We start from the raw sequence: 42,132 nt of genomic DNA on the forward strand, positions 1-42,132 counted from the left end.
ATTAGTCATTAGTCATTAGTCATTAGTCATTAGTCATTAGTCATTAGTCATTAGTCATTAGTCATTAGTCATTAGTCATTAGTCATTAGTCATTAGTCATTAGTCATTAGTCATTAGTCATTAGTCATTAGTCATTAGTCATCCTCTCTCTTTTGTCACTTCGGAGACAGTATAAAGCTAGGCCGCCACTAAATCTGTAACTATTCGAGCATTAAAAAGAGTCCAAAAATCCTCGATCAAAGAGTTTATTAGCCATTTTTTAAGTGTTAGAGAACTCATCAAGGCATATAACCCGGATTTGGCATCATATCAAATCCGGTAGCATCGGCATTGTATAGCAACCGCCGAGAGGGTTAGGAGGTTGTTAATGGCTGAAACGATTGATTTTATTGCTTCTTCCTTCTTCCTTCTTCCTTCTTCCTTCTTCCTTCTTCCTTCTTCCTTCTTCCTTCTTCCTTCTTCCTTCTTCTATAAAATCCAGCCAACAGTCAACACTCAACAATCACGCAGGGTGCAGCCGGAATTGATCTCATTCATCTGCGTTAATCTGTGTTTATCTGCCCTCATCTGCGGTTAAAAAAAGAAAATTTCTTAACCGCAGATGACAATGGATTGACGCCCATTTACGCAGATGCAGATGCGATCGCATAACCCGGTTGCGGCATCGCGTGTGACAGTTGCCTAAGTCCTGATGCCAAAAGATGCCTATTTAATTGACTTTCATAGATTAGTTTCGCTCTTTTGTAGTTCTTGTTGGAGAGTATTCTTGACACGATCGTACTCAACCTCGATTTGAGCAAATAGGGAGGAGGCTCGATCGAGTTGACCAGAGGTACTGATGACTTCTAACGTGGCACAAAGGTGGGCCAGAGGAGCCGCGCTTAGATTCGCACTACTGCCTTTGAGGGTATGGGCCGCTCGGTTTAGGGCTTGAGTATCCCCTTGGGCGATCGCTAATTTCATAGCTTCTAGCAACTTTAGACCTTCCTCCAAGTAGCAGTTAGCTAGCAAGCTCAAAATCTCGGTTGAATCTTGATCGATGCTGCTACAGAAGGCTTGCAGTTCAGTGAGGTTAACCGCTGGCCTATCAATTTTTGGCTTGTTACTATCTGATTCCTCCTTTTGGGCCTGTTGCGGTTCCGGGTTGGGTGGACACTGACTCAGCGCTTGGTTGAGAGCCTCTAGTCGAATTGGTTTAGTGATATAGTCATTCATGCCAGCATCAAGACAAACCTGGCGATCGCCCTGCATGGCATTTGCCGTCATTGCAATAATCCAGGGACGAGTATCAGCCGGCCACTCCTGGCAAATACGACGGCTGGCTTCTAGTCCATCCATCTCTGGCATTTGTACATCCATCAGCACTACATCATAAGGCTGGCGATTCAGGGCTTCCAAAACTTCCAATCCATTGGCAGCAATATCGGCCCGGTATCCCAAACGCTCTAACAGCAGCAGTGCGACCTTCTGATTTACCAGATGATCTTCTGCTAAAAGAATTCGCAGTGGGAGTCTCTGGGCTAGTTTCATATCATCCTCGACAGATATAGGGAGCTGTTGTTGAACTTTTTTCGGTTGAGCTTGTAGCACATGGATCAGTATTTGATAGAGCTGGGATTGTTTGATCGGTTTGCTTAAAAAAGCCGCAAAGTGGGTGGAGAGCGCTGAAGAACTCGCTTCTGGGTAGCCCATTGAAGTCAGCAACACTAGGGGTAAACGGTGGCACTTAGGATGCTGGTGGATGGCTGAGGCGAGTGTGAGGCCGTCCATTTGTGGCATTTGCATATCTAAAATAGCGAGATCAAACGCTTCTCCACTCTCAAGCCAGTTGAGCGCTTCCGCACCCGATGGGGCAGCCAGACTCTGCATCCCCCAACTCTCTGCTTGCAACGTCAGAATTTGTCGGTTAGTGGGCTGGTCATCCACGATTAATAAACGCTTGCCAGATAGTTCTGGTAGCATTTCCATCGGTTCCGCTAACTCAGTAGCAACAGAGGATGCCACAATCGTGAAGTAGAAGGTGGAACCCATTGTGACTCTATTAAGCTTAGCGGCTTGCCATTTTGGTGAAGGGGTTCCTCCGACGTGGCCTCCGCTCTCAACCCAGATCGTGCCGTTCATAGTTTCACTAAGTCGCTTACTAATCGCCAGACCTAAACCAGTCCCTCCATACTGCCGAGTCGTCGAAGCATCTACTTGACTAAAAGACTTGAACAGTCGATCGAGCCGATTGGCGGGAATACCAATGCCTGTGTCTTGAATGGCAAACTGGATTTCGTACAAGCTTTCTGACAAGTTACCTGGCTCAGAAATTGTTTTGTCAGAATCAACTAGAGAGGCTTCCACGGAAATGGTAACTTCCCCAGTTTCAGTAAACTTAATCGCATTGTTGAGCAAGTTAACTAGAATCTGACGGAGACGGGTGACATCACCCAAAATGAACTTAGGAGTCTGAGGCTGGATGAGGTAGCCCAACTCAATATCCTTCTCATCTGCTTTAACTGCAAGTTGGTCGATCGCACCTTCTATGCAATCTCTCAAGCTCAAGGGATGCATTTCTAGCTCCAGCTTGCCCGACTCAATTTTGGAGAAGTCCAGGATGTCGTTGATGATACTCAGGAGGGTATCCCCACTATTGCGAATCGTCTCGATAAAGTCTCGCTGTTGAGCCTTGAGTTCTGTATCCAGCAGTAGTCCCGTCATACCAATAACCGCATTCATGGGAGTGCGAATTTCATGGCTCATCATCGCCAGAAACTCAGTTTTGGCTCGGCTCGCTGCTTCTGCTTCCCGTCTAGTTTGCTCCAGGGCAAAGTTTTTCAGAGTTAATTCTTCTCGTTGTCGAGTTTCTTGCTCTAGTAATTGGGCTTGAGCTAGGGCAATTCCTACTTGAGTCGCCACTGATTCTAGCAACTCCACTTGATCGGCAGTCCAACGACGGTAGCGATCGCACTGGTGCAAACAAATGGCACCATTCGGTTCTCCTTGGTAAGAGGTTCGCACTGCTAATGTCGATCTCAAATTGAGACTGGTACAAATTGAATGAGCACAGGTGAGCAATGAATCGCAGTAGACATCCGGGGAGGCGATCGCTTCATCTTGAGCCATCAACCGTTTTGTATAAGCAGGACTGGCCGCCAGAAGGTCATGCTCCCCGCTGGGCCCATATCCCACTCCTAGATACTCTGCAACGACAGGAAACTGAGGCAGTGGATTGTCCTGGTATGTGCTAATTAAGCAGCGACTGACTCCAAAAGTTTGCCCAATCTGAATAGCAGCCGTTTCAAATATCTGCTGAGCATTAAGGCTTTGACGAATTTCTTGGGTAATTTGCTTCAGCAGTAGGGCTTTTTGCAACTGTCGTTGTAGTGCTTCTTCTGCCTGCTTGCGATCGGTAATATCCTTCATGAAGCAGTGATGCCCCACAAAGACATTTTGCTCGTCATAAGCAGAAACCATCACCAGTTGTTTATAGAAGCTAGAGCCATCTTTTCGGATTCCCCTAGCTTCCGCTTCGACTCTACCGTCTCTCAACATTTGCTCATAAGCAGCCACCATCTTCTCAACATCTTCAGGATGAACGGTGTTTTGCCAGTCCCTCCCTAGCAGTTCTTCAGGCTGATATCCGCAGATGGCAGCATAAGTCACATTGACAGAGATATAGCGTCCTTGAGGGTCAAGCCTAGAAATGCCTGCCACGGCATTTTCTAGGGCCGCACTCATTTGTTGCAGTTCCGCTTCGGCTCGTTTGCGATCGCTAATTTCAATTAGAATGCAACCCACTGCTATACCCTGCTCTGCATCCTTGAAAATGGGAAAGTGAGAAACGAGCCAGTGGCGCTTGACACCCGTTTGACTGGATAGTGCTGTGCTAATTTCCAAGTTGATCGAAGGTTTTCCTGTCGTTAAAACTTGTTGTAACAGTGCATTTACACTAGGCGCAAATTCTCCCAAAATATCATCGGTTGTCTTATCTAAGTGAGCCTCCACAGAGTGGCCATTAAATTCAGCTAGTGCCTCATTGATTTGTAAAAATTTAAACTGCCGATCGTGGATACACAGCCCCACCCCTGCTAGGGAAGCTCCTTTAAAGAAAGCATTCAATAATTGCTCTCTTGCTTGAATTTCCTGCTCTAAGTTTTTGCGATCGGTAATATCGCTCTGAGAACCAGTCATACGGACAACTTTGCCCGCTTCATCCGAAAGCGCCTGCCCTCGAGCCAGAATCCACTTGTAGCTCCCATCCTTACAAAGAACTCGATGTTCTGTAATATAAAAAGAAGTTTTGCCCTCAAAGTGATCTTGAATTATTTGCAAGACGCAACCGAGATCATCGGGATGCACCCGCTTGCTCCATTCGTCCAGGTGATGGGAAATTTCATGGTCTTCGTAGCCCAACATTTCTTTCCAGCGAGCCGAGAAGAATACTTCATTAGTGTTGACGTTCCAATCCCATACCCCTTCATTACTACCACGTAGGGCGAGTTCCCACCGCTCTTCACTCGCTTGCAGAGCGACTTCTGCCTGATGCCGTTCGATTTCACTACCAATCCACTGAGCCATCAGCTTCAGTAATTCCACATGGGCAGATTTAAAGCTGTCTGCACGGGGAGATTTACTAGAAAAGCTGAGGGTACTGTAGACTTTGCCTGCAACTAAAACTCGTGTTCCAATATAAGCTTCCATGCCAAAGGCAAGATAGGCAGGATGGTGACGCCATTTTGAGGTGCCTGTATGTTGGATGGTTAGGGGTTCATTTGTGTCTAAAGCTTCACAGCACAAAGTTTGCTTAATATCAAAGACATCACCTGGTTTCAGGACTTCATCGGGCGATCGCACAACCATCACTTCATAACGGTTATCTTGCACACGAGCCAAGACGCCACTTTCCAGCCCAAAATTCTGACATCCCATGTCAATCAAAGCTTGAATGCGCTGCTCAAAATTGAGATTTTGGGTAGCAGTGACTTCATATAAAGCTCGTATCGCCGCCTCTCTCGTTCTTAGTTCAGTTTCGGCTTGTTTACGTCTCTTAATTTCAGCTTTCAGAGAGCGATTGATTATGGATAATTTTTGCGTTCGTTCTTGAACCCGCTGTTCTAATGTAGCGTTGGCGTGTTTAATCTCCCTAAATTTTTGATAAAGCGCGATCGCCATCAATTGAAAATTGCCAGCAAGCTCATTGATTTCACTAACAGAGCTATGTTTCCATTCAAATGTTTCTTCTGAAAGCTTGTTGGGTAAGTCAGTAGTCGCACGAGCTAAATAGGATAATGGCTGGACCAGTCGTTCGCTAACCAGCGTTGCAAACAAAAATGCCAACATTGTGACGAGGAGTAGAATACTCAAGTCAGCCTTGTAGCGATTTTGTAAATTTTCTACATAGGGATCGGCTGGAATTTCTAAGCGTAATTTCCAGTCCAGAGCGGGGCTAATGGTAAATTCCTGTATATACAGAGAATTTTTCCAACGGATCATCGGATTCTTGCCCTTGCTAGGAAGCCACTGCTGCAAGGTTCCCTCTAAGGTGCGAGTGCTGCCGTCCTTTGACCCCGGAACACTGGTCAAAAGCTTTTGGTCGGATTGATTACTGGCAATGACTCGGTTGTTTTGATCTAGCAATGTAATGCCTAGTTGCTGATTGTTTCTCTGGAAAATGTAGAGAGCTTTGATCTGGCTCAATCCTAATGAACCGTGGACCAGCCCAAGAAAATTACCTTGAAGTTGCAGGGGTACATTCAATCCTACATGAGGTTCGTCCAGTAATATATCTTTGTGGATAGGAGTCATCCAAGGTCTCAACCGCTCTTGAGCCAGGGGAATTAGAGATTGATGTTCCGTGCTTTGTTCCATCAACCGCCGGCGGGTTGGATTTAAAAGAGAAGAAGTAGCTAAAATGGTTCCCGATGAATCGGCAACATAAATTTTGTCGAAATCTGGCAACACCTGCTCGATCAGGCTAATGTTTTGTTGTAGATCCTCGGATGATTTAATCGCTGTATTAGCAGCAGTGCCGGCTTCAGGCATGAGCGATTTTTCAGCTAATGTATTCAAAGCTAAGAGATGTCGCTGATGCCATCTAGATATTGCGCTAGTGAGACTTTTTGCGTTTGTTCGTAACTCCGTTTGCACCGTCGTTTGGATTTGACCTACCAAGGATCTACCATCAAAAACTAATAGCATCAGTCCTGGAAGAAAGACAAAAGCTACCAACAGATGAAAAATAGTTTGTTGTAAAGAGAGGGCGAGATGCTTTGAAGCACCAATCCACCGATAAATCGGCGCATACGAAATGATTAAGCTGGCAACTAAGGCATTAAAAATGCCGTTGACTGCTTGCTTGCACATAACGAGGATGGTCTGATTCGCCTCCATGTGCATCATTTGACCGTAGAAAAGCCAGAGGAGGGGCATTCCAATTAAGAACCAGTAAATCCCATCGAATAAAAGGATATTTGGCTGTTTGCGCTTCTTGCAAAGAAACCCTACAAACAGAGCCTCAATTACCAAAATAATCGTGGCGTATGGATGATGCCACAGGATATAAGTATAGCTGCCTGCAATTAGACCAGCCAAGCCTCCCCAGCCCAAGCCGAAGTAGTAAGTAATAATCAGTATGGGAATACTGCCAAAGAGGAAATCAACCCCAAAGAAAAGAGACAAACTGAAATAGTTGCCCAGAATACCCGCACCAGTGAGAAGGGCGATCGCACCTAACCATCTTTTATTACGCATTGAGCTAGCCCCTCCCATAAACTTTTATAATCGCTAGTTGCTGAATATGACCTGATTCCGATAAAAAAAGCGCCATAGAGCCGATCTGTTATTTACCTGACAGTTTCCCTGAAGATCGCACCACCGATTATTTAAGCTTTCAAGCAGCAATCAAGGCTTACTCATACACGACTTGAGTTCTCGATCGACTTTTTTAATATGGTTCACGAACCAATCTAGCAATTGTTCATTAACCTTAATGGCTAAGGAAAGGCTCGACCCTTTGGTTTGTAGCTCTTGTTTAACTTCACTCAGTGTTTTAATAAATTTGGTATGCCCCGCTGCATTGTTAGATGCAACTGGGCATTTGTATCTTTGCATACAATTTTCTTCAAATCCGAAATGTTGGGCTACATACAAGTCTAAAAAATCTACAATACCTTTTATTTCTTCCTTCCCACGGTTTGCCAACATGGCATCCACTAAGGTATTGAGTTGATCGATCAATTGTTTATGCTGGCGGTCTATTTCGGGAATACCAATAGTTAACGAGTCATTCCAAATGACGAGAGGCATAGTTTTTACCCTTAGGATTTAACGGGTGAATTCATTAACTGTATGAATGTTGGTACAAAAAGTATTACGACCTTTGTCTTTGGCTTGATAAAGTGCTGCATCGGCAGCAGTAATTAAAGTTTCTGGTAAGCTTTCTTGGTTAGGAATCACACTGGTAATACCGAAGCTGAGCGTAATACAATGATGCGGAGAACTCTTATGAACTATTGCTAAATCTTGGATGCGAGCCTGCATTTGCTTAACGATTTGGACGGCTCCCTCAAGCTCGGTGTCCGATAAAATCACTACAAATTCTTCACCTCCATAACGTGCTACTAAATCTCCCGCTCGATTAATACTGCGATTGAGAGCTGTCGCAACTTGCTGTAAACATAGATCCCCTGCTTGGTGTCCATAAGTATCGTTGTAAGGCTTGAAGAAATCGATATCACACAAAATCAGTGACAAAGGAGTTTGCTGCCTCGTCATGCGTCGCCACTCCTCCTCTAGCTGTTGGTCAAACTGACGGCGATTGGCAATCTGAGTCAAACCGTCAATTGACGCGAGGTATTTTAATTGTCGATTGGCGGCCTCTAGCTGGTTGTAAAGTAGGGTTTGTTGCTGTTGCAAGTGGAATTGCTTAATCAACCGTCGCACTCTCTGTCGCAAAACAGCCCAGTGAATCGGCTTAGTGATATAGTCAGCCGCTCCCGCTGCAAACGCTCGATCGACAGATTCTTTGTCTTCTAAGCTAGTAATCATCAAAATAGGTGGGCGAGCGCTCTCAGGCACTTCAGATAATTTTTGACAACAAGCAAAACCATCCATAGTAGGCATCACTGCATCTAGCAGGATGAGGTCTGGATGTACTTCCTCATAGGCTACTAGCCCTGTCAACCCATCTGTAGCTTCGGCCACTCGGTATTTTTCCTTCTGTAAATACAGTCGCAGTTGCAAACGAATCAAGGCATCGTCATCCACAATGAGAATTAGAGAGGACGGTTCCATAGATGGGTTAGTCGAAATGGCTGAGTCTTCTAATGATTGATACATACGTCATGGTGTATCTTAAGCTTTGGAAACATTCTACCCTAGCATATTTTGAGGTTGGGATGGAAAGTGAAAATTTGGCAAATATGTCATAAATTATACACCATCTAAGCTTCCGCCACAACCTTTTAGGCAGCGTCCGGTTTGTTAAACCAACAGCCACAGTCTACTTAAAATTTATAGCTTTTTTTCGGAGATATAAAGTCTGGTAACTTGCGCTAATTTTTGTAAATATGTCATTATTTTTGGGGGCGTTAAACAGTTTTTACAACGCCGAGCGAGCTTTGACGAACGATCGCCAGTTATCCCGCGATCGTCGCTGGGATAATAGGCTATATTTCTCAACTTAATTCAGACTTTTTCAGGTGCATCAAATTCCTGCCTCATATTTGAGCGATCGTCCGCTCTATTTTTGGGAAATACATCTGATGTCACACTCTCACGTATAGCTTCGCCCTGGGTTGAGCGTTTGTTCGCACCAGGAAGCTCTGACTGCACAAAAGCGTAAGCTTTGTTAAGAAACATTTACAGCATTCTGCGCGCTCTGGGATAGGTTTTTGGTCTCTTTTCTCCCAATAATTCCCTAGATAGTGTATAAACTCGTGTCTTTGGGCTTGAGTAGGGAACACATCGTCAAAGCGTTGGCACCATCTTTCAAAGCATGGGGGTATGGAAGCTATACTATAGCAATTCTCGCATCATTTGTGAATTTCTTACGGACTCCCCGCGAGTTCGGGGAGGGTTGGAGTGGGGTAAAAAATTTATGACTCCTGCAAGCATTGCTATATACTATAATCACTGGGAAAGAGTCAATTAACTTGATGGAGATCACTTACTATGGCAGTAGCACTCCCTGATTTTTCTCAAAATTTTTCTCAAAGCGTTCAAAAAACGAAAGAAGTTTGGACGGAACAAGTCGGAAAAGCAGTGAATTCTGTTTCCGAAGCAACAGCAGAAGCTAAATCTTCGGGAGCATCTCACCTTTGCAGCCCTCCGCTAGAAATTGGAGTTTTGAGGCAGGAGGCAGGAGGCAGGAGGCAGGAGGCAGGAGGCAGAAGGAAAGAGGCAGAAGGAAGGAGCCAGAAGAAGTATTTTTACAAATATGAGATGCTCCCAAATCTTCTCTCTCCGAAACTGAATCTCAGGCAAAAGAAGCTCTCACTCAAACTACGAATTCTGCCGTTAATACTGTTAATCAAGCTACGAACAATGCTTTAGGTACTGTAGCGGAAAAAACAGAAAAAACTAGAATTTCTATATCGGAAGTCGCGAATCAAGCAGTTAGTCGCGTCAGTGAAAGTACCAACAAAGCTGTTGATGCTGTTTCTCACTCTGTGGCAACAGAAGAAAGAAACTATTAATCAAACTACTAACTCTGCGGTCAATACTCTGAATCAAAGCACTAGCCAAGCTGTAGAGAGTGTAAATCAAGCTACAGAAAAGGCTAAGGCTTCATTAGAAGATAGCATTAACAAGGCGGGAAATATGAGTGATGCCGCTTCCAATGCCATCCAAAGTGCTATCAATGGTAATATTAAAGATTGGATTTATTCTCACCCTCTCGTCTTCTGGTTGGTGAATCACCCCTTGGTATCTTTAGCAATTTTGCTGCTATTTATATTGAGTATCTTAGGTTTTTTTCAGGCTTTAGGTAGCTTGTTTGCAAAAGGCTGGTTATTTATTCTGCAAAGGCCTGGAAAATTTATGCAAGGGGTTTTGAGTGTCGGCTCTAAATCTGTAAGTAATTTCGGTGGAGTGGCTGTAAACTCATTGGTTTCAAAGAATCCCGAATACAAAAATAATTCAGGTTTACAATTGAGGGGAGTTGAATCAAACAGTGTGGAGTCTCAAGAACGACTTGCTAATATTTTGACAAGGTTGGAGGCAATTCGACAAGAGCAGAATCAGCTTTTACAAGAGGCGTCGGCGATTTTAGGCAAGCAATGGAATGCAGAGTGAGAAGGTGTGGCGCGATCGCAACTCGTGGTAAATTTAATACATCCAGGCTTTCCATCAAAGCCTGATACATGAAGGCTTGTAGTCGATCGCTCAAAACGCCATGCCCGATTCCGAATTTTCCGATGATCTAAAATGGACGCCAGAAGCCAAGGCGAAGCTGAAAAATATTCCCTATTTTGTCCGGGGGCAAGCTCGCGTCCGCATCGAGCAGTTGGCCCGCGAAGCCGAAACCGAAGTCGTCACCGTTGACTTAGTTGAGCAAGCTCGAATCGAGTTTGGGCAATGAAGGATCGAAAGGTACGCTAAAGCTTTAGACTATAAATTGCGTTGTAAGGACAAGGACTGAAAGAAATAGTGCGGAAAATAGTTATAGCTGGCAACTGGAAAATGTACAAAACTAGGGCAGAATCCCTAGAGTTTCTTCAAGGATTCATGTCCTGCCTGACGGAAACCCCAGAGGAACGGGAAGTCGTGCTTTGCGTTCCCTTCACTTCCTTGGCTGTCCTCTCGAAAAATTTGCACGGCAGCCGGATCAGACTCGGTGCTCAGAACGTTCACTGGCAAGAGTCTGGAGCTTTTACTGGGGAAATTTCCGGGCCAATGCTGAGTGAACTTGGTGTCCGTTATGTCATCATCGGCCACAGCGAGCGACGCCAATATTTTGGGGAAACTGACGAAACGGTGAATTTGCGGCTGAAAGCGGCTCAGAAATACGATTTAATTCCGATTCTGTGCGTTGGGGAAACCAAGCAGCAGCGAGATGCAGGCGAAACTGAAGCTCACATTTTTTCTCAGTTGGCAAAAGATTTGGTTGATGTTGACCAAAATAAGTTAGTCATTGCTTACGAGCCTATTTGGGCGATCGGCACTGGCGATACTTGCGAAGCTAAGGAAGCTAACCGAGTTATTGGTTTGATTCGCAGTAAATTGACTAATCCTGACGTGCCAATTCAGTACGGTGGCTCCGTCAAACCGGAGAATATTGATGAAGTTATGGCGATGCCTGAGATTGACGGGGTTCTGGTAGGCGGTGCGAGTTTGGAAGCTGCTAGCTTCGATCGAATTGTCAATTATCAGTAATTAGGTAATTGCTAATGGGTAATTGTTAATTGGTAATTGGAACAAGGCAGCGGGAATTAAACAGCGATCGCCTACAATTGTGATGTGCCGTTCAGTGTTTCTCGGATCGGGAGAATTAACCTATGACTGCGATCGTTAAACCCAAACCCGCCTTAGACGAGTTCCTCAAACTTCCTGAAACTGAACCGGCCTCAGAATTTCTTGAGGGACAAATCATTCAGAAGCCCATGCCTCAAGGTGAACACAGCGTACTTCAAGGTGAGCTCTGCAAGACTATCAATCAAGTAGCGAAAACTCGGAAAATTGCCAATGCTTTTCCCGAGTTGCGCTGCACTTTTGGCGGGGCATCAATCGTGCCAGATGTAGCAGTATTCCGATGGGAAAGAATTCCTTTTTTGCCGTCTGGTAGAATTGCTAACCGCTTTGACATTAATCCCGACTGGTCGATAGAAATTCTCTCTCCAAACCAAAGCCAAACAAAAGTGCTGAGTAACTTACTCCACTGTTCGCGAAACGGCACTGAGTTGGGGTGGTTACTAGATCCAGAAGAAGAGAGTATTTTGGCAGTATTTCCCGGACAAAAAGTAGAACTGTATAAAGGTGCTGCTCTGTTGCCAATAATTGATAAAATTGAATTAGAATTGACAGTTGATACTGTTTTTAGCTGGTTAAGTTTTGGTTGAAGAGTCTTGGACGCATTAAGACTCAAAGAAACCGGGTTTTTTACAGAATCTGTGGGTGGCAACGAAATATTGTCGTGAAAAAACCCGGTTTCTGGCTACCCGTGCATTCAGTCAGATATCAAATCCCACGATCGCCATGACAAATAACCCAGAAAAAATTATTATTAGTTGATAGTGTAGGTTGGGCCCGTGGAACGAAACCCAACACTCTCAAGATGAAATTCTTGTGAGACGGTTGTCCCGCCTGCCCAAAAATATAATTTATGACACATAACCCAGAAAAAATTACCATTAGAAATCAAGCTTTCGAGTGGGGAAAACGCACTTATTTAATGGGCGTTTTGAACGTAACCCCTGACAGTTTTAGCGACGGCGGAGATTTCAATACCATAGAATCTGCTTTAGCGCAAGCGGAAAATATGGTAAAGTCGGGGGGGGTAGATATTATTGATATTGGCGGTCAATCTACTCGGCCTGGTGCAGTGGAAATATCCTTAGCAGAGGAGATCGATCGCGTTCTACCTCTCGTACAAATACTGCGACAAAAAGCCGATATTTTTGGCTCAGTTCCTATTTCGGTAGATACTACCAGAGCGCAGGTTGCAAAAGCTGCGGTTGAGGCGGGAGCGGATATAATTAACGATATTTCGGGAGCTACTTTTGACTCGGAAATGCTGTCAACCGTTGCTCAGTTAAAAGTGCCAATAATTTTGATGCACATTCGGGGAACTCCCCAGACGATGCAACAACTGACAGATTATCGGGATTTAATGGGGGAAATTGGGGAATTTTTAGAGAGTCGAATTGCGGCGGCAGTTGCTGCGGGGATTGACCAATCTCAAATAATTCTCGACCCTGGTATTGGCTTTGCCAAGACTTACAGTCAAAACTTAGAAATTCTGCGAGAGTTGCGAAAATTCCGTGTTTTAAACTGTCCGATTTTAGTCGGAGTATCGCGAAAAAGCTTCATCGGTCATATTTTGAATCAGCCAGAAGCGAAACAAAGAGTTTGGGGGACAGCGGCGGCTTGTACAGGTGCTATCGCAAATTTGGCAGATATCTTGCGAGTTCACGATGTCAGAGAAATGCACGATGTTTGTCTGGTTGCCGACGCTATCTTCAGGAATCAGTCTTGAGAAGTCGGAGTCTCAATAACTTTTATTTCCCCACCCTCAGAATGAATCACATCGGGCATAGAACCCATCAGCTCGCCCAGAGCTTCGCTCATGCTCCGGGGGTCCATAAACAGAATTTTGGCATTGTCGCTTTCGCCCAATTTTTGTTGAGCGTCTAAGTATTTTTCCGTTACTAAGTAATTCAAAACTTGCTTGCTATTGGGATGGGAGTCTAAAGCTTCAACTAAGAGCCTCATATACTCCTTAGTGCCGATCGCCTTATTGACCATTGCTTGCCACTCGCTCTTGGTAGCGCGCTCCAATTCCATAGCTTCTTGCACCCTTTTCGGAGGTGTAATGCTTTGAATTTCCACCCGAATTACTTTGACACCCCAAGTTTCGGTAGCTTCGTCCAACTTCTTGAGTAACTTTTTATTCATGTCATCTCGGGAACCCAAGATGTCTTGCATGGGCAATCGACCAATTTCAGCGCGAAACGTCGTTAAAACTAAGTTGGCGATCGCATTTTCAATTTGATCGATTCCATAATAAGCTTTCTGTAAATTCACAACCCGCCAATACACAACGGCATCGACTTCGAGAGCCACATTATCTCCCGTGATTGCTGACTGAGGTTTAATGTCTAAAACTCTTTCACGGCTTGTGTCCACGCAGACGACTTTTTCGACCAGGGGACTGATAAAGTGGAATCCTGGCTTGAGGGTGCGCTTGTATTGACCCAAACGTTCCACTAAAGCTTCGTCGCCACCGCTGACTATTTTGACGCTTGAGTTAACAGCGTAGCCGAGGATGAGCGCAAAGAGCATGGTAAGAATAGACTGCCCCATTTCTATTTTCCTGCTAAGGTTGACTGAGAATCGATCGGAATTCTACTCTAATTTAACTCAAACTCGACCCCACAGTGCTAAAATATCTCGACTGTTGCGACAAGGTAAATTATTTTTTGTAAATTCCCGGAACAACCCGACCAAACAGGATACCATAGGAGATGCCAGCAAAAAACAACCATCATGACTCGCTTGAGTCACCCCCCGAGAAGCCTGTAAACTCCTCTCGGTTTCCCAAAAGACCCTTAGAAACTGGGACGAAGCAGGGAAAATCAAGACAATTAGAACTCCTACCAACCAGCGACGTTACGACATTGACTCAGTGTTCAGTGACGGACTCCATCCAAGAATCACCGCCCTCTACTGCCGAGTTAGCAGGGCCACACAAAAAGAAGACCTCAACCGACAAATCAGCTACCTCCAAGGAATCTACCCGCAAGGCCAAGTCTTCAAAGATATCGGAGGGGGACTCAATTTCAAAAGAAAAAGTCTTCTTGCCCTTTTGGGACAAGTCATGTCAGGAACTATCAGCCCAATTGTGGTCTGCCACCTTGACCGACTCGCAAGGTTTGGTTGTGACCTCATCAGAGGGGTGTGCGAACAAAACGATTGCAAACTCGTGGTTCTCGGTCGCACAGAACTATCTCCAGAAAGAGAAATCATTGAAGATATCCTTGCCATCATCCACGTATTCAGTTGCCGATTGTACGGACTCCGCAAGTACAAATCTACTATCAAAGAAGATCCGAGTTTACCCGGAAACGAAATTAGCAGCAACCTGGAGAACTTGGATAGCTGCTAGTCGGTGGTGTTACAACCAAGCAATTGCTATCCTCAAAACACAGAAAATTGGTAAATACGCTCTGCGAAAGCAGATTATGGATAGCGCGCCAGATTGGGTAAAACTACAACCTTACAATCCCAGACAGCTAGCAGTATTTCAAGCATTTGAAGCCCACAAAGCTGCTAAAAAGTCGGGAGGTTCAGCTAAATTCAGAACCTGTCGAGATACGTCTCAAACCATTAGATTTCAAACTGACAACTGGAAATCAAGTACGTTTTACCCTCAAGGGACCAAAGGCTTAAGCTTTAAGTCAGCAGAACCAATTTTGGATGTCATGCAGCACGAGCCAAGCCTAAGCTTAATTAACGGTCAGTGGTTTGTAAGTTATGCAGTCAAGGAAAGCAAGCCTGCTGCGACAGACTCAAGACTGGCTGTGGCACTCGACCCCGGTGTAAGAACTTTTATGACGGGTTTCGACGGGCAGGAGGTACTAGAGGTGGGCAAGTATGATATTGGCAGAATCTACCGTCTTGCTAGGCATCTAGATAAAATAATGAGTCGAATCGGCAACAGCAAGGGGAGAAGTTTTAAACGACTTCGCTATTGCTTGAGAAAAGCTGCATCTAAAATCAGAAACCAAATTAAAAATTTGGTTTCTGAATTGCACAAAAAAACGGCGAAATATCTGTGTGACAAATACAAGGTAATCTTTCTGCCGACTTTCGAGACTCAGCAGATGGTGAAGAAAGTCAAGCGTCGCCTGACTGCGAAAACAGCTAGAGCGATGGTGACTTTGAGTCACTATAAATTCAAAAAAACGTTGAAGCATCAAGCAGCCAAACATGGTTGTGTTGTAGTAGACGTAACAGAAGAGTATACATCTAAGACCTGTTCAAAGTGCGGTCACATTCATACAAAACTAGGAGGCAAAAAGCATTTTGCTTGCCCCTCCTGCGGTCACAAACTAGACCGGGATACCAATGGCGCTTTTAACATTTTGTTGAAAGCTTTGAGAGATACCTCTTTGACTGGAATTCTTGCTGATTTCCAAGTCTTACCATACTCAGCAATCTCGGACTTCCGGGAATTGCCGGGTTAAATGTATCTGTTAATAACTAACTATTTCATCGGGTGGGCCCCATCGGCTCCGACTCTTGCGGCGCTAGTGAAACCCAGGATATCAACAACACGTTTCCACAAAAAACATGAAAAACGATCGAGAGTTTCCCTGGTTCAAACCTTTGATGTGGATTGCCCCAAGCATTTTGGTGGGTGCAGGAATCTGCAGTGTCGCAGTGGCCGAACCGGCCGGGGCTGAGACAATCGCCCTGCAACTATCGCAAAACTTGCACTCGCAGAACTTGCAACCACAGCGCCGAGGCCCTGCTGTTCGGGAAGTTATGTCCTACGAGATGAAGGGAGACGAACTCAGGATTTGCAAGCAGGAAGGCAACTCCGAGAAAAAGTGCCAAGTTGTAGGTAAAGGCTACACGATGGGTTTGAGAACTGCCAACGACCTTTACGGTCAAGGAAATGCTGTCAATGCCGAAGCTTTGTACCGGCAACTAATCGCTCGCTATCCCAAAGAAGCGGATGCTTATTACAAGTTGGCAACTATGCTGTCGGGGCAAGGTAAAATGAGCGATGCGATCGCTCTATTCCAAAAAGCAATTGAAGTCAACCCGCAGCACGCCAAAGCTCACAACGATTTAGGCGTGGCGATGGCAAGTCAGGGGCAGTTGCCAGAGGCAATTGTTCAGTGGAGACAAGCGGTTAAAATTAACGATCGATATCCCGATGCTTTAAACAATTTAGGAGTCGGTTTGTACCAACAAGGAGACAAGGAAAACCAAGCGGAGGCAGTAGCCAGCCTCACAAAAGCTAAAGAGTTATTTATCAAGCAAGGCAGAACTCAAGCCGCTAACAGAGTAGATAAAATTTTGGAGGAAATTAATTCTCGGTCGAGCGGCTCTTAAGCTGCATTGGTTATTGGTTATTAGTTATTGGTTATTAGAACAAACAAATAACTACTAACAAATAACTACTAACTACTGACTACTGACTACTGACTACTGACTACTGACTACTGACTACTGACTACTGACTTCCTAAAGCATTTCCTTCAAAACTTGTATAATCAAATCCCCATCCACCCGATCGCTCACAGCAGCCTCACCCAAGCGCACGGGCAGCACAAACCGCACCTTGCCATCCTGCACCTTCTTATCGAGTTGCAAAGTATGCAAAATTTCCTCAACATCTACACCCGCCGGCAATTTGGCAGGTAAACCCGCTTTTTCAATTAAAGCAGACTGGCGGCGATCGCACTCAGCATCCCACATTCCCAACTCCACAGCCAACCGGCTTGACGCAGCCATGCCGATAGCCACTCCTTCCCCGTGATTGATCACCTTGTAATTGGTCAAACTTTCCACAGCATGACCAATGGTGTGTCCGTAATTCAAAATCGCCCGCAAACCCGATTCCTTCTCGTCTTTGCTTACCACCTCAGCCTTAGCTTGGCAAGACCTGCTCAAAATTTCTGCCAACAAATCCGCCTTCACATAGCGCATTTGATCCAAACGCTTGCAATTCTCCAACTTCCCGAAAAGTTCAGCATCCCAAATCACCCCGTACTTGATGACTTCCGCCATCGCCGAACGAAACTCCCTCGCCGGCAGAGTTTTGAGTACATCCGGGTCAATCAAAACCAAGCGCGGCTGGTGAAAAGCCCCGATTAAATTCTTCCCTAAAGGATGATTTACCCCCGTTTTGCCGCCGATAGAAGCATCAACCATCGCCAGCAGCGAAGTCGGAACCTGCACGACATTAATTCCGCGCAGCCAAGTTGCCGCCGCAAAACCCGTCATATCGCCAACCACCCCGCCGCCCAAAGCCACCATTGTCGAGGAACGTTCTAAGCGGTTTTCCAAAGCCGCACCGTAAATTTTCTGCACCGAATTTAAAGTTTTGTACTGTTCTCCCGGTGGTAAAATGCAGCTACTGACTTCCAGACCGGCTGATTCGAGGGCTGCTGTTGCTCTTTCGCCGTACTGCCGAAAAATCGACTGATTTGACACCAGTAGCACTTTTTTGCCCAAGCTTAGATCGCCCATCAGACTGCCGAGTTCGTCTAAACCGCCCGATCGCACGCAAACATTGTAAGATTGTGGCCCCAAGTCAACTTTAATTATGGATTGCATATTTATCTAATTTAGATATTAGATTTTAGATTATAGTTCTTATAGGTCTTTTTATCAGGAAATTGGGTTAAAAACCCCGTCCTTCGCTTGACGGCTTTAATTGTAAAGTTTTAATAAGTCACGGAACATCCTATGCTGAACATAGTAGCATAAGGTGGGAGGTAAAACCATGCTAGTTTTCGAGTTTAAAGCATACGGAAAATCAAATCAGTTTACTGCCGTAGACGAAGCAATTCGTACCGCAAAATTCGTCCGCAATAGCTGTATAAGGTATTGGATGGACAACAAAAAGGTGGATAAATATGATTTGAATAAATACTGCGCTGTACTGGCGCGTGATTTTTCCTTTGCTGACGAACTCAACTCAATGGCTAGACAAGCTAGTGCAGAACGAGCATGGTCTTCTATCTCCCGATTCTACGATAACTGCAAGAAGGGTGTTGCTGGCAAAAAAGGCTATCCACAGTTCCAGAAAGATTGCCGATCTGTTGAGTATAAATCAACTGGATGGAAACTTGCCGACGACCGAAAATCAATCAATTTTACCGACAAGAAAGGGATTGGGCGGTTAAAACTCAAGGGGACACGCGATTTGCATTTCTACCAAATTAGCCAAATAAAACGGGTGAGATTGGTAAAACGTGCGGATGGCGTATACGTTCAGTTTTGTATTGATATTGATCGAAAGGAAAACATAGCCCCCTCTGGGAACACCATAGGCTTAGACGTAGGATTGAAGGAATATTACACCGACTCAAAAGGAATTACGGTTGAGAACCCGATATTTTTGCGAAAAGGTGAAAAAGTCCTTAAACGTTGTCAACGTCGGGTGTCCAGGAAAGTAAAAGGTTCAAATAACAGGGACAAAGCTAGGCGGATTCTAGGCAAACGCCATCTCAAAATAAGTAGGCAGCGTAAAGACCATGCAATGAAGCTTGCACGGTGCGTAATCTCATCAAACGATGTAATCGCTTACGAAGATTTGAGAATAAAAAATCTGGTGAAGAATCATTGTTTAGCTAAGTCTATTAACGACGCATCTTGGTATCAGTTCCGTGTCTGGCTTGAATACTTTGGAAAAGTATTTGAAAAGATTACGGTTGCGGTGAATCCGCAATATACCAGCCAAGAATGCTCTAGCTGCGGTGTAATTGTCAAGAAAACGCTATCTACTAGAACGCACGTGTGTAAATGTGGGTGTGTAATGGATAGAGACGAAAACGCGGCTAGAAATATCCTTAGTCGAGGATTGGGTACGGTAGGGCATACCGGAACTTTTGCGCTTGACGCAAGCAACGCTTTAGGAGAATCAATCTCTACTTTGGCTGGAGAAATCCTGCCTCAGCAAATTGGCTCGTAGATTAAAGAATCCCGGTGCGTTTACGCGCCCGGAGTGTCAATGATTGTTTTGGAGAAATTGCAGTCAGCGCCCCGCACTGAAGTAACGGGCTTGATGCCTACAACTTCAGTTAGTTGACCAGCCAAGCGTCTTAACTGACTAAGTTTTTTGAGTCACGACAGCGGGAGAATGCGTAGCTAGTTCCCCGCTCTGTCGTCAGTGGTTAAACAGTTTTACTCTTAGGTAAGACAGCGCTGCTGACCTAACAAGCTCACTAAACATTGGCGCGTGCTAACATTACCCCGAAAGGGAGGCTCTAAGAAAGAGCAAACCATTATGCGTACAGGGTGAAAGGTTTGAAGCAGTAATTGTCCTGTTGAAAGTTTATTACAAAAGAACCCGGAACTAAGTAATTCCAAGGCGGTAAAGGTGTAAATTATTTAAGGCGGTTGAAACCGCTCGTATCGTTTCCCTCTCAGGTCTAAAGACGCTGAGGAACCCACTTACCGAGGATTTTTATGACTCTTAGCGGAATAATAACTTATTTCGGGCTTTTTGGCGGCATGATCGGCTTGGCGACAGTCCTGATGTTTGGTCTGCGGGCTGTCAAACTCATCTAATTTGCTAATTTAGATGCCTCAACCAGAGGATTTAATCTCTGGCAAAAGTATCGTTTGGGCGAAGTATTTGCGCGAAAAATCTCTAGTTTTATCTGTAGATAGATCGCGCAAGTGCTTCCTCCTATAAAACTTTATGCTAGTATTAACTAATTCAATAAATCCAGTACGCAATTGTAACACTTTAACTAGATTGTATGGTGCGTGTCAGAGTGATTTTCTGAATGCCATGACGTATAAAATAAGTATCATCATAACAGTTATAGTTGCAAACAAGTTCTTCTCCCTCGTAGATGTCAACTGCTGCAACGTCTCGTCGCAATGTCGAAAGAATATTAGGAGACTCCGAACAATGATTGATGAAACGTTGATCGTCAAAGCAAAGAACATATCTACAGAGGATATTGTCAAAATAGGCATATTTTAGGAACTGTTCTTTTGCTGAAGGAGACATACGTTCAACATCAGCCTCTTCATAAGACGTATCGAAGTATGGAGAGTATTCCCAGGTAACAGTACCTTTGGGAATAAACTGCGCTGCGAAAAGACCAATAGCATGAATAAAACTGATGCCAAGTTTTGTCTTAACCAGTAGCATACCGTTTTATTCTCCTGTTATGAAAATAAGCAACAAAATGCTGCTTAAAACTATCAACACCACAACTCTATCACCTACATCCAAATGAAGAAACTGGCCGTTCACTATAGCGCTTCTAATTGAAATCGGAAATATTATAGAGTATAATAGAGTAAAAAAAAACGAAAAAAAAATTATCCGCTTAAGGATGATAATTTTAGCGTGGAGTCTGGCTAGGGGCTGACTTCTGGGTTATAACACAGGAGCGATCGCACTTGCTATAAAACACGATCGCTCCTGATTAATTACAAGATTCGTTCTAATTGAGTCGATCGCACTTCTGCCAATTTCTCAGCCCCTGTCGTATCAAAAACGATCGCGTGTTTAGCCGTCGGCAACAACCGCCGTAAAATCTGTATGTATCCATCCGCATCGCCCCGGCGGTGGAACCGAGCAACCACCAATCGCTGCATATTTGGCAATTGTCGCACGATACACCAGGGATGAGTGTTTAATTTGGGCTTGGATGTTGGTATCATAGGGTAATCCTTCCCCGCAAACGCGGGGTGTGATAGAAAAGGCGATCGCCCTTAAGTTTTCGAGGCTAGGAGGGCGATCGTTTTTAGTGTACATAGATATCATATGTTGCATACGCATCAATGTCAAGTTAAAACATGGGATACGTTAGACTGCGGATTCGAGAACTAGCTGAGCAAAAGGGTTGGACACTAAAGCAAGTTGCGGATCGATCCGGAGTTAATTACAACACTGTCAGAAGCTACGTTCAGCGCGATGCTTTGAATACAGCCGATCTTTCTGCTGTTTACAAAATTGCCCGCGCCTTCGACGTGACAATGGAAGATTTGGTCGAGATTTTGGAAGATTGAGGGCGCACCAATGGGGCGAGTTCGACTAAAGATTCGAGAGTTGGCAGAAGAAAAGGGCTGGACGCTGCAAGACGTGGCAGATCGCCAAGAGGGTCAATTACAACACGGTTAAAGGGTACGCTAGACGCGATGATGGGATGAGTATGGTCGATCTGAGTGCCGTTCAGAAGATCGCCCTTGCTTTTGATGTCATGAGTCAACTACCCAGCATCAAGCGGAGTACCGCCGGAGATGTGGGCTTGTATCTGAGCTCCACCGCAATTGGGACAATCTTTGCAGAATCTCAGCTTTAGTTTCACGGCCCGACACATTAGGGGATGCTGACAAGCTCCCCGTACTCGTCCAGTCCTGCCGGACAAGCAACGTTCTCATGGCAATATTCCGCGCACCCACCAAATCAGCATGAAGCTCGTGTCCGCAACATTCACAGCGAAACAATAGCCCTTTTTTTGGTCTATTGCCTGCTGATGTGTGTCCGCACTTTGGACAGCTTTGCGAAGTATAATGAGCTGGGACTTGAGTAGCTAAAGAGCCGTTCAAATTAGCTTTGTAGTCAATATAGCCGTGCAATTCGGCAAACGACCATTTAGCTTTATTTCGATTAGCTCTTCGCTGTTTATTGCTAGCCTTTTTACCAGACTTGGACTTAATTCTCTCCCGAACTCCGGTTAGGTTTTCCAGTCCAATCAAAGTATTAGGTTTGGCAATATCCTTGCTAATTTGGTGGTTCACGTCAGCGATAAACCGTCTTTCTCTTCCCGACAAAGCAATTAGTCTGCGCTTTGCCGAACGAGTGTCTTTACGCTGAAGAGTTTGTCTAGCTTTATGATAGCGGTTGGCTTTATGTCTAGCTTCTGAACCTGAGTAGAAATTAGACTTGTTTTGTAAGTCTGTTTCTACGGCTAAGTAGCGCATCCCCACGTCAACGCCAGAAATTCTGGTTATTTTCAGTGGGTCGAGCTCAGGGGTTTCTACCTCAATACTTACCATCAAATAGTAAACCTTAGAGGAACGCTGATAGACAATTTTAGCTGCTCCAAACTTGGAACCCTTGGCAATCAAATCCAGATGCTTGTTGTAGCCATCATACGAAACTACTATTCTACCAGCTAGGGTAATAATACTCACCCTCTGCTCGGATTTGAACGAGTAGTCGCGCTGATAATTCAAGGTACAAGTTCGAGAAATATACTTAGGGGGCTGGTCTAGTCCTTTGTACCTTTTCTTGGTGTACCCTTTGGCAATAGCATCGTTAGATTGTTTTACCTTAGTCCAGAGTGTTTTGTAGGTTGCCGACACTTGTCTGGGTACATTGCAAGCCATCTGAGCGCCCAGCCCAAATCGAACACGCAATTCGTTGTAAACAGCCTTTTGCAACTTAGCGCCATTGCTGGTTTTGTTCGCATCAAAAGCAACTCGCGAAGTATGATTCAAGGCATCGCGATAAGCCAAGGTAGTCTGAGACACCAAACCTTTGTGCTCGGCATTCAGGTTTAGTTTTAGCTTGGCGGTGATTATTTGAGGCATCACTTTCACGAACGCTGAGAAAATTCTATCTCGTGAAGATGGCAAAAGCAAGTGGTGTAGCAAAAATTATTTGTTCGCTCATCGACCGCCCCTCACCTTCGGACACATAAAGTCATCGGTTTGGTTCGGGGCGGCTCTCCTGGCTCACGCAAATTCCTCCCGACGCTCACCTGGGTACAGGTAGAGCGCGGGACTCCTTTTGGTTTAGTTGAAGATTTGGTCGAGTTTTTGGAATAAGCTGTTCGACATCTAAACTGCATTAACTCGCGTTACCTTTATTTTTTATTTTTCGGTTCCATTTCATAATTAGTCCTCCTTCATTTAACAGTTTATGTAACAGTGCTTCTAGTTTTTCAATGGATTCAAATAATCTATTAGCAACATATTCCTTGGCGGAATGCCATACTAATTCAATTAAGTTATAGTCAGGGCTATACTTTGGCAAAAACTCTATGATTAGATTCGGCATCTCTGACGCTATTTTCTGCAAAGTCTCTGCTTTTTTATGAAAACTAGCGTTGTCCAAAATTATCACAAACTTACAGCCCTTATCTTTAAAGTCTTCTGCTAAATTTCCTTGCAATATCCACTCGGCTTTTAAATCTTCATAAAAAGTTTTCAGCACAGCATAAAAATTAGCAGAATTACCAGATGGAATAAAATCTACCCATCTTTTTTTGTCTGAGTATCTCACTCCACCCATAACATTAATACGACCTTTTCGTCGGTCTCCTCTTTTATTACTTCGAGTACCCTTTTTACACCAGTTTTTCCTTCTAATTACTCTTAAACTAAATCCACTTTCATCCCAAAACCATACCTGCAATAGGTTTGGAGATTCTTTTTCTATTCTTAAATACTCAGCTAATTTATCTTTAAATAAACCCCTTTCTACGGCATTTTGCTTATCCTTCAAGCTGTATTTAGCCCAAAGGTAAACATACTTTTTTGATTTTAAAATTCTCCTTACTTGGGTACTACTCAGCTCAATTCCCGTCTGCTCTCCTAGATATATTGCAAGTCTAGCTGTTGTCCATCTTCCGAACTCATAACCATATTTTTCAGGATCTACTTCAACTGTTTCTAAAAGTAAATTAATGTATTTCTCTGTAGCTTTTCGGTAATTACCCTTCATCCTGTTATCTTTAAAACTGTCTAAATTTTCATTCCTCACCATGAACGCTCCAATAGGCAACTTTTCTGAGAGAACATCCAATTAGTTCAGCAGTTTGAGCTTGTGTATTTCCGTTATTTAGTAATAAAAATATTAAAGCTCTTTGTCGAATATCTGGATGCACATGGTCTTTTAATGCTTGTTGCAGAGTTTCCTTTGTTTCTGAACTGAGGAAGTTTTTAGTAGGCATTGACTTTTTCGGAAAATTATCATATTCTACCATACAATATGCGTTTTAGATGCTGAACAGCTTAGTAAGGGCGATCGCGCTAATGGGATATGTTAGATTGCGGATTCGAGAACTAGCTGAGCAAAGAGGTTGGACGTTCAAAGAAGTTGCCGATCGCAAAGGAGTCAACTACAACACAGTAAAAAGCTACGGGAGGCGCGATGCTTTGAATACAGTCGATCTTTCTGCTGTCTACAAAATTGCCCGCGCCTTCGACGTGACAATGGAAGATTTGGTTGAGGTTTTGGAAGATTGAGGGCGAACCAATGGGGCGAGTTCGACTACAAATTCGAGAGTTGGCAGAAGAAAAGGGCGATCTCGCTAATGGGATACGTTGATTAATGCCGTACTTATCGCCGCAGTTTCTTTACTTGTTCGTAAACCATATAACTACCTTCTATAGCCGATCGCCCGCTATCCCCTAAAATAATTTCTACTCCCTCAATCCAAAATCGAAAATCCAAAATCTAAAATCGAAATGACTCATTCCACCGATATCGTCACCCTCGCCCGCTGGATGGCCGCCGACTTCAGCAACCAAGCCCAAGCCTTTGAAAACCCGCCCTTCTTCGCCCACATCCGCGTGTGCATGAGGCCTTTGCCCGTCGAAGTTCTGGATGGGCTCAGCTTGTACCTAGAACAAGCCTACGATATTGAACTGAATGTACCGTACCGAGTCCGAGTCTTAAAATTAATCCCGGTGGGCGATCGAATCGACATCGAAAATTATGCCATAGAAAACGAAGAACAATTCTACGGCGCTGCCCGCGACCCGCAACGGCTGCAAGAAATCAAAAAAGAACAACTGACACTACTTCCCGGCTGCACCTTTATTACGCAGTGGACGGGCAACAGCTTCAAAGGGTCTGTCGAACCAGGAAAAGGCTGCATGGTGGTCAGAAAGGGCAAAAAAACCTATCTAGACAGCGAATTCGAGATTGACCAAGACAAATTTATTAGCCACGATCGCGGACGTGACCCAGAAACCGACGCCCACGTCTGGGGAGCCCAGGCCGGCCCCTTTGAATTCACCCGCAGGGCCAGTTTCGCCGACGAAATTCCGGTTTAATCTAAAAAAACAGACTCCTTCCTAGGCGAACACGGTTGATTAAAGGTTCAGAATGCACCAATACCTGATACATTAACCCAGTATTGGCAAGCAAGATTCACCGTTGATTTATGAAAGTCCTGGTTATTGGTGGCGATGGCTATTGCGGTTGGGCAACCGCACTCTACCTTTCTAACAAGGGTTACGAAGTTGGCATCCTCGACAGCTTCGTGCGACGGCACTGGGATCTGGAACTGTGCAGCGACACCCTCACTCCCATCGCACCGATTCAGCAAAGACTCCAGCGATGGCAAGATTTAACGGGCAAGTCGATCGACTTGTTCGTCGGTGACATCACCAACTACGATTTTCTCAGCAAAAGCATGAGAAAATTTGCACCAGAGGCGATCGTCCATTTCGGCGAACAGCGTTCGGCACCTTTCTCAATGATCGATCGCGAACACGCAGTCCTCACTCAAGTCAATAACGTCGTCGGGACACTCAACCTGCTGTACGCCATCCGCGAAGACTTCCCCGACTGTCACCTAGTGAAATTGGGGACAATGGGCGAATACGGCACGCCGAATATTGACATTGAAGAAGGCTACATTACGATCGAACACAACGGCCGCAAGGATACACTACCCTATCCCAAACAACCAGGCAGTTTCTACCACCTGTCAAAAGTCCACGACTCCCACAACATCCATTTTGCTTGCAAAATCTGGGGTTTAAGAGCCACCGACTTAAATCAGGGCGTCGTCTACGGCGTGCTCACAGATGAAACAGGCATGGACGAACTGTTGATCAACCGTTTGGACTACGACGGAGTATTCGGTACAGCCTTGAACAGATTTTGCATCCAAGCTGCGATCGGTCATCCTTTGACGGTTTACGGCACTGGCGGACAAACCCGCAGCTTCTTAGACATTCGGGATACCGTGCGGTGCGTGGAATTGGCGATCGCCAACCCTGCCGAAGCCGGACAATTCCGTGTCTTCAACCAATTCACCGAACAATTCAGCGTCGGCGACTTAGCCTCCTTGGTGCAAAAAGCAGGGATGGCTATGGGATTAAAAGTAGAAATCAACCACCTCGAAAATCCCAGAGTCGAGAAAGAAGAACATTATTTCAATGCCAAAAACACCAATTTGCTAGACCTCGGTTTGCAACCGCACTATCTCTCAGATTCCCTGCTCGATTCTCTGCTGAATTTTGCTACAAAATATCAGCACCGTGTCGATAAAAACCAAATTTTGCCGAAGGTTTCTTGGAAGTAAGTTCGGGCCTCTATCTGCGGGGAAAGAGCTTTTTAACGAACCGCGAAGGCGCGAAGGGCGCGAAGTAAGAGAAAAGAAGGGAAGAGAGGAGAAGGGTTCGCAAGTTCTGAATGGATTTGGCTGTATATTACGATAATCTATCTTTTTTATCTCTTTCTCTGTGTCCTCTGTGTCCTCTGCGGTTAATTAAAAAATTCCATAACGAAGCCCCATTTGCCTCTGGAACAGAAATATTAATTGCCAGAACAGCAAAGGAAATTCACAGAATTAATTGCTTTGCCGAAGGTGTGGGATTGCTTTGAGGCGGGATAATTGTAGGGATAGGAATTCACGGAGTTTGTATGTTGCCCCCAGAAACATCACGAGAGTAATTAGTTGTGGTGAAGCTGCTAACAGAGCCCTACTTAAACCAGGCAAGTAAATGGCCGAAAACAGGTCGTCACATTCTGGCACAATTTGATGAACATACGGTCGTAGTGTACCAAGCCTACCGTCCGGCGATCGGTCATTTTGCCGCGGAAAATGGTTATTTCGGCGGGGAATTCAGCCTGAATCGTATGAGTTGGATTAAGCCAAATTTTCTATGGATGATGTATCGATCGGAATGGGGAACAAAACCCGGACAAGAAGTAATTCTGGCTATTTGGCTGAAGCGCTCGGCTTTTGACGAAATTTTAGCATCTGCTGTCCATTCTAATTTCGTTCCAGCAGTGTATGGAAGCGAAAAAGAATGGCAACAAGCTGTTAAAAATTCGGCTGTACGGCTGCAATGGGACCCGGACCATCACCCAAATGGATCGAAAATGGATCGGCGGGCAATTCAACTCGGTTTGCGCGGCAGTGTTTTAGCTCGTTACGCGCGAGAATGGATTGTTAAAATCGAGGATATTTCCCAATTCGTACAGCAACAGCGTCAATATAATGGAGGCGATAGCACGCAATTACTGACTCCCTGCGAGGCAGTGTATCCTGTCATCGACCCCGACATCTTCCAGAGGCTAGGATTATCATCGGTTTCCTAAACAATTTATTATGAGAATCGCTCTTTTCACTGAAACTTTCCTGCCGAAAATAGACGGCATTGTCACTAGACTGATTCACACTGTAGATCACTTGCAGCGCGCGGGCGAACAAGTTCTGATATTTTCTCCAGATTACGGGATTAAAGAATACAAAGGCGCACGAGTTTACGGTGTGGAGGGTTTGCCTTTGCCGATGTACCCGGAATTGAAAATGGCACTTCCTTCTCCGGCTGTCGGTCGCCAATTAGAGCAGTTTAAACCTGATATTATTCATGTTGTCAATCCCGCTATTTTGGGATTGGGCGGTATATATTACGGGAAAAAGTTCAACATTCCGATTTTGGCTTCTTATCACACGCATTTGCCCAAATATTTGCACCACTACGGTTTTGGAGTCCTCGAACCTTTATTGTGGGAATTGCTCAAAGGTGCTCACAACCAAGCAGAACTGAATTTATGTACTTCTACAGCAATGGTAGAAGAATTGAGAACCCACGGCATTGAGCGGGTAGATTTGTGGCAGCGGGGTGTAGATACTGAAATGTTTGTCCCGGAATTGGCAAGTCGAGAAATGCGATCGCGCCTTTCTGCAAATAACCCAGACAGCCCCCTGCTGCTGTACGTCGGCCGCCTCGGTGCAGAAAAAGAAATCGAACGCATCAAACCAGTCCTCGCAGCGATTCCCGATGCCCGCCTCGCCTTAGTGGGAGACGGCCCGCATCGGCAAACCCTGGAACAATATTTTGCCGGTACACCCACCAATTTTGTCGGCTACCTCAAGGGGCAAGAACTCGCCAGAGCTTACGCATCCGCCGACGCCTTCATTTTTCCCTCCCGCACCGAAACCCTGGGCTTAGTGCTCCTAGAAGCAATGGCTGCGGGGACGCCTGTAGTGGCGGCGCGCAGCGGCGGAATTCCCGATATCGTCACCGACGGTGTTAACGGATATTTATTTGACCCCGCCGACGAAGAAGGAGCACTCGCCGCCACTAAGCGTCTGTTTGCGAATCCCGAAGAACGGGAAACCCTGCGCCACAACGCTCGCCGAGAAGCCGAACGCTGGGGTTGGGCCGCCGCCGCCGCACAACTGCAGCGGTACTATCAATCAGTGGTGTTTGCCGAGTCTATGCCCAGAGCGGCCTAAATGTCAGGATCTGTAGCACCTTTAAACATCGCCGCCAGCTTAGCTTGGCTGTTCGATCGTCAGTTGGTATTGAATAGGGATGTTTTCAAAGACCGATCGAACTTTTTTGCTGCATAAATTACCGTCGTTATCCTGCTGTTTTCGTATAGTAAACGAATTCTTGTAAACTCTTAGAAGATAGCGGTAGACATTGGTAAGCTGTTAGTCATTTAAATTTATTGCCTCAACCCCTTGCAGTATGGGGTCTGGCCCACAAATAGTGCAGTTTGAATGTCGAACAGCTTAGTATGTAATAGGATAGGCTACCGTTTAAAACCAGCGCCGAAGCATCGGACTAAGCGAAAAAGTTTCGTAGTAAGCGTAACGGATCAGCCCCCAAAAGCGTAACGCATTGAATAGCGCTTTCAATATTTTGTTGAAAGCTTTGAGAGATACCTCCCTATTAGGGATCGCTAAAAGCGATGCCTGATCTGCCATACACAGTATATCGAGGCGCAATCCTGGATTTACCGGGTTAAATGTATCTGTTGCGTTTACCATTAAACTATGAGTAAGCTCTGTAGGAATGCCTTGCGCGCTGCTTTCATAGCGCCCTTTACCTGACCGGATACGGTCGCCGAGTGCGCTAAAACTGTCACACCGCGCGCTGGGGCCGAGCACAGAGCGTCAAATCCACACTGCACTCTCGATCGAACTAAAGCCTGTCACCTAATTTTCAGGCCTTCTGTTTTGCGAACTCAAGTTCAGCTTGAATTGACGAACCCTCATCAGTAAGCTGTCGCGCCTTTTAATTGCATATTCAGGGCGGGCGGGACGCCCAACCCCTACTCCCCACAAGAGTTAGATTGTTTTTTGACAGACAATTTAAATGCCGCAACAGCTTATCGAGGTTGGAAAAAAGATCGATCGAGCATACATAACAAGCAAACTGAAGTTGCGTGCGCCACTTTTGAACTCACGATTCATCAAAACGACAAGCGAGTGCCGATGCGCTGGCAAACAAATTCAAGAGTTTGCACCGCCGCCGAATCTAGCGCCGATCGACCTGCGGTCAGTCTACCCCTCTGAGCAAGCAGTTAATCATGACATTCTCCAATACTGGTAGCGTTCTGGCTACACTGACTCAAGTCAATTTTATGGGGGCATTGACCTCCCGTGTTAAGAGCCTGCCAGTTCCTGAATTAGTGTGCCTGCTGGACTTTATCACGGCTGAATTTCAGCAATTTATCCGGGCGATGGACCTGATTAACAATGAAGCACTCGAAAGTCTCTTAGAGCAACTTTTAGATGCCTTCACTGTCAAAATTGGTCAAATTTTGCAAGCAGACCGGACAACTATTTTTTTGGTTGACTCCAACAAAAATCAACTGTGGCACAAAACAGCCGATCCACTTACGGGCGAAGATGTAGAAGTTCGCTTGCCTATGGATGCAGGCATTTTAGGCTACGTAGCAACAACCGGAAAATCGATAAATGTCGCCGAAGCTCGATCGCACGAGTATTTTAATACCGAAGTAGACGAACCACCGGGCTACCAGATCGAGACCATGCTGTGTATGCCGATTTTTAGCAGCAAGAGCCAACAGGAACCCGTGGCGGTGGTCAGACTGTTAAATAAAGCTGGCAAAGTCTCCTTTAGCGAGGAAGACGAACAGCAGTTCCAGGCTTTTGCAGATTCGATCGGGATTATTCTCGAAAGCTGTCAGTCTTTCTACGTCGTGGCCCGCAACCAGCGAGGGGTTGCCGCACTTTTGAGAGCGACCACGACTTTGGGTCAAAGTCTTGACTTGGAAACCACTTTGCGCTCTGTCATGGATCAAGCTCGCGACTTGATGCAGGCCGATCGCAGCACGCTATTTTTGTTAAATCGGGAAACCAACGAACTTTGGACAAAATTAGCTAAGGCTGACGGCACAACGATGATGGAAGTCCGCCTTCCTGCGAATAGGGGAATTGCTGGCTACGTGGCTTCGACTGGTCAACCTCTAAATATTACAGATGCTTACGACGATCCCCGCTTTGATCCCTCTACAGACCAGCAAACGGGATACCGCACTCGGACTGTCTTGTGTATGCCGGTGCATAACGCTAAAGGTGAGCTGATCGGGGTAACTCAGCTAATTAATAAGAACCAAGGTACTTTCACCCCTTCCGACGAAGAGTTTTTGCGAGCGTTTAATTCCCAAGCAGGAATGGCGTTGCAAAATTCTCAACTGTTTCAGAACGTGATGGTGGAAAAGCAGTATCAGAAAGATATGCTGCAAAGTCTTTCTGATGCAGTGATTTCCACTGATTTGAAGGGGCGAGTGGTGACTATCAACGAAGCAGCCCTAGAATTGTTGGGCTGTCCGGTAAATCAAGCTAAAAGCAAACCAAATCCCCAGATTTGGGAAGATAAACTGGTGAATCGCTATGTTTGGGAAGTTGTGCCGATCGAAAATTTGCAATTTCGACTCGAAGACAGTCTCAACAATGCTGCCAGACATTACGTTCCCGAACAAAGTTTAACTGTGGGACTGTTGGTAGAAAAAACGCTCAATTCTCAACAAAAAGAAGAAGAAGAAGAAGAAGAAGAAGAAGAAAGTTATATTTTGGCCGTGCCCGATCGCACTGATCCTAATTTATATTACGCTTGGGGCGAAAACCGCGCGTGGACTGAGGAAGTAGCGCTGGCAGAATTAGCTAATGCCCAATCTCTATTTGCGCTGCGAAATTCTGCCCTGTATCACCCTTATTGTCCGCTGCCCATCCCCGCCGCTCGAATAAAAGTAATTGAACGTAGTTTGAATTTGACTGTCAACCCGCTGCTCAATCCAGAGGGCGGCGTGCGTGGCGGTTTAGTGGTACTCGAAGACATCAGCCACGAAAAGCGGATGAAAAATACGATGTACCGCTACCTGACTCCTGGAGTCGTAGATAAAGTGATGGCCTTGGGTGAAGGCGCCCTGATGGTGGGCGAACGCAAAGAAGTCACTATTTTATTTTCCGACATTCGCGGCTATACCACGCTGACCGAAAATTTGGGAGCGTCCGATGTGGTATCCCTGCTGAACGAATATTTTGAGACGATGGTGGAGGCCGTTTTCCACTACGAAGGCACTTTAGACAAGTTTATCGGCGATGCTTTAATGGCGGTTTTCGGCGCGCCCCTGCCGCTGAATCCTCCGGAAAGTCACGGTTGGATGGCGGTTCAGTCGGCTTTAGATATGCGCCGCCGTTTGAAAGAGTTTAATGATTCTCGCCCCGGTGCAGATCCGTTTCGCTTCGGAATTGGGATTAGTTCGGGAGAGGTGGTTTCGGGAAATATTGGTTCCCAAAAGCGGATGGATTACACGGTAATCGGGGATGCGGTGAATTTGAGTTCGCGCTTGGAACAGCTTACAAAGGAGTACGGCTGCGATATAATTTTGAGCGAATTTACATACAGTTTGTGTCGCGAAGGGATTTGGGTGCGAGAGTTGGACAAGGTGCGGGTTAAGGGAAAAAATCAGCCGGTGGGTATTTACGAGTTGCTGCAAAATAGTTCTGAACCCATTGATGGGGAAACCGTTCGGTTTTTGGAACTTTACAGCAACGGTCGGGATGCTTATATTGCTAGAAATTTTCACAAAGCTATTAATTGTTTTGAAGCGGCTTTAGCTATGCGACCGAACGATCGACCTGTGGAAGTTCACCTCGACCGATCCCTAAGCTATTTGGAAGTACCCCCGCCCGATGATTGGGACGGCGTGCATACTATGACAACCAAGTAGTAGATTATATTACATCCGAGTGCTCAAAAGTAAAAAGATTTGATAAACTTTTGATATATTCCTTATGACAGAGTTAAGAAGTGGAAAAATGTGAAAACATAAATCGGATGCCATATTAAAGTTAGTATTTATTTCCAGGCTAACAATTAAATGAGTTATTTATCTGTTCCGAATGCCACAAAAGCCGATCGGATTCTGGTGGTAGACGACGCACCAGATAATGTTTTGTTGGTTCAGACAATCCTAGAAGAAGAAGGTTACGAAATTAGCACCGCCGAAAACGGCTTTTCTGCCTTGAGTCAAATTGACAAGTCAGCCCCGGATTTGGTACTGCTAGACGTGATGATGCCGGGAATGGATGGTTACGAAGTCACTAAACGAATCCGAGACAATAAGGAATTGCCCTTTATGCCGATTTTGCTGATCACTGCTCACGACAGTGCCAGCGTAGTGCAGGGATTGGACATGGGAGCAGACGATTTCATCCGCAAACCAGTCGAAATGGACGAACTGCTGGCGAGGGTACGATCGCTCCTGCGGCTAAAACACAGCGTAGACGAGCGCAATTCGATCGCCCTCCAGCGCGAAGATTTTGTCTCCAGACTCGCTCACGACTTGCGGACGCCCCTCGTAGCAGCCGATCGAATGCTAAGTTTAATGCAGCAGGGAGCTTTGGGAGAAATTTCGCTTCCCATGCGCGACGCTTTCGGGACGATGGTTCGCAGCAACAAAAACCTGATCGCGATGGTAAATATGCTGCTGGAAGTCTACCGCTACGAAGCAGGCCGCAAATCCCTAAGTTTCGCTCCAGTGGACTTGCGCCAGCTTATTACTGAGGTAGCTGAAGAACTAGCTCCGCTAGCGGATGCTAAAGGTTTGTCGATAAATTTAGACTTGACAGAAAGTGCAGAAAGTGCACCGATTGCGAAGTATCCGGGCGATCGTCTGGAACTGCACCGCTTGCTAACAAATCTCATCGGAAATGCGATTAAATTCACCGACAATGGCTCAATAGATGTCAGCTTAAAAGCTGCCAATTCACCTGCTTATACGAGCTTCAAAAACCAACCGCTGGCATGGGTAATCATAGAAATCAAAGACACCGGCGCCGGCATTTCTCCCACCGAACAAGCAAAGTTATTTGAAAGGTTTAGCTCGGGAACTCACAAGAAATCCAGCACAGGTTTGGGGCTACACCTGTGCCGCCAAATAGTCGAAGCTCACCGCGGCACGATCGAGGTAGAATCAGAGTTGGGCAAAGGCAGTTTGTTTACTATTCGCTTGCCTTGTTAGAACAGTATAATTTACCCTAACTTTGGGGTGCGAAAGGCGCACATTAGTACAGATAAACTGTAATTCTAGGGTGTTCCGTGCGTACCTAATCGAATTAGGGTTAATTTACCATATGTCCTATAATTACTTGGCAACCGAATTTATGGCAATATGTCTAACTGTCCAGTGTGCGGTGCTGAATACAGAGAAGAAAAAGCAGAGTTTTGCTCGATTTGCGGCTGGGATGTGACTCCCTACCCGCAACGTGCTAAGCCTTCCAAAACTTATTTAAAAAAAGAACAAGTTAGATTGCAGTGGGCCAAACAAATGTGGGAATTGACCCGCACTCAACAAAATTGGTCAGCTAAATTTGATGAGTTGCATGGGGAATTGCAGCAAGGTGCGATCGCCCGCACGTACCTGCAATCTCAGTTAGAATGGGTTCTGTACCGCCTCGAACAACTAAACCCCGAATTGATTGTCAGCACTCTACTGCGACTAGAAGACAAAATCGGCGGTATACCTGCCACAACTCCGGCTATTTCCGAAGTGGGGATGGACTACCGCCAACTGACAAAGCTATTAGAAACTGGAAAATGGCGCAAAGCTGATGAACACACTTGGGAAATCTTGCTGCAAATCGCTGTCAGGGAAGACGAAGGCTGGCTGAGTGCAGCCGATATTGACAGTTTTCCTCCTACAGACCTTCGCACGATCGACAAACTTTGGCAACAATACAGCAGCGGGCGGTTCGGGTTGAGCGTGCAGCAGCAGATTTGGGAAAGTACCGAGGCAAATTATACTGAATTTTGCGATCGCGTCGGCTGGCGAGTCAAGGAAAATTGGAAATATTACAGCGAGCTCTCCTTCAACGAAGATGCTCCCCTGGGACATCTCCCCGTCACCGCATGGAGACAGCGCGCCTGTTACGGTGCTGGTAAACTCACCGCAGCAGAAAACTTTGCCCGCATCGCTGCGAAACTCGCAACTGGCGATCGGTAATCATCAAAAAAAAATCAAAATCGACATTAACTGCTATAATCAAAACGGTTTAGCAACTGGGGCTGTGGCTCAGATGGATAGAGCAAGCGCCTCCTGAAGAATCGGGCACCCTGCGAGGAAACTCTAGGAGTGAATGTGGTCAAATTTGGTGAAACCTAAAGAGTTCGTGGGTTCCTATGACTCTAAGGCAATACCAAGCCAAGCCTGAGTTCAGGGCGATTAAACAATCGCCTATATTGAAATCAGGAAGGTTTAGAGACTAGACGGTCACCACCTAAAAGCTGCAAGCATATGGTGAAGGTATAGTCCAGAGAGTGGGGAAACTCACACAAATCTGAAGCGCTAGGCCGCCGGTTCGAACCCGGCCAGTCCCGTTAAAAACCAAGAAAAATTAACAGCAGGAGGGGTAAGCCTAAGTTTTGCCCCTCTTTTTTGCATATCCGCTAACGAATTCGCCCACAGACGAATACTTGGTTGAACACGAGGACTTACGCAGAACCTCTATAGAATCCATCGGAAATCTAAAATCTGAAATCTCAAATCTAAAATCACCTGTTTCAGCCCACCACAAGCGTAGAGTCAATCTAAAATCTAAAATCTAAAATCTAAAATCTATGATCCCCCGACCCTTTTTTAATTTTTAATTTTTAATTCCTGTTAGTGGGCTATACGTGCGGTATTTTTTGCTATGGTTCCTTTGTGAGTTACATAAAATTTTTATAGGTTTAGATGTGGTTAAGAATCAATTCAAACACGCGGCGTTACCAGCCTTTGAATACTTCACGCAGTTTTTGGTTCCTAGTAGGGCTTTTGATGGCGTTTTGGTTTGGCTACCAGCAGCTTAAGAGCGAATTTCAGAGACCCCAAGCTGTGTTAGTTCTAGGTGGGGCTATTGAGCGAGAGGTGTTTGCCGCCAAATTTGCTCTGGATCACCCTGAATTGCCGATTTGGGTGTCGTCTGGCAGCAATCCTGAGTTCGCGGAATGGGTGTTTTCAGAAGCCGGAATTGAGTCCGATCGCGTGCACTTAGACTACAGAGCAGTGGATACGGTAACAAATTTTACTACGCTGGTAGATGAATTGAAAGCTAGAGGGATTGAGAGCGTGTATCTGATCACTTCAGACGATCATATGCGGCGAGCTCAGATTATCGGCGAAATCGTGCTCGGCAGTCGAGGCATTAGTTTTAAGCCTGTGGCAGTTCCGTCTGGGCGAACCCCCGAACCGGTGGAAAAAGCTGTTCGCGACGGCGCTAGGGCTATTCTTTGGCTGACAACCGGTTATACAGGTGCTAACTTCAGCCAAGCCAGAATGGAATAAACAAAGGAAAGCATTGAGCAAGTTTTAAATTTTTTCCCATTCCCTCTGCTTTTAAAACTTCTCTCCTCTAGCGATTTAACAAACCGCGAAGACGCTGATGACAAATTCGTAAAAGAAGAGAAGGAGTAGTTTAAAATTAATAGATGAACTTCAAAAGCTAAAGTTAATGACTGAGCAAATTCTGCCGCAAGTTCTGGATAAAATTTTGAGTGACAGCAAAACGCCGGATGCTGTTTTTTCGGCTTTGGTGCCGGCTTTAGGCGAGGTGTTAAATTGCGATCGGGTTTTTCTCTACCTCCGCAATCCTAAAACGCAAATGGGCAGAGTACCTTACTGCTGGCGTCGCAACTCCAACATTCCAGAGGTTTGGGACGCAGAATGGAAAAAAGAACCAGAATCTTTAGGGGAAGAAGACCCTTTGTTTGCAGCCGCTTTGCGAACTGAACCTTCGATTTTTGTTGAGGATGTTGAAACAGCAAATCCTGAAGTTGTTAACAAAGATTTTGAGGCAAAAGAGTTCGGACATCGAGCTTTGATTCACGCTCACCTTTGTGCTGACGGCTTATTGTGGGGGGTTTTGCAGCCTTGTATGTTCGATCGCCCCAGAGTTTGGACTGACTTCGATCGCCAAGTTATCGCAGCAGTTACAGAAAAAATTTCGCCTTTAGCTGTCGCTTATGTCACCGCCTCAGCATCAAAAGATGAGCGATAAAAATCAATAATTTACCTGTAGGGATCGCGTGGGCAATGAATGAATGTCAACTTAAGACTAAAACCCGGTCTCGATCGGGGTTTTAGCCGAATCTCAATGCCCTTCCAGGCAGACGAAAGACCGTTTCCGGTTCCCCCCTGTTTAAGTTAGGGGGGATCGATGCGCTAATTTTCACACAAAAGTCTGGTACTAAATTTGAGCTGATTGTTCTCACCAATGGTGAGGTGTGCATCGCCCTAGGGATAGACTTGGTGCACAATTCTTGTTTAAAAAACGCCCCAATTTTGAATGCCCCGACCACTGAAAATCCCTTGAGCCCGACTAATATCATCCTCAGCGCCATCTACTACCACCAAATAATCGCCGGCCCGCAGGCGATCCGTGTAAATTCTCGCTGTTTCTTCGGGAATTCCCAAGTCAGTCAAGGCTTTCACCACTCCACCGAAATTCGCAGCCGCGACGCCAGTGCTTGCTACGGTAGCCACCAGTGAGGCGCCGAAAGTCCCCGCTGCAATCATCGGCCCGATTCCGGGAATAGCTAAACTTCCGAGACCAACTAGGAAGCTGGCTAAAGCACTATTTGTCAGAGTTTCTCCAACCACTGCTGATCCTGTGTCTAGATTTTTCTCGCCCACCTGAGTGCTAGTTTGAGTATCGCCTACAGACTCACCTGCATCCCTAGCAACAACCGAAACTTTATCCATTGGAAACCCGGAAGATTTCAATTCTGCCAGAGCTTGCTCGGCATCTTCGCGGTTAGAAAACAATCCCAACGCGCGGGTTTGATTGCTTGTTACCATATCTTTCTTCTTATCCCCTGTCAAATTAAACTCAAATTCAAGCCTAATTATTGCGCTTGTTTTTCAATCACGTATATTGATATTTTTCGATGTTTATCTTCAGCATTCATCTATCTGTAGATATAACCTGAAAAACAGCAACAAAAGTTATAAAATCAGCGACCCAAATCGTGCATGGCATTAATCTCGATCGCACATCTTTGAGTCAGCGCTTGCAACTCCTCGCGATCCGAGGAACCGGGCGCTTCAATTAGCTTGCCAATTCGCACCGTCAGCGGCACCGGACGCGGCATTCCCGAACCTTTCGACGAAATCGCGTGAGTTCCCCACAAACTAACAGGCAACAGCGGCGCTTTTGCCTTAGCAGCTATCAGCGCAGCACCTAATTTAGGTTCAGTAATTCTGCCGTCTGGCGTGCGAGTTCCCTGCAAAAATACACCCGTCGCCCAGCCATTTTCCAAAGAGTTGATAGCCGATCGAATTGCACTGCGGTCGGCACTTTCGCGTTTCACAGGATAAGCACCGTAAAGCGTAATTGCCTGCTTCAAAATAGGAACTTTAAATAACTCTTCCTTTGCCATAAATGCGACGGGCCGCCTCATGCAATTCGACAAAATCGGCGGGTCAAAATCGCTGGCGTGATTGCTGACTACCACCAGTGGCCCTTCTGTCGGAACATTTTCTGCACCGTAGATGCGGCCCCGAAAGTACAGGTGCAGCATCGGGCTGACAATTGACCATTTGAATAAATAGTAGAGAAGTAAACTTTCGACTGGTTCGCGACTTTTGCTCACAGAAAAACCTTAAATTTTAAATTACATCGAATATTAGCCTATCAGATCGAGTCCGTTTGAGATTATTCGGCGGTTGAAACCGCTTCTTGTCAAACGAAGTCCGCCTGCGCGGACTGAAGAATATAGTCCGCGCAGGCGGACTTTGCTTGTGTAGCGCCAGAATTTATTCTGGCGGACTATTTGCTTGTGTAGCGCCAGAATTTATTCTGGTGAATTCCTGAATTTCAAAACTTTGCAAAGGCTCAATTTCCAGCCAGCATAGCTTTCTGTCCTTCCGAAGAAGTCGCGTAGCCCAAGAAATCCTTAACTGCTTGGCTAGGAGGATTTTTGTAGGCGTAGTACAACTGGCGTTTGTAAGGATAGTTACCCGCATCCGGCGTCGCACCGTTAACGGGAACAACGCGCACCGTTCTCTGATTGGCTACTTGAGCGAAAGTCGCATAGCCAATGCCGTTGTTGCCTAAAGCTTGCAGCAGGGGAGTTGTAGCATCTCGATCGAGCGTGGTAATATTTGCCGTCGTACCAAACTTGCCACCTCCGAGCACTTGTTCTTTAAACGTTTGGTGAGTGCCACTAACTGCCGGTCTGTTAATTACTTTAATCTGGCCTGCCGGGCCGCCGACTTTCGACCAGTCTTGAACATTTCCCTTGAAGATATCTTGAACTTGAGCGGAGGTTAAACCTGCTTTGAAGGGGTTGTTAATGCCGACTACAGGGGCGATCGTATCTAGGGCAACGGGCACAGCAGCCAAACCCTGACCTTGTTCTTGAGCCGTCAAAGGTCGCGATACCGCTGCAATATCGGCTGTTCCCGCCGCCAAATCCTGAATTCCTTTTTCAGAACCGTTCGCTTTGGTATCGACTCTCGTGCCGGAAAATTTGCCTTGAAAGCCGTTCTTGAGGTTCTGATTGATTGTCACCATGCTGGTGGAACCGTCGATTCTCACCGCCGTACCCGCAGGAACAGAAGCTGGAAGCGCAAAGGAACTAGCTGCAACAGGCGAAGCGCCGCCAACTACGGGTGCGACGGGAAGTGGGACGCCATCGCCTGCAGGTGTGGGAGTGGGGGGATTGTTACTAACATCTTGCGATGCTGGTTTGTTGAGAAAAAAGAACCAACCGCCACCGGCTAGCAAGAGAAATAACAGGATAAAAACTATGGGGGGAGGCCCGCTCTTAGCCATAAAATTGTCCTTAGCTGGGAAGTTCTTTGTTGTTGGAGTCGTCTAACATTTGTAGCCTGCGATTAACTTCATCGTCTAAGGTCATATTGTCTAATTCTGCCTGAAGTCTTTCTTGGGGATTCTCAGAGAGTTCTGCTAAAGCTTGCTGTTGGAGGTGGCGGCCGTGGACGGCGTTTTTGGCTTGCTCAAATTGCGATCGAGCTGAATCTATACTGAGGTCGTTGTTGACTTTGGATATGGCTCCGAGGGCTTCGTTAATCTCGGCCATATCTTTCATATTTTGCATATCGGTTTTGTAGGCTTCCAGCTTCATCCGTTCTCGATTTAGCTTGTCTTTGGAAGCGTTGACGTATTGTTCGGCTTGTTTTACTTGGGATTCTAATTGCGGCAGGATTTGTTCTGTCTGAATTACCTTCGCCATTGCCAAGCGGGCTGCTTCTTCGTTGCCGTTGCGCTGGGCTGTGATGGCTTGGCGCTCTACGGTTTGCATTTCCCTAACTTTTTCTTCATATTTAGTTTTGGCGCGCTGGTAGGCTGCAACTTGGGTGGAGACTGCTACTGCTAGCTTTTGCACTGATTCTTGCATCGATCGCAGTGACTCTTCGGCTACCGCCACCGACACCTGGCCGCCGGATTCCACGGGCAGTCCCCACATCCAGTTCCACGCACCTACTATGGTTCTGCCTGCCTTGTCGCCCATCAACCAGTAAAGGACTTTTTTCATATAAACATCCAGATAAGCTTGGTTTTTACGCCTAGTCTACATCAGGATTTGGCGATCGCCCCGTCAGGTCGATCGATTTCTCGATTTTTGATTAACTAACAGCCGGGAAGTCCCTCGGTATATTTAGAGGGGACGCATCTGAGCGCTGCGCGAAGTACCCCGAATAAATTACGCCCGCGTGATGGAAAGAAGCGTCGGATGTCGCGGACGGAAGCCGACAACTAGATTTTGCGAAAACCTTAACTTTTAAAATACGTTCTAAATATTGTAGTAGGAAAATGGTATATTAAAGTAGGTCGAAAAAAGAAGTTTTTTATGCAACTCACATATAAGTACCGCCTCAAGCCAACCAAGCCCCAACTAGCAACAATTGCTACTCATCTAGAACTCTGTCGTAGGCAGTACAACTACCGTCTGGGCGAAAGATTTAGGTGGTGGGAGTCCACGAGAACACCTATCAACGCCTGTCCTTTAATTGTTTCTATAGTCCCGATTGAGGAAATTTATCAAGATATCCCCTTAACTAGGGTGCAAACTAGGGACGGCAGAAAAAAGGATGAGTCAGGCAATCCTTTGACCAGGAAAGGTGACGTTTTCTCGAACATTGAAGGCGGATATGTACAGTGGCAAACCATACAATTGGCTGACCTAAAAAACACAAAAAAGCTATTTCCTGATTACAAAGTGTTAGATTCTCAGGTTTTGCAAGATGTCGTCAACAGAGTGGAAACTTCTTTCTCAAACTTTACCACGCCCGACAAAAATGGCAATCGTAGAGGTAAGCCCAGATTCAAAGGGCTTCATTACTACAAATCTTTCACTTATCCTCAACTAGACAATCTTGATATTGTTAAGGACGAGCCAGATAGAATTTGTATTAGCCTCGCAAAAATAGGTAAGCGTGCCTATGGTTTTCCATCGTCCAATACCAACAGGATTCAAGGTTAAGACGGGTACAGTTATCAGAGAAGCGGATGGGTGGTATATTTCCTTGACGCTAGAAGATAAAACAGTTCCCGTAACGGTTGCAGAAATTCAGCCGACGGTCGAAAATACTATTGGTATCGATCTGGGGATCACTAATTACGCTGATCTTTCTAATGGTGAAAGAGTTGAGAATCCTAGATTCTTGAGGAAGTCGACCCAGAAATTAGCAAGGCTTCAAGCGAAGTTAGCTAATAGAGTTAAAGGTTCCAAGCCTTGGAAAATCATCAAGGACAAGATTTCCCAACTCCATCAGTTCGTAGCTAGAGCTAGATTAGATTTTCAGTTTAAAACTGCACATGAGCTATTCGGTAAATGTGATGTTTTAGTTGTTGAAGATTTGAGTGTCAAAAATTTAACTAGACGTGCCCGGCCCAAGACTGATGTTGAAAATGGTAATTTGGTTTATTTGCCGAACGGTCAGTCAGCTAAAAGTGGCTTGAATAAATCCATGCTTGATGCGGCTCATGGGCAATTCGCCAGCGTCCTAAAATATGTCGCCTGGAAATTGGGTAAAAGCATTTTGTTTGTCGATCCAAGAGGAACTTCTCAACATTGCTGGAATTGCCTCAACAAAGTACCGAAAGAATTATCGGAGCGGTGGCATTCTTGTCAATGCGGAGAATTTTTGGATCGAGATAAAAACTCAGCTAAGCTTATAAAGAGAATTGGTCTAAGTTACGAAAGTGGCGGGGGAACTCCGTCACTCAAAAAAGCCTTTGAAAAAAAGGAAAAAGAAGCCTGCGGTCTAAC

At 45.6% G+C, this 42,132-nt stretch carries 37 protein-coding genes and 2 pseudogenes; 25 read left to right on the forward strand and 14 right to left on the reverse strand.

All coding sequences use genetic code 11. The features are described from left to right. Nucleotides 1-720 precede the first annotated feature (720 nt). The 4 genes from QUA00_RS24500 to QUA00_RS24515 all read right to left on the reverse strand — a co-directional run bounded on the left by QUA00_RS24500 (nt 721) and on the right by QUA00_RS24515 (nt 8,844). Nucleotides 721-6,735, reverse strand: coding sequence for a response regulator (locus tag QUA00_RS24500; RefSeq protein WP_333411439.1), 6,015 nt, complete (start codon nt 6,733-6,735; stop codon nt 721-723). A gap of 150 nt (nt 6,736-6,885) precedes the next feature. Then, nucleotides 6,886-7,290 (reverse strand): hemerythrin family protein, encoded by a 405-nt coding sequence (locus tag QUA00_RS24505; protein WP_333139192.1) that lies wholly within the window; start codon nt 7,288-7,290, stop codon nt 6,886-6,888. 18 nt (nt 7,291-7,308) lie between these two features. Then, the gene (locus QUA00_RS24510) at nt 7,309-8,322 is read right to left on the reverse strand and encodes a PleD family two-component system response regulator (RefSeq protein WP_333139194.1); all 1,014 of its coding nucleotides are present in this window, start codon (nt 8,320-8,322) and stop codon (nt 7,309-7,311) included. Nucleotides 8,323-8,670: 348 nt separating this feature from the next. Then, nucleotides 8,671-8,844, reverse strand: coding sequence for a hypothetical protein (locus QUA00_RS24515; protein ID WP_333139196.1), 174 nt, complete (start codon nt 8,842-8,844; stop codon nt 8,671-8,673). Between the two features lie 312 nt (nt 8,845-9,156). On the opposite strand from QUA00_RS24515, the gene QUA00_RS24520 reads away from it, so the two are divergent. From QUA00_RS24520 to folP, 6 genes are all read left to right on the forward strand, one after another. Continuing rightward, nucleotides 9,157-9,537, forward strand: coding sequence for a hypothetical protein (locus QUA00_RS24520; RefSeq protein ID WP_333273341.1), 381 nt, complete (start codon nt 9,157-9,159; stop codon nt 9,535-9,537). Between the two features lie 75 nt (nt 9,538-9,612). After that, complete coding sequence (locus tag QUA00_RS24525; protein WP_333411442.1) at nt 9,613-10,278, forward strand: hypothetical protein; 666 nt, start codon at nt 9,613-9,615, stop codon at nt 10,276-10,278. A gap of 100 nt (nt 10,279-10,378) precedes the next feature. Further along, nucleotides 10,379-10,564: a PCP reductase family protein gene (locus tag QUA00_RS24530; protein WP_006633749.1), complete on the forward strand. Its 186-nt coding sequence runs from the start codon at nt 10,379-10,381 to the stop codon at nt 10,562-10,564. 68 nt (nt 10,565-10,632) lie between these two features. Further along, a complete protein-coding gene (gene tpiA, locus QUA00_RS24535) occupies nt 10,633-11,358 on the forward strand; it encodes a triose-phosphate isomerase (RefSeq protein ID WP_445251179.1) in 726 nt (241 codons plus the stop codon). Nucleotides 11,359-11,480: 122 nt separating this feature from the next. Continuing rightward, nucleotides 11,481-12,041 (forward strand): Uma2 family endonuclease, encoded by a 561-nt coding sequence (locus QUA00_RS24540; protein WP_333139206.1) that lies wholly within the window; start codon nt 11,481-11,483, stop codon nt 12,039-12,041. 263 nt (nt 12,042-12,304) lie between these two features. After that, the gene (folP, locus tag QUA00_RS24545) at nt 12,305-13,177 is read left to right on the forward strand and encodes a dihydropteroate synthase (RefSeq protein ID WP_333411444.1); all 873 of its coding nucleotides are present in this window, start codon (nt 12,305-12,307) and stop codon (nt 13,175-13,177) included. On the opposite strand, the gene QUA00_RS24550 is transcribed toward folP, so the two are convergent. Beyond that, the gene (locus QUA00_RS24550) at nt 13,168-14,004 is read right to left on the reverse strand and encodes a stomatin-like protein (protein ID WP_333282467.1); all 837 of its coding nucleotides are present in this window, start codon (nt 14,002-14,004) and stop codon (nt 13,168-13,170) included. The two genes, folP and QUA00_RS24550, sit on opposite strands and share 10 nt — an antisense overlap. A 196-nt stretch (nt 14,005-14,200) precedes the next feature. Between QUA00_RS24550 and QUA00_RS24555 the strand changes: the two are divergent. From QUA00_RS24555 to QUA00_RS24565, 3 genes and pseudogenes are all read left to right on the forward strand, one after another. Continuing rightward, nucleotides 14,201-14,806: pseudogene (locus QUA00_RS24555) on the forward strand (IS607 family transposase); the annotation flags it as partial. Next, nucleotides 14,748-15,887, forward strand: a complete 1,140-nt coding sequence (locus QUA00_RS24560) for a transposase (RefSeq protein WP_333139377.1) — start codon at nt 14,748-14,750, stop codon at nt 15,885-15,887. The pseudogene QUA00_RS24555 and the gene QUA00_RS24560, both read left to right, overlap by 59 nt. A gap of 106 nt (nt 15,888-15,993) precedes the next feature. Continuing rightward, nucleotides 15,994-16,764: a tetratricopeptide repeat protein gene (locus QUA00_RS24565; protein ID WP_333411445.1), complete on the forward strand. Its 771-nt coding sequence runs from the start codon at nt 15,994-15,996 to the stop codon at nt 16,762-16,764. A gap of 132 nt (nt 16,765-16,896) precedes the next feature. Here QUA00_RS24565 and aroB read toward each other — a convergent pair whose 3' ends face one another. Continuing rightward, the gene (aroB, locus tag QUA00_RS24570; RefSeq protein ID WP_333391944.1) at nt 16,897-17,991 is read right to left on the reverse strand and encodes a 3-dehydroquinate synthase; all 1,095 of its coding nucleotides are present in this window, start codon (nt 17,989-17,991) and stop codon (nt 16,897-16,899) included. A gap of 169 nt (nt 17,992-18,160) precedes the next feature. Here aroB and QUA00_RS24575 point away from each other — a divergent pair, with 169 nt between their 5' ends. Continuing rightward, complete coding sequence (locus QUA00_RS24575) at nt 18,161-19,351, forward strand: transposase (protein WP_333411447.1); 1,191 nt, start codon at nt 18,161-18,163, stop codon at nt 19,349-19,351. Between the two features lie 497 nt (nt 19,352-19,848). After that, nucleotides 19,849-19,950, forward strand: coding sequence for a cytochrome b6-f complex subunit PetL (petL, locus tag QUA00_RS24580; RefSeq protein WP_333139216.1), 102 nt, complete (start codon nt 19,849-19,851; stop codon nt 19,948-19,950). Nucleotides 19,951-20,131: 181 nt separating this feature from the next. On the opposite strand, the gene QUA00_RS24585 is transcribed toward petL, so the two are convergent. Both QUA00_RS24585 and QUA00_RS24590 read right to left on the reverse strand, forming a co-directional pair. Beyond that, the gene (locus tag QUA00_RS24585) at nt 20,132-20,545 is read right to left on the reverse strand and encodes an SET domain-containing protein-lysine N-methyltransferase (protein ID WP_333411449.1); all 414 of its coding nucleotides are present in this window, start codon (nt 20,543-20,545) and stop codon (nt 20,132-20,134) included. Between the two features lie 284 nt (nt 20,546-20,829). After that, nucleotides 20,830-21,063: a hypothetical protein gene (locus QUA00_RS24590; protein WP_333139220.1), complete on the reverse strand. Its 234-nt coding sequence runs from the start codon at nt 21,061-21,063 to the stop codon at nt 20,830-20,832. Nucleotides 21,064-21,198: 135 nt separating this feature from the next. Here QUA00_RS24590 and QUA00_RS24595 point away from each other — a divergent pair, with 135 nt between their 5' ends. Continuing rightward, entirely contained in the window at nt 21,199-21,411 is a 213-nt protein-coding gene (locus tag QUA00_RS24595; protein WP_333139222.1) for a helix-turn-helix transcriptional regulator, read from the forward strand. Between the two features lie 210 nt (nt 21,412-21,621). On the opposite strand, the gene QUA00_RS24600 is transcribed toward QUA00_RS24595, so the two are convergent. Then, nucleotides 21,622-22,938 (reverse strand): transposase, encoded by a 1,317-nt coding sequence (locus QUA00_RS24600; protein WP_333411451.1) that lies wholly within the window; start codon nt 22,936-22,938, stop codon nt 21,622-21,624. Between the two features lie 259 nt (nt 22,939-23,197). Next, nucleotides 23,198-24,302: pseudogene (locus QUA00_RS24605) on the reverse strand (IS630 family transposase). 82 nt (nt 24,303-24,384) lie between these two features. Here QUA00_RS24605 and QUA00_RS24610 point away from each other — a divergent pair. The 11 genes from QUA00_RS24610 to QUA00_RS24660 all read left to right on the forward strand — a co-directional run bounded on the left by QUA00_RS24610 (nt 24,385) and on the right by QUA00_RS24660 (nt 36,893). Next, nucleotides 24,385-24,597 carry a helix-turn-helix transcriptional regulator gene (locus tag QUA00_RS24610; RefSeq protein ID WP_333411464.1) on the forward strand — a complete coding sequence of 71 codons (213 nt, stop codon included), beginning with the start codon at nt 24,385-24,387 and terminating at the stop codon, nt 24,595-24,597. A 222-nt stretch (nt 24,598-24,819) separates the two neighbouring features. After that, entirely contained in the window at nt 24,820-25,410 is a 591-nt protein-coding gene (locus tag QUA00_RS24615) for a chromophore lyase CpcT/CpeT (protein WP_333411452.1), read from the forward strand. 110 nt (nt 25,411-25,520) lie between these two features. Next, a complete protein-coding gene (locus QUA00_RS24620; protein ID WP_333139230.1) occupies nt 25,521-26,669 on the forward strand; it encodes an NAD-dependent epimerase/dehydratase family protein in 1,149 nt (382 codons plus the stop codon). Between the two features lie 377 nt (nt 26,670-27,046). Next, entirely contained in the window at nt 27,047-27,691 is a 645-nt protein-coding gene (locus QUA00_RS24625) for a DUF4291 domain-containing protein (protein ID WP_333310519.1), read from the forward strand. Nucleotides 27,692-27,701: 10 nt separating this feature from the next. Further along, nucleotides 27,702-28,835, forward strand: a complete 1,134-nt coding sequence (locus QUA00_RS24630) for a glycosyltransferase (protein ID WP_333310521.1) — start codon at nt 27,702-27,704, stop codon at nt 28,833-28,835. An 852-nt stretch (nt 28,836-29,687) separates the two neighbouring features. Further along, the gene (locus QUA00_RS24635) at nt 29,688-29,903 is read left to right on the forward strand and encodes a hypothetical protein (RefSeq protein WP_333310523.1); all 216 of its coding nucleotides are present in this window, start codon (nt 29,688-29,690) and stop codon (nt 29,901-29,903) included. A gap of 14 nt (nt 29,904-29,917) precedes the next feature. Next, complete coding sequence (locus QUA00_RS24640) at nt 29,918-32,587, forward strand: GAF domain-containing protein (RefSeq protein ID WP_333310524.1); 2,670 nt, start codon at nt 29,918-29,920, stop codon at nt 32,585-32,587. A 150-nt stretch (nt 32,588-32,737) separates the two neighbouring features. After that, nucleotides 32,738-33,880 (forward strand): hybrid sensor histidine kinase/response regulator, encoded by a 1,143-nt coding sequence (locus QUA00_RS24645; protein WP_333310526.1) that lies wholly within the window; start codon nt 32,738-32,740, stop codon nt 33,878-33,880. A 150-nt stretch (nt 33,881-34,030) separates the two neighbouring features. Next, nucleotides 34,031-34,861 carry a GUN4 domain-containing protein gene (locus tag QUA00_RS24650; protein WP_333411454.1) on the forward strand — a complete coding sequence of 277 codons (831 nt, stop codon included), beginning with the start codon at nt 34,031-34,033 and terminating at the stop codon, nt 34,859-34,861. A 729-nt stretch (nt 34,862-35,590) separates the two neighbouring features. After that, a complete protein-coding gene (locus tag QUA00_RS24655) occupies nt 35,591-36,181 on the forward strand; it encodes a YdcF family protein (protein ID WP_333411455.1) in 591 nt (196 codons plus the stop codon). A 166-nt stretch (nt 36,182-36,347) separates the two neighbouring features. Continuing rightward, nucleotides 36,348-36,893 carry a GAF domain-containing protein gene (locus tag QUA00_RS24660; protein ID WP_333411457.1) on the forward strand — a complete coding sequence of 182 codons (546 nt, stop codon included), beginning with the start codon at nt 36,348-36,350 and terminating at the stop codon, nt 36,891-36,893. 266 nt (nt 36,894-37,159) lie between these two features. On the opposite strand, the gene QUA00_RS24665 is transcribed toward QUA00_RS24660, so the two are convergent. From QUA00_RS24665 to QUA00_RS24680, 4 genes are all read right to left on the reverse strand, one after another. Further along, nucleotides 37,160-37,693 carry a hypothetical protein gene (locus QUA00_RS24665; RefSeq protein ID WP_333411458.1) on the reverse strand — a complete coding sequence of 178 codons (534 nt, stop codon included), beginning with the start codon at nt 37,691-37,693 and terminating at the stop codon, nt 37,160-37,162. Nucleotides 37,694-37,848: 155 nt separating this feature from the next. Further along, nucleotides 37,849-38,487: a lysophospholipid acyltransferase family protein gene (locus QUA00_RS24670; protein ID WP_333245199.1), complete on the reverse strand. Its 639-nt coding sequence runs from the start codon at nt 38,485-38,487 to the stop codon at nt 37,849-37,851. Between the two features lie 242 nt (nt 38,488-38,729). After that, nucleotides 38,730-39,671, reverse strand: a complete 942-nt coding sequence (locus tag QUA00_RS24675) for a phosphate ABC transporter substrate-binding protein (RefSeq protein ID WP_333411459.1) — start codon at nt 39,669-39,671, stop codon at nt 38,730-38,732. Between the two features lie 10 nt (nt 39,672-39,681). Further along, nucleotides 39,682-40,395, reverse strand: a complete 714-nt coding sequence (locus tag QUA00_RS24680) for a PspA/IM30 family protein (protein ID WP_333139252.1) — start codon at nt 40,393-40,395, stop codon at nt 39,682-39,684. A 315-nt stretch (nt 40,396-40,710) separates the two neighbouring features. On the opposite strand from QUA00_RS24680, the gene QUA00_RS24685 reads away from it, so the two are divergent. Then, nucleotides 40,711-41,343, forward strand: coding sequence for a helix-turn-helix domain-containing protein (locus tag QUA00_RS24685; protein ID WP_333139254.1), 633 nt, complete (start codon nt 40,711-40,713; stop codon nt 41,341-41,343). After that, the coding region (locus tag QUA00_RS24690; protein ID WP_333411461.1) for a transposase at nt 41,303-42,132 on the forward strand (830 nt) is incomplete at its 3' end. The genes QUA00_RS24685 and QUA00_RS24690, both read left to right, overlap by 41 nt.

Source organism: Microcoleus sp. T2B6 (assembly GCF_036700475.1).
Taxonomy (GTDB): Bacteria; Cyanobacteriota; Cyanobacteriia; order Cyanobacteriales; family Microcoleaceae; genus Microcoleus.

Bases quoted from the DNA above. Each gene is read 5' to 3' on its own strand.
- QUA00_RS24590 (WP_333139220.1), bottom strand. From the start codon at position 21,063: ATGATACCAACATCCAAGCCCAAATTAAACACTCATCCCTGGTGTATC.
- QUA00_RS24620 (WP_333139230.1), top strand. From the start codon at position 25,521: ATGAAAGTCCTGGTTATTGGTGGCGATGGCTATTGCGGTTGGGCAACC.
- QUA00_RS24540 (WP_333139206.1), top strand. From the start codon at position 11,481: ATGACTGCGATCGTTAAACCCAAACCCGCCTTAGACGAGTTCCTCAAA.
- QUA00_RS24565 (WP_333411445.1), top strand. From the start codon at position 15,994: ATGAAAAACGATCGAGAGTTTCCCTGGTTCAAACCTTTGATGTGGATT.
- QUA00_RS24680 (WP_333139252.1), bottom strand. From the start codon at position 40,395: ATGAAAAAAGTCCTTTACTGGTTGATGGGCGACAAGGCAGGCAGAACC.
- QUA00_RS24520 (WP_333273341.1), top strand. From the start codon at position 9,157: ATGGCAGTAGCACTCCCTGATTTTTCTCAAAATTTTTCTCAAAGCGTT.
- QUA00_RS24575 (WP_333411447.1), top strand. From the start codon at position 18,161: ATGCTAGTTTTCGAGTTTAAAGCATACGGAAAATCAAATCAGTTTACT.
- QUA00_RS24685 (WP_333139254.1), top strand. From the start codon at position 40,711: ATGCAACTCACATATAAGTACCGCCTCAAGCCAACCAAGCCCCAACTA.
- QUA00_RS24640 (WP_333310524.1), top strand. From the start codon at position 29,918: ATGACATTCTCCAATACTGGTAGCGTTCTGGCTACACTGACTCAAGTC.
- petL (WP_333139216.1), top strand. From the start codon at position 19,849: ATGACTCTTAGCGGAATAATAACTTATTTCGGGCTTTTTGGCGGCATG.
- QUA00_RS24655 (WP_333411455.1), top strand. From the start codon at position 35,591: ATGTGGTTAAGAATCAATTCAAACACGCGGCGTTACCAGCCTTTGAAT.
- QUA00_RS24595 (WP_333139222.1), top strand. From the start codon at position 21,199: ATGGGATACGTTAGACTGCGGATTCGAGAACTAGCTGAGCAAAAGGGT.
- QUA00_RS24660 (WP_333411457.1), top strand. From the start codon at position 36,348: ATGACTGAGCAAATTCTGCCGCAAGTTCTGGATAAAATTTTGAGTGAC.
- QUA00_RS24505 (WP_333139192.1), bottom strand. From the start codon at position 7,290: ATGCCTCTCGTCATTTGGAATGACTCGTTAACTATTGGTATTCCCGAA.
- QUA00_RS24675 (WP_333411459.1), bottom strand. From the start codon at position 39,671: ATGGCTAAGAGCGGGCCTCCCCCCATAGTTTTTATCCTGTTATTTCTC.
- QUA00_RS24585 (WP_333411449.1), bottom strand. From the start codon at position 20,545: ATGCTACTGGTTAAGACAAAACTTGGCATCAGTTTTATTCATGCTATT.
- QUA00_RS24510 (WP_333139194.1), bottom strand. From the start codon at position 8,322: ATGTATCAATCATTAGAAGACTCAGCCATTTCGACTAACCCATCTATG.
- QUA00_RS24610 (WP_333411464.1), top strand. From the start codon at position 24,385: ATGGGATATGTTAGATTGCGGATTCGAGAACTAGCTGAGCAAAGAGGT.
- QUA00_RS24615 (WP_333411452.1), top strand. From the start codon at position 24,820: ATGACTCATTCCACCGATATCGTCACCCTCGCCCGCTGGATGGCCGCC.
- QUA00_RS24650 (WP_333411454.1), top strand. From the start codon at position 34,031: ATGTCTAACTGTCCAGTGTGCGGTGCTGAATACAGAGAAGAAAAAGCA.
- QUA00_RS24500 (WP_333411439.1), bottom strand. From the start codon at position 6,735: ATGCGTAATAAAAGATGGTTAGGTGCGATCGCCCTTCTCACTGGTGCG.
- aroB (WP_333391944.1), bottom strand. From the start codon at position 17,991: ATGCAATCCATAATTAAAGTTGACTTGGGGCCACAATCTTACAATGTT.
- QUA00_RS24665 (WP_333411458.1), bottom strand. From the start codon at position 37,693: ATGGTAACAAGCAATCAAACCCGCGCGTTGGGATTGTTTTCTAACCGC.
- QUA00_RS24550 (WP_333282467.1), bottom strand. From the start codon at position 14,004: ATGGGGCAGTCTATTCTTACCATGCTCTTTGCGCTCATCCTCGGCTAC.
- QUA00_RS24530 (WP_006633749.1), top strand. From the start codon at position 10,379: ATGCCCGATTCCGAATTTTCCGATGATCTAAAATGGACGCCAGAAGCC.
- QUA00_RS24600 (WP_333411451.1), bottom strand. From the start codon at position 22,938: ATGCCTCAAATAATCACCGCCAAGCTAAAACTAAACCTGAATGCCGAG.
- QUA00_RS24645 (WP_333310526.1), top strand. From the start codon at position 32,738: ATGAGTTATTTATCTGTTCCGAATGCCACAAAAGCCGATCGGATTCTG.
- folP (WP_333411444.1), top strand. From the start codon at position 12,305: ATGACACATAACCCAGAAAAAATTACCATTAGAAATCAAGCTTTCGAG.
- QUA00_RS24515 (WP_333139196.1), bottom strand. From the start codon at position 8,844: ATGTTTCTTAACAAAGCTTACGCTTTTGTGCAGTCAGAGCTTCCTGGT.
- QUA00_RS24630 (WP_333310521.1), top strand. From the start codon at position 27,702: ATGAGAATCGCTCTTTTCACTGAAACTTTCCTGCCGAAAATAGACGGC.